The 57,671-nt window shown below is 27.7% G+C and carries 52 protein-coding genes and 1 other RNA gene (1 of these 53 cut by a window edge); 8 read left to right on the top strand and 45 right to left on the bottom strand.

Going from position 1 to position 57,671, the window contains the following annotated elements; genetic code table 11:
- From dut to dapB, 15 genes are all read right to left on the bottom strand, one after another.
- Positions 1 to 222, bottom strand: partial view of a dUTP diphosphatase gene (dut, locus tag VC03_RS04350; protein WP_046328830.1) — the 5' portion only. It extends 207 nt beyond the left edge of the window; the window shows 222 of its 429 coding nt (coding positions 1-222); its start codon is at positions 220 to 222; its stop codon lies beyond the left edge, outside the window.
- Positions 222 to 1,259: a rod shape-determining protein gene (mreB, locus tag VC03_RS04355; RefSeq protein WP_046328831.1), complete on the bottom strand. Its 1,038-nt coding sequence runs from the start codon at positions 1,257 to 1,259 to the stop codon at positions 222 to 224. The genes dut and mreB overlap by 1 nt, the downstream gene beginning before the upstream one ends.
- 10 nt (positions 1,260 to 1,269) lie before the next feature.
- Complete coding sequence (frr, locus tag VC03_RS04360) at positions 1,270 to 1,827, bottom strand: ribosome recycling factor (RefSeq protein WP_046328832.1); 558 nt, start codon at positions 1,825 to 1,827, stop codon at positions 1,270 to 1,272.
- Positions 1,828 to 1,840: 13 nt separating this feature from the next.
- Positions 1,841 to 2,545 carry a UMP kinase gene (pyrH, locus tag VC03_RS04365; RefSeq protein ID WP_046328833.1) on the bottom strand — a complete coding sequence of 235 codons (705 nt, stop codon included), beginning with the start codon at positions 2,543 to 2,545 and terminating at the stop codon, positions 1,841 to 1,843.
- Between the two features lie 57 nt (positions 2,546 to 2,602).
- Positions 2,603 to 3,514 carry a translation elongation factor Ts gene (tsf, locus tag VC03_RS04370; RefSeq protein WP_374042021.1) on the bottom strand — a complete coding sequence of 304 codons (912 nt, stop codon included), beginning with the start codon at positions 3,512 to 3,514 and terminating at the stop codon, positions 2,603 to 2,605.
- A complete protein-coding gene (rpsB, locus tag VC03_RS04375) occupies positions 3,514 to 4,290 on the bottom strand; it encodes a 30S ribosomal protein S2 (protein ID WP_046328835.1) in 777 nt (258 codons plus the stop codon). The genes tsf and rpsB overlap by 1 nt, the downstream gene beginning before the upstream one ends.
- 129 nt (positions 4,291 to 4,419) lie before the next feature.
- Positions 4,420 to 6,267 carry a hypothetical protein gene (locus VC03_RS04380; protein ID WP_046328836.1) on the bottom strand — a complete coding sequence of 616 codons (1,848 nt, stop codon included), beginning with the start codon at positions 6,265 to 6,267 and terminating at the stop codon, positions 4,420 to 4,422.
- Positions 6,268 to 6,462: 195 nt separating this feature from the next.
- Positions 6,463 to 8,967: a YadA-like family protein gene (locus VC03_RS06595; protein ID WP_052727701.1), complete on the bottom strand. Its 2,505-nt coding sequence runs from the start codon at positions 8,965 to 8,967 to the stop codon at positions 6,463 to 6,465.
- A 603-nt stretch (positions 8,968 to 9,570) separates the two neighbouring features.
- Positions 9,571 to 10,182: a DUF6088 family protein gene (locus tag VC03_RS04390; RefSeq protein WP_046328837.1), complete on the bottom strand. Its 612-nt coding sequence runs from the start codon at positions 10,180 to 10,182 to the stop codon at positions 9,571 to 9,573.
- A gap of 152 nt (positions 10,183 to 10,334) precedes the next feature.
- Positions 10,335 to 11,840 carry a YadA family autotransporter adhesin gene (locus VC03_RS04395; protein ID WP_046328838.1) on the bottom strand — a complete coding sequence of 502 codons (1,506 nt, stop codon included), beginning with the start codon at positions 11,838 to 11,840 and terminating at the stop codon, positions 10,335 to 10,337.
- Positions 11,841 to 11,986: 146 nt separating this feature from the next.
- Complete coding sequence (locus VC03_RS04400) at positions 11,987 to 13,690, bottom strand: YadA family autotransporter adhesin (RefSeq protein ID WP_046328839.1); 1,704 nt, start codon at positions 13,688 to 13,690, stop codon at positions 11,987 to 11,989.
- A 264-nt stretch (positions 13,691 to 13,954) separates the two neighbouring features.
- The gene (locus VC03_RS04405) at positions 13,955 to 15,472 is read right to left on the bottom strand and encodes a YadA-like family protein (protein WP_046328840.1); all 1,518 of its coding nucleotides are present in this window, start codon (positions 15,470 to 15,472) and stop codon (positions 13,955 to 13,957) included.
- A 202-nt stretch (positions 15,473 to 15,674) separates the two neighbouring features.
- Complete coding sequence (locus VC03_RS04410) at positions 15,675 to 17,147, bottom strand: TonB-dependent receptor (protein WP_046328841.1); 1,473 nt, start codon at positions 17,145 to 17,147, stop codon at positions 15,675 to 15,677.
- A gap of 258 nt (positions 17,148 to 17,405) precedes the next feature.
- Positions 17,406 to 18,974, bottom strand: a complete 1,569-nt coding sequence (locus tag VC03_RS04415) for a YadA-like family protein (RefSeq protein WP_046328842.1) — start codon at positions 18,972 to 18,974, stop codon at positions 17,406 to 17,408.
- A gap of 166 nt (positions 18,975 to 19,140) precedes the next feature.
- Positions 19,141 to 19,821 (bottom strand): 4-hydroxy-tetrahydrodipicolinate reductase, encoded by a 681-nt coding sequence (gene dapB / locus VC03_RS04420; protein WP_046328843.1) that lies wholly within the window; start codon positions 19,819 to 19,821, stop codon positions 19,141 to 19,143.
- Positions 19,822 to 19,906: 85 nt separating this feature from the next.
- On the opposite strand from dapB, the gene VC03_RS04425 reads away from it, so the two are divergent.
- Complete coding sequence (locus VC03_RS04425; RefSeq protein ID WP_046328844.1) at positions 19,907 to 20,167, top strand: HPr family phosphocarrier protein; 261 nt, start codon at positions 19,907 to 19,909, stop codon at positions 20,165 to 20,167.
- Between the two features lie 18 nt (positions 20,168 to 20,185).
- Here VC03_RS04425 and VC03_RS04430 read toward each other — a convergent pair whose 3' ends face one another.
- The 9 genes from VC03_RS04430 to VC03_RS04470 are packed head-to-tail and all read right to left on the bottom strand — an operon-like array spanning position 20,186 to position 27,984.
- On the bottom strand, positions 20,186 to 20,974 hold the full coding sequence (locus VC03_RS04430; protein ID WP_046328845.1) for an RluA family pseudouridine synthase: 789 nt from the start codon (positions 20,972 to 20,974) through the stop codon (positions 20,186 to 20,188).
- A gap of 1 nt (position 20,975) precedes the next feature.
- Positions 20,976 to 22,076 (bottom strand): rod shape-determining protein RodA, encoded by a 1,101-nt coding sequence (gene rodA / locus VC03_RS04435; protein ID WP_052727702.1) that lies wholly within the window; start codon positions 22,074 to 22,076, stop codon positions 20,976 to 20,978.
- Complete coding sequence (locus tag VC03_RS04440) at positions 22,066 to 22,623, bottom strand: CvpA family protein (protein WP_046328846.1); 558 nt, start codon at positions 22,621 to 22,623, stop codon at positions 22,066 to 22,068. Before VC03_RS04440 ends, rodA begins: the two co-directional genes overlap by 11 nt.
- Positions 22,624 to 22,633: 10 nt before the next feature.
- Complete coding sequence (gene alr, locus VC03_RS04445) at positions 22,634 to 23,656, bottom strand: alanine racemase (RefSeq protein WP_046328847.1); 1,023 nt, start codon at positions 23,654 to 23,656, stop codon at positions 22,634 to 22,636.
- Positions 23,646 to 24,275, bottom strand: a complete 630-nt coding sequence (gene cmk / locus VC03_RS04450) for a (d)CMP kinase (protein ID WP_046328848.1) — start codon at positions 24,273 to 24,275, stop codon at positions 23,646 to 23,648. Before cmk ends, alr begins: the two co-directional genes overlap by 11 nt.
- Positions 24,272 to 25,186 (bottom strand): 50S ribosomal protein L11 methyltransferase, encoded by a 915-nt coding sequence (gene prmA / locus VC03_RS04455; RefSeq protein ID WP_046328849.1) that lies wholly within the window; start codon positions 25,184 to 25,186, stop codon positions 24,272 to 24,274. The genes cmk and prmA overlap by 4 nt, the downstream gene beginning before the upstream one ends.
- Positions 25,183 to 25,962, bottom strand: a complete 780-nt coding sequence (locus tag VC03_RS04460) for a TIGR00282 family metallophosphoesterase (RefSeq protein WP_046328850.1) — start codon at positions 25,960 to 25,962, stop codon at positions 25,183 to 25,185. Before VC03_RS04460 ends, prmA begins: the two co-directional genes overlap by 4 nt.
- A gap of 42 nt (positions 25,963 to 26,004) precedes the next feature.
- Positions 26,005 to 27,579 (bottom strand): ribonuclease Y, encoded by a 1,575-nt coding sequence (gene rny / locus VC03_RS04465; protein ID WP_046328851.1) that lies wholly within the window; start codon positions 27,577 to 27,579, stop codon positions 26,005 to 26,007.
- A gap of 12 nt (positions 27,580 to 27,591) precedes the next feature.
- Positions 27,592 to 27,984 (bottom strand): hypothetical protein, encoded by a 393-nt coding sequence (locus VC03_RS04470; RefSeq protein WP_046328852.1) that lies wholly within the window; start codon positions 27,982 to 27,984, stop codon positions 27,592 to 27,594.
- 378 nt (positions 27,985 to 28,362) lie between these two features.
- Here VC03_RS04470 and VC03_RS04475 point away from each other — a divergent pair, with 378 nt between their 5' ends.
- On the top strand, positions 28,363 to 30,324 hold the full coding sequence (locus tag VC03_RS04475) for a hypothetical protein (RefSeq protein WP_046328853.1): 1,962 nt from the start codon (positions 28,363 to 28,365) through the stop codon (positions 30,322 to 30,324).
- Between the two features lie 43 nt (positions 30,325 to 30,367).
- On the opposite strand, the gene VC03_RS04480 is transcribed toward VC03_RS04475, so the two are convergent.
- From VC03_RS04480 to lepB, 6 genes are all read right to left on the bottom strand, one after another.
- Positions 30,368 to 31,081, bottom strand: a complete 714-nt coding sequence (locus VC03_RS04480) for a MetQ/NlpA family ABC transporter substrate-binding protein (RefSeq protein ID WP_046329303.1) — start codon at positions 31,079 to 31,081, stop codon at positions 30,368 to 30,370.
- 5 nt (positions 31,082 to 31,086) lie between these two features.
- A complete protein-coding gene (locus VC03_RS04485; protein ID WP_046328854.1) occupies positions 31,087 to 31,728 on the bottom strand; it encodes a methionine ABC transporter permease in 642 nt (213 codons plus the stop codon).
- On the bottom strand, positions 31,721 to 32,443 hold the full coding sequence (locus VC03_RS04490; RefSeq protein WP_046328855.1) for a methionine ABC transporter ATP-binding protein: 723 nt from the start codon (positions 32,441 to 32,443) through the stop codon (positions 31,721 to 31,723). The genes VC03_RS04485 and VC03_RS04490 overlap by 8 nt, the downstream gene beginning before the upstream one ends.
- A gap of 241 nt (positions 32,444 to 32,684) precedes the next feature.
- Positions 32,685 to 35,357, bottom strand: coding sequence for an autotransporter domain-containing protein (locus tag VC03_RS04495; protein ID WP_046328856.1), 2,673 nt, complete (start codon positions 35,355 to 35,357; stop codon positions 32,685 to 32,687).
- A complete protein-coding gene (locus VC03_RS04500; protein WP_046328857.1) occupies positions 35,358 to 35,714 on the bottom strand; it encodes a GNAT family N-acetyltransferase in 357 nt (118 codons plus the stop codon).
- On the bottom strand, positions 35,704 to 36,969 hold the full coding sequence (lepB, locus tag VC03_RS06600) for a signal peptidase I (RefSeq protein WP_052727703.1): 1,266 nt from the start codon (positions 36,967 to 36,969) through the stop codon (positions 35,704 to 35,706). The genes VC03_RS04500 and lepB overlap by 11 nt, the downstream gene beginning before the upstream one ends.
- 76 nt (positions 36,970 to 37,045) lie before the next feature.
- Here lepB and ffs point away from each other — a divergent pair.
- The 3 genes from ffs to VC03_RS04515 all read left to right on the top strand — a co-directional run bounded on the left by ffs (position 37,046) and on the right by VC03_RS04515 (position 40,641).
- Positions 37,046 to 37,308, top strand: an RNA gene (gene ffs / locus VC03_RS06705) — signal recognition particle sRNA large type.
- A gap of 25 nt (positions 37,309 to 37,333) precedes the next feature.
- Entirely contained in the window at positions 37,334 to 38,482 is a 1,149-nt protein-coding gene (locus VC03_RS04510; protein ID WP_046328858.1) for a cation diffusion facilitator family transporter, read from the top strand.
- An 11-nt stretch (positions 38,483 to 38,493) separates the two neighbouring features.
- Complete coding sequence (locus VC03_RS04515; protein WP_046328859.1) at positions 38,494 to 40,641, top strand: peptidase U32 family protein; 2,148 nt, start codon at positions 38,494 to 38,496, stop codon at positions 40,639 to 40,641.
- Here the strand turns inward: VC03_RS04515 and VC03_RS04520 are convergent.
- From VC03_RS04520 to VC03_RS04535, 4 genes are all read right to left on the bottom strand, one after another.
- Positions 40,614 to 41,846: a helix-turn-helix domain-containing protein gene (locus tag VC03_RS04520; RefSeq protein WP_046328860.1), complete on the bottom strand. Its 1,233-nt coding sequence runs from the start codon at positions 41,844 to 41,846 to the stop codon at positions 40,614 to 40,616. The two genes, VC03_RS04515 and VC03_RS04520, sit on opposite strands and share 28 nt — an antisense overlap.
- Positions 41,847 to 41,907: 61 nt before the next feature.
- Positions 41,908 to 43,413 (bottom strand): carbon starvation CstA family protein, encoded by a 1,506-nt coding sequence (locus VC03_RS04525; protein ID WP_046328861.1) that lies wholly within the window; start codon positions 43,411 to 43,413, stop codon positions 41,908 to 41,910.
- Between the two features lie 200 nt (positions 43,414 to 43,613).
- Complete coding sequence (locus tag VC03_RS04530; RefSeq protein ID WP_046328862.1) at positions 43,614 to 45,335, bottom strand: ABC transporter ATP-binding protein; 1,722 nt, start codon at positions 45,333 to 45,335, stop codon at positions 43,614 to 43,616.
- Positions 45,319 to 47,073, bottom strand: a complete 1,755-nt coding sequence (locus tag VC03_RS04535) for an ABC transporter ATP-binding protein (protein ID WP_046328863.1) — start codon at positions 47,071 to 47,073, stop codon at positions 45,319 to 45,321. The genes VC03_RS04530 and VC03_RS04535 overlap by 17 nt, the downstream gene beginning before the upstream one ends.
- A gap of 144 nt (positions 47,074 to 47,217) precedes the next feature.
- Here VC03_RS04535 and VC03_RS04540 point away from each other — a divergent pair, with 144 nt between their 5' ends.
- Positions 47,218 to 48,168 (top strand): helix-turn-helix transcriptional regulator, encoded by a 951-nt coding sequence (locus VC03_RS04540; RefSeq protein WP_046328864.1) that lies wholly within the window; start codon positions 47,218 to 47,220, stop codon positions 48,166 to 48,168.
- Between the two features lie 45 nt (positions 48,169 to 48,213).
- Here the strand turns inward: VC03_RS04540 and VC03_RS04545 are convergent, their stop codons facing one another.
- The 5 genes from VC03_RS04545 to VC03_RS04565 all read right to left on the bottom strand — a co-directional run bounded on the left by VC03_RS04545 (position 48,214) and on the right by VC03_RS04565 (position 50,852).
- Complete coding sequence (locus VC03_RS04545) at positions 48,214 to 48,633, bottom strand: hypothetical protein (protein ID WP_046328865.1); 420 nt, start codon at positions 48,631 to 48,633, stop codon at positions 48,214 to 48,216.
- An 87-nt stretch (positions 48,634 to 48,720) separates the two neighbouring features.
- Positions 48,721 to 49,152 carry a hypothetical protein gene (locus tag VC03_RS06605; protein WP_052727704.1) on the bottom strand — a complete coding sequence of 144 codons (432 nt, stop codon included), beginning with the start codon at positions 49,150 to 49,152 and terminating at the stop codon, positions 48,721 to 48,723.
- Positions 49,145 to 49,801, bottom strand: a complete 657-nt coding sequence (locus VC03_RS04555) for a hypothetical protein (protein ID WP_046328866.1) — start codon at positions 49,799 to 49,801, stop codon at positions 49,145 to 49,147. The genes VC03_RS06605 and VC03_RS04555 overlap by 8 nt, the downstream gene beginning before the upstream one ends.
- A gap of 399 nt (positions 49,802 to 50,200) precedes the next feature.
- Positions 50,201 to 50,650 (bottom strand): hypothetical protein, encoded by a 450-nt coding sequence (locus VC03_RS04560; protein WP_046328867.1) that lies wholly within the window; start codon positions 50,648 to 50,650, stop codon positions 50,201 to 50,203.
- A 1-nt stretch (position 50,651) separates the two neighbouring features.
- Positions 50,652 to 50,852: a helix-turn-helix transcriptional regulator gene (locus tag VC03_RS04565; protein ID WP_012994121.1), complete on the bottom strand. Its 201-nt coding sequence runs from the start codon at positions 50,850 to 50,852 to the stop codon at positions 50,652 to 50,654.
- A gap of 274 nt (positions 50,853 to 51,126) precedes the next feature.
- On the opposite strand from VC03_RS04565, the gene VC03_RS04570 reads away from it, so the two are divergent.
- Together VC03_RS04570 and VC03_RS04575 are read left to right on the top strand one after the other, a co-directional pair.
- Complete coding sequence (locus VC03_RS04570) at positions 51,127 to 51,516, top strand: helix-turn-helix domain-containing protein (protein WP_046328868.1); 390 nt, start codon at positions 51,127 to 51,129, stop codon at positions 51,514 to 51,516.
- A 122-nt stretch (positions 51,517 to 51,638) separates the two neighbouring features.
- On the top strand, positions 51,639 to 52,688 hold the full coding sequence (locus VC03_RS04575) for a virulence RhuM family protein (RefSeq protein ID WP_046328869.1): 1,050 nt from the start codon (positions 51,639 to 51,641) through the stop codon (positions 52,686 to 52,688).
- Positions 52,689 to 53,038: 350 nt separating this feature from the next.
- Here the strand turns inward: VC03_RS04575 and VC03_RS04580 are convergent, their stop codons facing one another.
- The 6 genes from VC03_RS04580 to VC03_RS04605 all read right to left on the bottom strand — a co-directional run bounded on the left by VC03_RS04580 (position 53,039) and on the right by VC03_RS04605 (position 57,509).
- Positions 53,039 to 53,782 (bottom strand): TRM11 family SAM-dependent methyltransferase, encoded by a 744-nt coding sequence (locus tag VC03_RS04580; RefSeq protein WP_046328870.1) that lies wholly within the window; start codon positions 53,780 to 53,782, stop codon positions 53,039 to 53,041.
- Between the two features lies 1 nt (position 53,783).
- Positions 53,784 to 54,641 carry a type II restriction endonuclease gene (locus tag VC03_RS04585; RefSeq protein ID WP_046328871.1) on the bottom strand — a complete coding sequence of 286 codons (858 nt, stop codon included), beginning with the start codon at positions 54,639 to 54,641 and terminating at the stop codon, positions 53,784 to 53,786.
- Positions 54,642 to 54,651: 10 nt separating this feature from the next.
- A complete protein-coding gene (locus tag VC03_RS04590) occupies positions 54,652 to 55,527 on the bottom strand; it encodes a DNA adenine methylase (protein ID WP_237223914.1) in 876 nt (291 codons plus the stop codon).
- A 144-nt stretch (positions 55,528 to 55,671) separates the two neighbouring features.
- Positions 55,672 to 56,085 (bottom strand): hypothetical protein, encoded by a 414-nt coding sequence (locus VC03_RS04595; protein WP_046328873.1) that lies wholly within the window; start codon positions 56,083 to 56,085, stop codon positions 55,672 to 55,674.
- A 41-nt stretch (positions 56,086 to 56,126) separates the two neighbouring features.
- Positions 56,127 to 56,555 (bottom strand): hypothetical protein, encoded by a 429-nt coding sequence (locus VC03_RS04600; protein WP_046328874.1) that lies wholly within the window; start codon positions 56,553 to 56,555, stop codon positions 56,127 to 56,129.
- Positions 56,556 to 56,591: 36 nt separating this feature from the next.
- Entirely contained in the window at positions 56,592 to 57,509 is a 918-nt protein-coding gene (locus tag VC03_RS04605) for a hypothetical protein (RefSeq protein ID WP_046328875.1), read from the bottom strand.
- Between the last annotated feature and the right edge of the window lie 162 nt (positions 57,510 to 57,671).

A 57,671-nucleotide genomic window follows, 5' to 3' on the forward strand; every position in this document is an offset into this window, starting at 1 on the left:
TGCAGGTGCTAGACCTTTTTTTGTTGCTAGTCCACTTCTTGCAAAAACTAAACCTACCAAACCAGTTGGTATTTCCATACATATACCTGTATGTACTAATACAGTTTCAGATGGTGCTATTACTAAATCTTCATCTAATAAAGCATATAAGTCAGCTCCAGCTGAATATTTTGTCCCATATGTAGGCAATATAGCCCTTTTATCCATTCTCTTTATATTCATTAATTTTCCCTCATAAGTAAAGTTTTTAACAACGCCTTATTATCAAAAGCAAGTCCTGCTCCTACAACTACTGATTCCAATGGTTTTTCAGCAATTTTTACAGGAACTTTTGTTTTTTCTTCTATATATTTATCAAGATGCTTAATTAAAGCTCCTCCACCTGTTAGAACTATACCATTATCTAGTATATCTGCTGCTAATTCAGGAGGGCATTTACTTAATACTTCTTTTACACTATCTACCATAGATTCTATTGTTCTTCCTATAGCTTCTTGTACTTGATTTGCACTTATTTCTAATTCCATAGGTGTATTTGTAGATAAAGATCTTCCTTTTACAGGCATTTTAATATTTTCATCTTCGCTTAATTTTACAGCTGTTGCAAGTTCTTTTTTTATCTTTTCAGCAGTTCTATCACCTATTACTAAATTTAAATTAGTTTTTACATATCTTGCAATATCTTGATCTAGTGTATTACCTGCCATCTTTATTGACTTACTTGCTACTATTTCATTAAGTGATAATATCGCTATATCTGTTGATCCTCCCCCTATATCTATTACCATGCTTCCCATAGGTAGTGATATATTTACTCCAGAACCAATAATAGCTGCCCTACCTTCTTCGATTAGATAAACTCTTTTAGCTCCTCTAACAGATTCGAATAAAGCTCTTTTGTCTACTGTATTTACTTCTATTGGTATACATATCATAATATCAGGTTTAAATGGTGATACACCATAAACTTTTTTCATAAATTCACTTAACATATCACGTGCTGAATTATCATCTGATATTACTCCATCTTTTAGTGGCTTTATTACCTCAATAGAATCTGGATTCTTACCTAACATCTCTCTTGCTTCACGACCAACAGCAATAACCTTGTTTGTCTTCTTATCTCTAACTATTACTGATGGTTCATTTAATACTATTTTTCTTTTATGTCTATCATAAATTAATACATTAGATGTACCAAGATCTATTGCCAGATTCTTATTAACTCTAAAAAAATTAATAATCTTACTTAAACTCATATTTTTTCCTCTATATACTCATTAATTCTTTTTCTTTTTTAGTCAATATTTCATCAATTCCAGAAACATATTTATCTGTTAATTTTTGAACCTTTGTTTCTCCATCTTTTAATTCATCTTCTGTTATTTCACTATCTTTTTCTAATTTCTTTAGTTGAGTATTTGCTTCTTTTCTAAGATTTCTAATTGCAATTTTACCATCTTCAGCATCTTTTTTTACTAATTTTACATATTCTTTTCTTCTGTCTTCTGTTAATTCTGGTAAAACTAATCTAATTACTCTGCCATCATTTGATGGAGTAAATCCTAAATTAGCCTTCATTATTTCCTTTTCGATAGCTGGTATTAATGATTTATCCCACGGATCAATTACTATTAATCTGCTTTCTGGTGCTGTTAATGAACCAACTTGGTTTAAAGGTGTCATTTGACCAAAATAGTCTACTTTAACTCCATCTATCATAGATACATTAGCTCTTCCAGCTCTTACGTGTGAGAATTTAACCTTAGTTGCTTCTACAGTTTTAATCATTCTTTCTTCAGTTTCTAATAAGATATCATCTAACATATATTTTCCCTTTCTATTTTACAACAGTACCTATTTTTTCACCTTGAACTAACTTTAACATATTTCCTTCTGTTAAAGCATCAAATACGATAATAGGCATAGAATTTTCCTTACATAATGACAGTGCTGTTGCATCCATTACTTTTAAATTCTTTACTATTGCTTCATCATAACTAACTTCACTATATTTTACAGCATCACTGTACTTAACAGGATCTTTATCATAAATACCATCTACTTTTGTTCCTTTAGCTAGAACATCTGCATGTATTTCTATTGCACGTATTGCTCCACCTGAATCTGTTGTAAAGTATGGCATACCTGTTCCTGCTGAAAAAATTACTACTCTTCCCTTTTCAAGGTGTCTTATGGCTCTTCTTCTGATGTATGGTTCTGCTACTTCTGGCATACTTATTGAAGTTAATACCCTTGTTGGTATTCCAAGTACTTCAATAAAGTTTTGCATTGCAAGTCCATTCATAATAGTTGCAAGCATACCCATAGTATCTCCTGTAGCTCTATCTACACCATATTGTTGTCCAGATAGACCTCTAAAGATATTTCCTCCACCTATTACTATTGCGACTTGTACTCCATTATCATGTAATTCCTTAATTTGTTTTGCAAAACTCAATAAGACATCTTCATCATATCCAAATTCTTTTTTACCTGCTAAGGCTTCACCACTAAGTTTTAGTAGTATTCTTTTATACTTCATTTTTGTACCTCATTTTTAAAAAAAGGAGTTTTTAAGAAAACTCCTTTTAATCAATTGTTATTTTCCTGCTATTTGAGCAGCTACTTCTGCTGCGAAATCTTCTTCTTTCTTTTCTATTCCATCTCCAACTTTGTATCTTACAAATGATACTAATGTGATTGGACTTAAGAATTGTTCTACAGTCTTCTTGTCATCTCTTACATATTTTTGTTGGTTTAAACAATTTTCTTCGTAATATTTTCCAAGTTTACCTGAGATAATTCTTTCAACCATTTCTGGTTTTAAAGTCTTACCTTTTGCCTTTGATTCTTCTTCGAATTGTATTCTTAATACTTCTTCTTCTCTCTTTAAATCTTCAGGGCTTACTTGTTCTTTAGATAAGAATTTAGGATCCATAGCAGCGATGTGCATTGCAACTCCTCTTACTTTTTCAATATTTTCAGCAGATGAATCACCTTTAGCTTTTACTAATACTCCTATCTTTCCACCCATATGAATGTAGTCAACAACGAAAGTATCGCAACATCCCTTAACTACTTCTAATCTTCTAATATTTAAATTTTCACCTATTTTTGCTATTAATTCTGTTAATTGTTGTTCAACAGTCTTTCCACCGAATTCTAGTTTCTTTAATTCTTCAACAGAACTTACTTCTGAATCTAAAGCTCTTTCAGCTAAGATATTACCGAAACTCTTGAAGTCTTCATTCTTAGCAACAAAGTCTGTTTCAGAGTTGAATTCTAAAACTATACCTTTTTTATGGTTTTCAGATATCTTAGCAAATACTAAACCTTCTGCAGCTATTCTTCCAGATTTTTTAGCAGCCTTTGATATACCTTTTTCTCTTAACCAATCTATTGCTTTTTCAATATTTCCTTCATTTTCTACTAGAGCTTTTTTACAGTCAAGCATTCCTGCTCCTGTTCTTTCTCTTAATTCTTTAACTAAACTTGCCTTTATTTCCATAATTATTCCTCCACAACACTTTCATCTTCAGTTGTTGCTAGTTCTTCTTCCTTTACTACTTCTTCAGTTTCAACAAGTCCTTCTTCACCTTCAACTCCACCTTGACCTTCAATTACAGCGTTAGCAATAACTGATGCAAATAATGATACAGATCTTATGGCATCATCGTTAGCAGGTATCTTGTAAGTTACTAAATCTGGATCTACGTTTGTATCGATTAATGCGATTACTGGTATACCTAATTTAGCAGCTTCTTGTAAAGCTAAAAATTCTTTCTTAATGTCAACAACAAATAAGGCAGCAGGTAATTTTGACATACCCTTTATTCCACCAACATTTTTTTGTAATTTCGCTAATTCTTTTCTTAAAAGACTAGCTTCTTTTTTAGTATAAGCAGTGTCTAATTCTCCACTTTCGTCCATTTCTTCTAATTCTTTAAGTCTTTTAACTCTTGATTTTATTGTTTGAAGATTAGTTAAAAGTCCTCCTAACCATCTTTGGTTAACATAGAATCCACCACATCTTAATGCTTCATCTTTAACAGCATCTTGTGCTTGTTTCTTAGTTCCTACGAATAAAACTTTTCCACCGTTACTTGCAATTTCTCTTACAAAATCGTAAGCCTTTTCAGTCATTGTTAAAGTTTGTTTTAAGTCTAAAATGTGTATACCATTTCTTTCTGCATAGATATATGGTTTCATTTTAGGATTCCATCTCTTAGCTTGGTGTCCAAAGTGAGCACCTGCTTCTAATAATTGTGTCATGCTTATTACAGCCATGTTATTCCTCCTATTTTGGTTTTTTTAGTATCTAGACTCAGTGCAAAACATATAGTCACCAAACACTAATCTATCTAGACACCTTTTTTCATATCATGATAGCATAAAATGAGGTGTAATGTCAACTTTTTACCATGAATATCTTAAACTAATTCCACCTTTTATGCTTGTATCGATATACTTAAATTCTTTACCTCCAAATTTAATTGGTGCTTCAATAAATCCTTTAGCCTTAATATGTTCTACTATATCACGTTCTACTGATAATTTAGGTGCTAGAACTAATTCAGGAACTAGGTTAACAAATTTAGTTGTAATATTTATTTCTGGACTTATCCCTTTATATTCATACTTTGCACATGCATGTAATTTAATATAGCTTGTTGTATATGAAGGGAATTTTTTTAATGATACAAATTCAGAATGATATGTACCACCAAATACACCATCTAATGTTATTGTAAGGTTCTTAATATCTTCATACTTAAATCCTAATTTAACACCAAAGTTAACTAAATCAGCACTAGATTTAGAAGCATTAATTAAAGCATACTCCTTCTCATCATAACTCAATGCTTTAACAGCTGAATCTAAAGCTTTTTTCTTTTTAGAATATTCATTTTTTTCAAGTTCTGTTTCCATTTGTTTTATAGTTTTACCATTATCATTTGATGTACGATTACCATTTTCATCAACTTTATATCCACCTACATGATCTCTAGGAAATTGGGTATTATCTTTTTCATATTTTTCTAATCTTTGTTTTGCATTTAAATAATCTGCTATTTTATTTGATTTTTCATAAGTTAAAGATTGCCCTAAATCATCTACTTCTTTAATTGCCTTTCTTAATTTTTCACCATTTTTATCTATTAAATCTTCAATTTCTTTTAGTCTTTTTGCCCTAATATCTTCATTAACACCTTTTTTATCTTTTAAATTTTGAAGTTCTATTTGTTTAGATTCAAGAGAATCTTTTATACCATCTAGTTTTGCTTTCCTGTTATATGCATCTTCATATTTTTTTGCATTTTCATCATTTTTTAAGCTCTCATAATCTGGTTTTAACTTATTTACTTCTTCTTTAAGATATCCCCCTAGTCCTATAATCGCTTTATCTACTGCAGCTTTGTATTTCAAATATTGTCCTTTATGATTTTCTACTGCTTTTAAAGCTGCATTAGCAGTTTCTATTGTTCTTAATTTTTCTTCTCTTTCTTCCTTAGTTTCATATACATCCATCATGTTATATGGTGTAATTTTATCAAGTGATATTTCAGTATAATGTATATGTTGTGCAAAAGCACCTATTGTGAAATATGATTTTTTAGCTTCTACTTCATATGAATGTGCATAAGAATTTTTATTTAACTCTATACTGTCATCTTCTTCAGTAAGTATATTTTTTATCTTAGATGTTCCATTAAATTGATATCTAAATTGAGCTTTTCCCATTAAGTTATCATTTTTAGCTTCTAATTTTGTTTCTACATATTTTAATGCTTCATCACCATATGAATGTTTTAGACCTAAGCTTGCATTTATTTTATCATTACCTAATGTTACAGTGCTTGTTGATAGAACATTATCTTTTGTAGTTTTAAATGGTATAACTGTATTTGTTGTAAATTTAAATATCCCTTTTTTTAATTCTCCATCTAATTCTACGTTACCATTATCTTTTTTTGGATTTACTGTAATTTTACCTGTAATATTATCATTAGTATATTTTAAATATACATTTGATGCTTCTAACCTAGGTTCTTTTTGTTTAGCTAATATATTAGCTCCTAGTGTAACTCTTTTATTAAATGATATTTCTCCACTAACACCACTATTTTCTAATTCGTGACTTAATTTACTACCTTTTTCAAATTTAATATTCCCATTAATTTTACCTTCAATATATCCATTAGTCGTTAATGCCATTGTATACACTGATGTTAAAATAGAAAATATCAAAAACTTTCTCTTCATATTTTTACTCCTTTTTACTTTTGTTACAGTCACGATTATATTACATATATTCTAAATTTGCAATATTTTTTTCTAAATTTTCTTCATACCTGTCTTAAAAAGTAAGGAGAGTGACAACTATACATATCATTATGGTTTTATGTATAAAATATAAATGGGGCTATCGCATTTGCAACGCCCCATTTAAAATATATACTATTTCATAACTCCTAATTTCTTGAACATTTCTCTAAATTCACTATTTTCTTTTTCTAATTTAGATATTTTTTCATATAGTTCTTTTACATTAATATCTTTATGTTCCATGCTTTCTTCCTTATTACCAAGCATTACTCCAGCTCCAACTCCAAAGGCAAGATTTCCTTTATTATTTACTGATCCACTTAATTTGTATACTAATCTTCTATCCTTTGTTACTCCACTAAAGCCTATTGCCAATGCATGAGAACCACCATAATATCCATACGCTGCACTTAAGTTATGTCTATAGTCTGAATATGAATTTACTTGTACTAAATTAGCTATAGCCACAGCATTAGCTACTCCACCTAAAGCAAGATCTGATTTCTTATCTACTTCTTTAACATCTTTTTGTAATTGTTGTATATTACTAGTATTCTTTTCTACATTTGTGCTAACAGTCTTTAATTGATTTACATTTACTGCATCGTTAGCTTTGACACCATCAGCTACATCAGTAATTATCTTACCATATTTTGTGCTTAAAATTACTTTTTCATCTTTTTTGTCGTATTGGTTATCTTTAAGTATACTATCTTCTGTTGAACCTTTTTTTACCCATTTATTATTCTTGTATTCATTATTTTGTATAAATTCATTAGTGTATAGCTTACCATCAGGACCTTCTTTTAATTCTGTTTCTTTACCTTTATCATCTCTATACTTATACCCAAATGTATCTGAACCTCCAACATTTCCTTTTGTTTCAAATGTCGCAGTGTGTTCTGGTGCTTTAGTTTCTGTTGGTGCAGCAGGTGCAGGTGTAACAGGTGTAGGTTGTGCTGGTTCTGGTGCTTTAACTGTAACATCTACTGTTGTTCCTTTTAATGTTAATGTATCTCCTAATTTAACTTGTGTTGAATGTCCATTTTCATCTTTTACAGTTATATATTGCTTAGCAACATAGTTAAATAGTTGTGAACCATTAATTGCATCTGTTGATGTAGCTGATATTAATCCTGGTGCTACATTTTGTATAACACGTGTTAATGTATCATTACCTACTGTAACTATTCCACCAATATGATCAAAGCCTGCATATTCTTTATACTTTTCTTTATATTCATCTTTATCTTTATTATTCCACAATGTTGTATTTTCTGCTTTTGCTTCAGTACTATTTGTCCCTAAATATACTGAGTTATCTGTGTTAATTTTAATATCATTACCAAGGGCTACAACGTTATTATTAGTCACTTCCCTTCTTTCGTTATTAGTAGGATTATTGAATCCCTGAAGAACATTTCCTTCACCTTTAACATGAAAGTTTTTACCTGCAACAATATTTCTTGAATTTTCAACTAAGTTGTTATCTCCACTAACTGAAACTAATTCTGTTTTTTTATCTTTAGTCCCTTTAATTTCATTTTTAGTTCCAATTATTGAAACTTGTTTTGTATAGTCTGCCTTATTACCACCACCTATAGCAAGTGTTGCTCCACCACTTTTATTTTTAATTACTCCCTTTCTTAATTCTTCTGATAATTCATTAGGAGATTCAAACAGAGAACCAAAAAGTCCAGACTTTTTCATTGGAAACTTGATTTCTTCAACAGAATTTGTTATTTCATTACCTGCCCCAAATATTAATGAACCATTAGAATTATTTGTTCTATTAGCTACTCCTACAACCGAATTAGCTATACCTGAATATTTACTATCAGATGCAAAGGATTCTATGCTATTTAAAGGTCCATTTATTAATGCTCCAAAATTTTGTGTAGCATAAGAATTATTCCCATCATATTTACTTGTTATTATTGAATAAGCTCCTAATGTAGTCGCAAAAGCACCATTTGTAAAGCTATTTGTTCCTAATGTAGTAGATAAAACTCCTAGTCCTAATTTAGCTTTTTCGTCTCTTGTATCTGTTGATATATTATCTATATCCCCCATCTTACCTCTAAAATTGTGAGGTCCTATCATTATACCACCAGATCTTGCATATGTATTATTACCAATAACTAAAGTGCTTATTAATTTATCAAAATCATTTTGTGGGATAGACCCGTATCCAAATTTATTATATCCAATATTTTTATTAAAAGTAAAATACTTTTCTTGTTGACCAATCATAGATTCAGCATATGCATTTTGTCCTATTGCTATACCTCCATATTGGTCAGCATAGTTATGAACAGTTGCGTTTTCACCTATAGCAATACCACCTTTAGTTTTATTATCAAGTCCTCCTGCATTATTTATATATGCACCTTTTCCTACAAGTACATATTCACTACTAAATCTATTTTCAATTTCTTTATTCTTTTCTTCTATTTGTCTATTTTTTTCTTGTATTTGTTGTTGTAGATCTATTATTTGTCGTTGTAATTCTTCTACTGTTGGTTCAGCATACCCTATAACACCTGTCATTAAAAAGCCTAACATTAGTGTTAATGTTATTTTCTTTCTTCTCTTTATGCTTGTTTTTAATTTTTTTAAGTTTGCTTCTATATTCATTTTACCCTCTCCTTTATCTACTTAAATATACACCCCCCCCCATAAATTTTTGAAGGCTTTTTTCTATGCTTTCATTTACGTTTATTAACTAAAAAAAATGAAGCCTCTTTTCTTGATTGTAGCTTCATTTTCTAGCCCCTATAGTTTATTAACCATTTTTATAGTGAAATTATAAACAAACATTTTATTTATCTATTTTTTTGATTTTTATAAATTCAATATTAATCTTTTTAATTGTATTAATAATAAATTTTTGCTTATTCATGGTTTTTTAATAACTTTTCTAAGTAGTGCTTTTATCTCCATATTTTCTTTTCTTAATTCTTTAACTTCCTCCTATACCAAAGGCTAGATTACATATATATACTTAAAACAATTTTATAAATTGTAAAGTGATAAAGTTAGAAGTCGGCTACATCCCTTTCTTAACCCTTGATATTACAAAACCTATCTGTTCTAAAGAAATTGTATTAATCCTAGAAAAATATTTTTTTAAATTCCCCATATCCATAGAATAGACTGTATTAAAACTATTAGCTATCGCATAAGATATTGAGTCTCTCATAAACTTTTCAAAACTAAGTCTATCGCTAAGTTAATGTATTATTCATCTTTAGCCTCACAAATTTCCCTTATTACTTCATATATCCATGCTGGTACTGATTTTGATTCATTCATTAAGTCTGTCCTTTCTTTTTCAGTCAGGTTTTCTCTAATTTTTTCTATAACTTTATCACTTATATTTTCTTTGCCCAAAGTCTTGATTGCCTGTATAACTGTTGCAGTCTTTATGGACATATTGGCAATTTCTCCTGGATTTACTTTTTTAAATTCTAAAATGGTATCTTCAATTTTATATTCCTTGTATCTTCCACTAGATATATATTTATAGTGAGTTGGTACTTGTGTTGAAAGTCCTAATAAGTTTAAGGCTGTGCTATTATATGGTGCAATATTCCAATTGTATTTTCTTGCTATAGCAAGTGCTAACTCGTGAATTGATACTGCTTCGTACTCTCCAATTAATACACTATATCTTGGATTGTAATAAAAGCCATCAATGACACGCTTAATTTTTCTTTCATTAACCATTCTATTCAATGTCTTTCTAGCAGTTTCATACGAAGTAATATCTAAAAAGTCATTAGCAAAAAATACTTTATGTGAGTTAAAATCATTTATTCTATCTGATATTTTTTCTGTATACGAACTCATTACAATCCTCCTTTGTCCCAAATATCATATCATATCTGGGACAAAAGTTCAATTGTATTTAAATTTAATATTCTTATAATAGTTCATTAGATTCATCTTCTGCTATTTTATTAAAAAGAAGACCCCATAATACATATGAGATCTCCTTATTATTACTTACGAATTAATTTATTAACTATTTCTTTTAATTCTTTAACTTCATTAGTTAATTCTTCTATTCTCTTATCCTTATCATTTACACTACCAAGCATTACACCTGCTCCTATACCAAGTGCTAGATTACCCTTACTATTAACTGCTCCACTTAATTTGTATGTGAAGTTTTGCTTGTCATTTGTTCCACTAAATCCAACAGCTACTGCATGAGATCCTCCATAGTATCCATATGATGCAACTAAATTAAACTTTCTATCTCCACTTACTTGTGGTAAGTTTGCCATTGCTACTGCATTTGCTACTCCACCTAATGTGAAGTCTATTTTTTTATCTACTTCTGTTTTATTATAGTAATTATCTTTTATATATTTTTCATTTGCACCTTGATTTTGTATACTCTTTTGGACTTTCTTTAATTGTGCAACTGTTACTGCTTCATCATCTTCTGCACCATCTGCTAGACCTTGAATTCTTCTTTTTGCTTTATATACTGTTTCATTTCCTTTATCATCTTTATATACATATTCACCACCAACAGCTAATGCATAAACATCTTTTGTATCTTGATTTGTTAAATATCCTTTATTTTTAATTTCTTTAGTAGTACTAAATGCTCCTAATGCTAATGAATTATTCATATTTACACTACTAAAATATCCTCCTATAATTGAACTATTTGCTGCATTTTTAATATTTGATGCATAACCTTGAATATATGAATTTTCACTGTTTCCTATTTCATTTGATTTTCCTTGTATATGTGAATTTTCAGAATTTAATATTTTATTATAATCTCCAAAAATATAGTTTGAATCTTTTGTAGTTGAATTTTTTGTGGTATCAATAGTATTATCATCATTATTTATTTCACTTCCATATCCTTCAATATGTGAATAAGCACTATTCTTTAAATTATTATGATCACCATGAATAAATGCATTTTGTCCCTTTACAACCTTATTTCTAAATCCAAAAACTTGTGAATGAAAACTTAATCCTTCAACTTTATTTTCGCTTCCATTAACGCTTGAAAATGCACTATAGTTTAATTCATTATCATGTCCTAAAACATTTGAATATTCACTAAATGCTGCCTTATTATCAGAACCAATAATACTTGAAGCATAATTACGATCTAGGTTATTTCTATTACCTTGAATAAAAGCAAATTGGCTATCAGTAACTTTATTATTATCACCTATAAGCATTATGCCATCATTATTATTATATTTTCCTTTATTTAAGATGTTATTCTCATTCCCTAACATCAAAGAGTTTTTACCAATTTCAAAATTATTATTATACCCTATTAAAAAATTATGAAATCCTGTCTTTACCTTATGTCCAAAACCAAATAAAAAATTTCCACTAGAATTTTCAGTTAAATTTTTAAAATCTTTTTCTCCATTAATTATTATATTACCATTATTGTCTACTGCATAAGGTTCTATAGCTAAGCTTAAAACACTTAGAAAACAACTAAATAAAATAATCTTCTTCATTTAAACCACTTCCCTCTCTAATATTACCCCCCCCCATTTATTTTTCAAGACTTTTTTCATACTTTATTTAACCTTTTTTAACATTAAAAAAATGAAGCCCACAACACCTTGTAGTACTTCATCTTCCGTATATCATTATTTATTAACTATTTATTCATTAATTTTTTAATAACTTCTTTTAACTCTTTATTTTCTTTTTCTAATTTATTTAATCTTTCTTCAAAATTAGTACCTTTATTAACACTACCCATCATAACTCCAGCTCCTATACCAAAGGCAAGATTTCCTTTACTATTAACTGCTCCACTTAGTTTATATGTAAAGTTTTGCTTATCATTTGTTCCACTAAGTCCTACTACTACTGAATGAGATCCTCCATAGTATCCATATGATGCAGCTAAATTAAACTTTCTATCTCCACTTACTTGTGGTAAGTTTGCCATTGCTACAGCACTTGATACTCCACTTAAGGCTAAATCTGTTTTTTCATTAAGTTTAGCAACTTTTTCATCTACATATGCCTTATCAGCCTTATTTTCCTTAATAGTTTTTAAGTCCTTAATTACAACAACACTATCTCCATTTTCACTAGTTGCTGATGCTGGTGTTGTACCTGTACTTGTTGTATTACCGTCACCTAATGAACTTGCAATATTAGAAAGTTTGTGTGGTTCTTTGGCTTGTATGATAACTTCATCAACTTTACCTTTGTATTCCTTATTAGTTTCTTTATAATAGTATTTATCACCATACTTATATAGACTCTTATTATCTTTAGTAGCATATTCAAATGGTGTAGAATTATCTACATAAGTCTTTAATTCTTTTAATTGAGCAACATTGACAGCATCTGTATCATTGTAACCTGCAGCAACGTTCACTATTTGTCTTGTATGTAATTTATTAACTAATTTTTCAAAACCACCAACAGATACTACTCCATAATCAGCTATCCATTCACTTTTATTTTTATATTCTTCTTCATTTAAATTATATGGTCTATACCCAACTTCTTTGCTAGCATCTCCTGCTATAGACCGTATCCCTAATGCAATACTATTCATTCCATACGCATAAGACTGGCTACCTATAGCTGTAGAATACTTACCTAAACTTTTTGCATTTTCTCCTAATGACACAGCACCTTTATTTAAAGCTTTAGCTTCTGATCCAATAGATATTGTTGCATCTCCTGTAGCTAACGCGACTTTTCCTATAGCAATATTCCCCTGAGTTCCAGAATTTTCAGCCTTAGCTGACAATCCTATAACAACACTATTAGATGAATTATACACTTTGCTAAAAGGTCCCAATACCGTATTATAGTCTAAATAATTTGATTGTGTTTTGACAATCTGTTTTATAACTCCATCTTCCTTATCTTTATTTTCAATTACTTTTTGTATTTTATTTTTATTATACCAATCATATGGATCAAATGCTGAATACAATAGTTTATTATCATCTTGAGCACCTTTTTTTACTTCATCAATAAGTGTATCAATAAATTTAAAATCATATCCATCAATATTAGATAATTTATCTTTTATTATATTTATTATTTCACCTTTAGATTTCTTTTCATTTTCTTTTATAGTAGATAAAATACCAGTTTCTTTATATTTATTACTAAGTTCTTTAGAAATTTCATCTTTAATTTCTTCTACTTTTTTATTCTTATTTTTTACAACTATATCTAAAATAGGATCATCAATTATGTTATTTATACCTCCAATAACATTATTTCTACTCACTAATTTTTCATAATTTTTTTCGTGACTTTTTTCAAATATAATGTTGTTGTTAATCACAAAATCTTTAGTATCTGCATACCCAACACTTGTTATCATCGTTAATGCAGCACAAATTAAAATAAGTACTTTTCTATTTTTCTATTTCTCCTTTTATTATTGTTTGGTTTACTACGTATATTTTATTCTAAAAAAAAAAAAAAAAAGCAGTTTTTTTAATTAACTTGCTTATTTTTTAACCCGCATATTCTTTATGCACTGCATTTATCTAAATTTATATCTTTTAATTTCATAAACTTTTTTAACTAAATATATATATTTTTAAAAAAAAGACCCCATAATGCATATGAGATCTCATTATTATTACTTACGAATTAATTTATTAACTATTTCTTTTAATTCTTTAATTTCTTGTCCTTGTTTATCTATTTTTTCATCACGTTTTCTATTTTCTTCTTTTAATTGTTCTATAACCTTATCCTTATCATTTACACTACCAAGCATTACTCCAGCTCCTATACCAAAGGCAAGATTTCCTTTACTATTAACTGCTCCACTTAGTTTGTATGTAAAGTTTTGCTTGTCATTTGTTCCACTAAAGCCTACTGCTACTGCATGAGATCCTCCATAGTATCCATATGATGCTGCTAAATTAAACTTTCTATCTCCACTTACTTGTGGTAAGTTTGCCATTGCTACAACATTTGTTACTCCGCCTAATACGAAGTCTATTTTTTTATCTACTTCTGGTTTATTATAGTAGTTTTCAGCTGAAAAAGAATTAGCTTTAACATATTCTTTTAATTGTGATACATTAACTGCATCTGTATCATCTGTACCAGCTTTAACATATTTAATTTGTCTAGTTGTTGTATCATTACCAATTGATACTGCATTTTCTATTGCTTTAGAGCCATTACCTATTACTATTGCGTTATTTACATCAGTATTTGTTATATTAGATCCTAATATTATATTATTATTCACACTACTTTTATTTTTCTCTCCTAGATGTACATTAGTACCAAATACTGCATTACCTTGACCTATAACTAAATTATCATTACCTTTTATGATATTTCCAATAAAATCAGGTTTAAACTTATTTTCAGTTATATTTACATTAGGGGTATCATTTTGTTTTGGTTCTTCTTCTGTAAATCTTTTTAATATCTCTTCACATTCATTTATTGAACTTTGCATAGCAGATTCACTTTTACCATGATTATTACTAGCTCTTTTTACAACTTCTTCTACATTTTCTAATATTTTTTCTTTTTCTTCATCACTTGATTTTAAAAATTTCTTACTTTCTTTAACTATGTCTCTTGTAAAATCAATTAATAGACTTAATTTTGAATGTAGCTCTTCTTGTTTTGTTTCAGTTTTATCGTTTTCAATAAATCTACCAAAAATTATTGTATTATTTTTAATTGTTTTTTCTATATCATTATTCCACCATACCAATTTCGCACCATCAACACTTCCATTGAATTTAACTTTTTCACCTTCTCTTATACTACGAACTCCTCTAACATTTTGCCCACTTGGTAATTCGACTGCCCAAAATACTTTATACTCTCTAGTTGCCTTATTAACAGGATCAGGATAGATTTCATTATTATTCCCAAACACCAAATTTTTATCTATTCTAGAATTTTCTCCCCCAACCTTATTTTTATCACCATGAACTTGGTTATTATTTCCATAAATATAGTTATCATTACCTATTGAATATGCATTATTCCCATCAACCCAAGTATTTTCACCAAAATAGTAGCTATTTTCTCCATTATATGCTTCCTTCCATTTTCCTTCTTCATCAGCAAAAGAAAAAATACCTAAAATTAAAAGTATACTTAGTACTATCTTATTCTTCATTTTTATACACCCTTTCTAGTATTACATATATAGTACCCCCCCCCGTACTTTTTTGTCAAGTATTTGTTACTGAATTTAAATATATACTGTATTTTTTTGTTCATATAAAAATTTTATATATATTTTTTTAATATGCAAAAACCCCTCGGGTGACTAATCCCAAGGGGTAGAAAAAACAATTATATATCAAACGTGTTGATAACTATTTCCATTCATATTTTAAGTTTAAGCTTGTCTTAACTTGAGTATCTGTATACTTAAATTCTTTTCCAACTACCTTAAATTTAACTGGAGTTTCTACACTTCCTTTTAATGTTAATGTGTCAGTTGGTTTGTATTCAGCTGATACTTTTGGTGTTAATGTTAATGAAGGTACAGTAACTAATTTATCTGCTGGTTTAGATACATTTAATTCTAAGTTAGCATTAGCTTCAGGACTTACTGTGAATTTGTCTGTTACGCTATAGTCATATTTAGCATTTGCATCAAATACAAATACACCTGTATTCTTTTTTGTTCCATCAAACATTCTATCATGTAAACCTGCAAGTAATGATTTACCTGTTAATGTTAATTTGTCATTTAACATCTTGTATTCTGCATTAAGTTCTACACCATATGCAACATGGTCATTTCTCTTTACTTTGTTATCTGATGTAACTTCTTTAGCAATATTTACATGAGCAACAAAAGGTTTTGCAGATAATGTTAAGTGTTTAACACCTTTGTATGTTCCTTTTAATTCATATGAGTGTATGTATCTAGCTTCTTTTTCTTCAAATAATTTAGTTTCTAAGACTTTATAATCTCCAATCTTTTCAGTAGATTTAAAGTTTTTCTTAAATGCAACTTTACCTTCAAGTTCAAGATCTTTTACAGCATCATATTTTGCTGATACTTCACCTGAAACATAGTCTACAGCTTCAGAAGCTTTTTGATTTTTTTCTATCTTTCTGTAATCATGTTTTACTTCAACGTTTGCTTTTACGTCTTTTAATCCTTTAACGAATACATCTTTACCTTCTTCGCTTTCAACGAATAGTTTGTGAGTTGATTTAACTGTTGCACCATAATCTTTAACAGATGCCTTATTAGTTTTTGTTCCATCATATGTATATTCTTCATTACTTAATGGGAAGTTAGTCTTTGAATTTAGACCAAATGTAAATTCATTATATTTGTAACTTACTTGTCCTTCTAATTCTGCACTTCCTTTATCTGCAACTTTACCATTAGTTATTTTCTTTAATACTTCTTTTTTAAAATTGTATTCACCAATTGTTACTGCAGGTCTTTTAGCTATTTTATTTGCTAATGTTACTTCTTCTTTTAAAGTGTTAACAAATTTAGGACTTACAGTTGCTTTAACATATGATTTAACTCCCTTTATTTCAGGTAATTCATATTTAGCCCATACACTTGAATGATTTAAGTAGTTAGCTTTTGTAACTTTACCTAATTCTAAATCTTCAGCTTTAAATTCTCCACCAAAGCTAAATCCAGTTCCTTCTACTTTAACTTCTGTTTTAACTCCTGTTTTCTTTGCTACGAAAGTTGGTTTTGCACCTTTTACAAATGTAGCTTCATTTTCGTTATATGCTTCAACTGATCCAGTTGTTCCAGCCATTGCAACTATTGATGCAACTAAGCTAGTTAGCAATAATGTCTTTTTCATAATTTTTCTCCTTTTTAAAAAAATATTTTAATATTTCTATAGTAGTCAAGTATATTTTAGCCAAAAAAAAAAAAAAAAAAGGACATTTTTATTAAATGTATGTTTATTTTTTAACCACATAAAGATACGTTAAATAAAATGTAGATTTTATCTATATATCTCGCACATTGTGTTTTTTAACTTTATTAAAAGAAATTTAATTAATAAAAAATGTACTGAATCATTTTAATCCAGTACAGTTTATTATTTTTAATATATTTATTTATTCATTAATTTATTTATAATCTCTTCTAATTTTTGTATTTTCATATTTTGCTTTTTAACGTTTTCTTTAGTATCCATATTTTCTTTTCTTAATTCTTTAACTTCATCAGTCAATTCTTCTATTCTCTTATCCTTATTATCAACACTACCCATCATAACTCCAGCTCCTATACCAAAGGCAAGATTACCCTTACTATTAACTGCTCCACTTAATTTGTATGTAAAGTTTTTCTTGTCATTTGTTCCACTAAAGCCTACTGCTACTGCATGAGATCCTCCATAGTATCCATATGATGCTGCTAAATTAAACTTTCTATCACCACCTACTTGTGGTAAGTTTGCCATTGCTACTGCATTCGATACTCCACCTAAAGCTATATCACTTTTTAAACTCACTGCCTTTAATTGTCTAATATTAACAGCATCAAAATCATTTATACCTTCAGAAAGATTTGTAATTCTTCGTTTTATTCTATCGTTACCTAAAGATACTGTATTTCTCTCGTTTGCTTCAGAAAAATTACCTAATGCAACAGAATTTTCACCTGTAGCAACAGATGCAAGTCCTATACTAACTGAATTATTATATGCTTCTGAAAATGCACCTAATGAAGTCGAATATTTCCCTAAAGTTTTAGAATTAAACCCTATTGTTGTATTAAACCCATCAGCTTTTTGATCTCTTTTTATCCATCTTTCTCCTTCTTCATTTATTTTATATCCTGAATATTCTTTATATAACTTAAATGAGGCCATTTTTCTAACTTCTTCTATTAAAGATTGGTTAACATCTTTTTCAGTAAAAGCTTTATTTGTTTTTTTATATTCTTCTCTAATTTTAGATTTTAAAACTATTTCATTTTCTTTTTTTATTTCATCAAAATATTTTTTATATAGTTCTTCTTTTTTTGTACTGTCTATAATATTATTACCATCAATTTCTAAACTTTTTTTAGAATATGAGATAGCTCCAGGTCCTATAACAACTGATCCTTTTGTAGTATTAATACTTTCACTACCTAATGCTATAGAATACATTCCACTATTAAAAGTATTATTTCCTATACCAATACTATCGTTTTCAGTTACTTTTGCTCCGCCAATTGAAACTGCATTATTTCCTGCATAATTATCATACCCGATGGAAACTCCATATTGATTTGTATATACCTCAGTACCTATTGCAACATTTTGACCATTCTCTACTAAAACACTAGCACCTATACCAATAGAATAACTTGAATTATCTCTAACTTTAACTTTGTTTCCTATAGCAACACTAGTTTTACTTTGATTAACTGTTCCTTCTCCATATGTTATTCCAGAACCTACTCCTTCAAGATTCTTTTCTGTATTTAAATAATTTATATTTATATTTTTTTTATATCTATATTCAGAACCCACTTTTTCGTATAATTTTTTTGAATTTTCATTTAATTTATTATACTCTGTTTCTGTAATATATATATATCCATTTTCTATCCTAGGTATATTTTGTTGACTTTCGCTTGCATATGAAATTATTGTAGAAATTAAAGAAATAATCAGTATTTTTTTATTCATTCTATCCTCCTTGTATATAGTACTGATTATAGCACCCCCCCCCCATTTATTTTCAATACTTTTTTTTACTTTATTTAACCTTTTTTTAACATAAAAAAAATGAAGCCCACAACACCTTGTAGTACTTCATCTTCTGTATATCGTTATTTATTAACTATTCTTCCATTTAATCAACATCAAAATACAATCCATTTCCTAAACCTAATAGCTTTCTTGCAAACTTAATTGCACCAACAGCAAATATCTTTCTTGAAAGGGCTGTATGTTTAATTTCTACTATTTCATCTTCACCTGCAAATATGGCTATATGTTCTCCTACTATACTTCCACCTCTTACACTATGTATTCCAAGTTCATCTTTTTCTCTTTTTCCTACTCTATTAGTTTGTATCTTTAAATTTCTTACCTCTTGTATGTTTTTTGCAAGTGTAAGTGCTGTTCCACTAGGTGAATCAACTTTTCTATTGTGATGTGCTTCAACAATTTCTATATCAAAATCTTCTAATAGTTGTGTTGCTAATTTGGAAAGCTTATTCAAGACTTTTACTCCAAGTGAAGTATTTGTCATCTTAAGTATAGGTATATATTTTGAAGCATTTTCTATAGCTTTCATTTCATCTTCTGTCTGTCCTGTTGTTGCAATTAGCAGTGGTTTTGAATACTCTTTCGCTAAATTTAACACAGTATTTGTTGCTAAATGGTGAGAAAAATCTATAATAACATCAAAATCTTTTTCTATTTTTTTTACATCAAATGGGTCTATCATATCAACAAAAATATCTTCATTTTGTATACTATCTTTGACTATATTAGCCATAACTCCATTTCCAAACACTAAAATCTTCATTTTTTATACTCCTTTTCGTCATATTGACTTTTTTTGCAATCTGTTATATTATTTTATTATCAAAGCATTATATTAGGAGGACACAATGGTTAGTAAATCATTAACTTTCAATGGACCACAAGGTATGCATGCAAGACCTGCAGGTGCATTAGTTAAAAAAGCAAAAGAATTTGAAAGTAAAATTGAATTAGTTTACAATGGTAACTCATTTAACGCAAAAGCAATAACAAAGCTTCTTTCAGCAGGGATTAAGAGTGGTGCAGAAATTACTGTAACTGCTGATGGTCCAGATGAAGAAAAAGCACTAGAAAGTGTTTCTGAATTTATATCAAATATTGTTGATTAATTTTTTAAAAAGCCTTTTTTAAGGCTTTTTTATTTTAAATAAATAGTCATCAAAGGCTATAGAATTACAAACTAATTCTAATTCATCACTCTTTTTGTAATTACCATACTTATCATCACCGATAATAGGGATGCCTAGATGGGCTAGTTGTACCCTTATTTGATGTTTTCTTCCTGTTAATATATTAACACTAAATGTTATATTCTCCTTTTTAACATCAATAACTTCAAATTCACTAATAGATAAAAGTCCATTTTCATCTACTCTAACTTTATCCTCAAATGTTTTTAATTTTAACTCTACTCTAAATTTATCTCCCAACACATATTTACCATTGTTTTTAGTCTTGGCAATATATGTCTTTTTTACTTCTCTTTTTCTAATTAATTCTGTTATGTGTCTTAGACTAACCTTATTCTTACAACCAATAACTAGGCCCTTAGTTTTTTTATCTATCCTATTTGCAAAGGAAATATTATACATCTCTGCTAAGCCCCGTTCGTTACCAGTACCTTTATGCATTGCAACATCTTTTGGTTTATTTATTATCAAATAGTTTTCGTCCTCGTAAACTACCCACTTCATATTTTTCGTATTAGCTCTTTTTTCTTCTTGTTTAAAGTCTAGATTAGATATACATACATCATCACCTATTTGTAGTCTATAGTCTTGCTTTTTCTTCTTGTTATTTACCTTTACATCGCCTTTTCGTATAGCCTTAAATATATCACCTAAACTATTATTCTTACAAGTATTCTTTAGAAATCTATCTAATCTTACATTCTCATTTTCTTTATCTATTACCATACTAATCTGAATTCATTTTAACGCTTTCAACTAATGCGATTAGCATAAAAGCTGTTAAATATGAGCTACCTCCATAACTTAAAAATAGTAAAGTTTTACCAGTAACAGGAACTAAACCTAGTGTCATCCCTATATTTATCAATGTATGTCCTAAAAATATTCCAACAACTCCATATATTATTACCCTTCCATAGTCATCATCTATTAATCTACTAATCTTTAGCATATTAAAGATCAATAGAAAGTAAAGGAATATTACAAAACATGACCCTGCAAACCCAGTTTCTTCAGAAATTACTGAGAATATGAAGTCAGTTTGTGGTTCTGGTAAAAATTTAAGTCTACTTTGACTTCCATGAAATATTCCAGTTCCAAATACCTCTCCTGAACCTATTGATATTTTAGACTGTGTTACGTGCCAACCCTTATTCTTAATATCTTTTTCAGGGTTCAAAAATACCTCTATTCTTGTTTTTTGATAGTCATCCAATGCAAAATGATATACTGGATAAGCAGACAAGATGACAATAACCCCTATTACAAGCAATGGTTTAATATTTGCATCATTTAAAAAGAGGATACATAAGTACGAAAAGGTAATGATAAGTGTATTACCTAAATCGGGTTGTAGTAAAACTAGTGCTACTATAGGGAGTATTGATAGATATACTTTTATAATATCAAATAAGTTGTTTATACCTTTTCTAAACTTTGAGATTATTACATACGACAAAACCATTATTGTTATTATCTTAACAAATTCAGACGGTTGTATCTGTACACCTGCTATAGATATCCATCTTTGTGCACCAAGAGTTTTTTTACCAACTAATCTTACCGCAATCAATACTACTATGGCTAGAGTATAGAGATAAAATATATATTTTTTTGTTGCCCTGTAATCAATAAACACAGATAGAAGTAGTATAATAGTACCACAAAATATCCATAATAGATTTTGCTTAACATAATGTGCTGATCTTGTTGCACTATATATAAATATGGTGCTGATGGTAACTAATATATATACTATTACTATAAGGGACTTATCTAATTTTAAAAGTCTATTCTTGTACTCACCAATATTAAAATTAATCTTCATTTGTTTTTACACCCTTTTTTAACTCTTCATATACTTCGCCTTTTAATTTTAAATTTTGATTTTTAAAATTAAACTCATCTAACCTATTTTCTATTGTTTTTGGAAAATACTTATTTAATTTTTTAGTGTTAATAGAAACATAGTAAATTACACGACTTGTATCCAATGTCTTTTCAACACTTTTTATACTTCTCATAAATAGCATAACTGTCATTAGAAAAAAAGTTATTCCAAACGAAAGTACAAGTCCTAGTAATGCCCCTACCAGCTTATTTATTCCACCCAAGTGTGCAGTTTCTAAAAATTTGTGTATAATACGAACTATGATATGTAGGACGATAAAGATAAATACAAACGAAACAATATATGTAAATACCTTACCATATTTATTACCCAATAAGTTTTCTACTATTCCTTGTATATATGGCACTAAAAATATTGATAGTAGGAAGTGACATACATCAAATATCATAAATATGGCACCTTTTTGCAGTCCATATATTACCATTCCTACTGTTAATAGTATTATTACTATATCAAAAACCATATACCCCTCCTTAATATATATATTCTTTTTCTAATCTATCGGTGTTTCTACACATTATTTCATAGCTAATGGTATCGCAGTCATCAGCGACCTTTGTTATACATATGTTATCACCATATATTTCTACGAAATCTCCCACCTTTATACTTCTATCTGCCTTTATCATCATTTGATCCATGCAGATATTTCCAATTATATCATAATACTTCCCATTAAAAAATACTTGACCGTTATTAGATATTCTCCTAGTTAAACCGTCAGCATAGCCTATAGATACTGTTGCAATAATATCTCCTTTTTTAGCTAAATATGTGTTCCCATAGCCAATATAGCTATCATACTTCAATTCCTTTATATAGCTAACCCTTGCATAAAGACTCATTGCTTGTTCAAACTCTCTTGTCTTGTCTCCACCATAAATGATAATACCTATTCTACATAAATCATACATATCATTTGGTATGTTTAAACTTCCATAGCTATTTAATGCGTGCTTGTATGGTATATCATATTTTCCTGAAATTTCATTGAATAAATCTATTTGCTTTTTAGTATATTCCTTATCATTTTCAGCAACAGATAAATGTGTAAAAATACCTGTAGGTTTGTAATTTTCTAAGACCTTCTCTATATCAACCTTATCAAAGCCTATTCTTCCCATACCAGTATCAAAGGCTATGTGGTATAGACAAGACTTACAATTTTTTTCTATATATTCTAATTCTGAAAAATTAGTTACAGTAAAATGTATTTTTCTTTTTTCTAGCTCCTTATACTCTTCTTTTTCTGTTGGACCTAGTATTAATATATTAATATCTAATCCCATATCAGATAACTTTATTGCCTCTGTATATGTTGCAACTGCATACCATTTGATTCCCATGTCAAATAGCATACTAACAACTTTCTCATATCCATGTCCATAGGCATTTGCTTTAACAACTGCCATAAATTTTTCTTTTGGTACAACCTTTAAAATCTTTTCTACATTTTTTCTGATTTTTCTCATATCTACAACTAACTTACAACGCATTTTGACCACCTTTTACTAAAGATATTATCTTTTGTATTACTTGTTCTTTAGTCATTTGACTTGTATCTATCACTGTTGCACCTTTAGCAATTCTTAAAGGAGAATTTTTTCTATTCATATCTTGATAATCTCTTTTTTGTATATCTTCTAGTATCTTATCATAACTTAGAGTTTTATCCTGTAAAAATCTTCTTTTTGCTCTAACTTCTACACTAGCTGTTAAGAATATCTTAAAATCTGCATTAGGAAACACAACTGTAGATATATCTCTACCATCTAATATTACAGAATGTGACTTAGAGATCTTTCTTTGTAAATCTACCATATATTCTCTAACTTCCTTAATTTTAGAAATATCTGATGCTTTTTTTGATATATCATTTGTTCTTATCTTCTTGCTTACATCTACCCCGTTTAAGTAGAAAGTTTCACCTGATTGTTTAATGTTAAAATCTTTTAAGACTTCCTTACTAAACTCTAAACTATTTTCTTCTAAATACAAGGCAAGTAATCTGTACATAGCTCCTGTATCTAAGTATTGTATATTTAATTTCTTAGCTATTTCCTTTGAAATACTACTTTTTCCACTACCTGATGGTCCATCAACTGCTATTATCATCTCTTATCCTTTAACTTAAATACTAATCCTATCCATTTATTTTTTATCTTCTCATCTACTAGTTCTAATCCATATTCATTTGCATAAGATATGAATGAGTCCCTCTTTTCTTGTAATATACCTGAGAATATGACATAGGTACTATCTGTCATACTTTGTATAATATTAGGTAATATCTTTTCTAATACATCTACTAATATATTAGATACAATTACTGAAAACTTTTCAAAACTGTACTTTTTAATATCCCCTATATACACCTCATAACCACTTGATATATCATTTTTCAAAAAATTATCCTTAACTACTTCTAGACAATTTTCGTCTATATCTATACCTACAACCTTTTTGTATCCTAGTTTTTTAGCTATTAACATAAGTATACCTGAACCACAACCTAAGTCAAGTAAACTATCTCCCCTAGCATATTTTTCAAGTAATTCTATGCAAAGAGCAGTTGTTTCATGTGTACCTGTACCAAATGCCATAGCTGGATCTATATGTATGACAATTTCATTGTCTTTTTGTTCATACTCTTCCCAGCTAGGATTAACAACAATATTTTCAGTTATTTTAGTTGTATGGAAACTCTTCTTCCACTCGTCCTTATAGCTATCAGTATTTAACTCACTTGTGTATACCTCATAAATGATATCTTCTATTACTTTTATCTCATCTTCTATCATTTTTAATTTTTTTGTAAAAAACCTATTATTCGGTAAATAGAAGATAATTGCCCATACTTGATTTACTAATTGTATATTTTCAGTATAGTCTAGTACATCATCACTAAAATTTTCTATTAATTCTACTTCAAATATACCGAATTTTTTTAAAATTTCAAGTATATCATTTTTTGTTTTCAACATATTATTTGAGTAATATCTAATTAAAACTTTTTTTAATATCATACTTCATCGTACCCTAAATCTAATCTTTCTATACTTACACATTTAAATGTCTTATCATCTACAACTACTTCTATACCATTAATACGTAGTCCTTCTTCACAAGGTACATATCTTTCAGAAAAACCTGTTTTTAGTCTTTTTAAACTTTCTCTCTTATTCATTCCTAACACTCCATCATGACCACCTGTCATTCCTATGTCAGTTATGAATCCAGTCTTACCTACAAGTATCTTGTTATCAGATGTTTGTGTATGTGTATGTGTTCCATATATTGCTGTTGCAATACCTGCTAAATTCCAACCCATAGCTTGTTTTTCTGAAGTTGCTTCAGCATGAAAGTCTACTATTAAAACATCACATTCTTTTTTTAATTTAGGTGCTAGCTCATCTATACTTGCAAAAGGACAAGGAATAGGTTGCATAAATACCTTACCTTGTAAATTAACTACTCCAACTCTAACACCCTTCTTATTAACCACAACATAACCATGTCCTGCATTTTGTGGATGATAGTTATATGGACGTATTATTCTTGGTTCTTCATTTAGGTATGAATAAATTTCTTTTCTATCATATGTATGATTACCAAGTGTTATTACATCAACACCCTTATCAAAAAATTGTATAGCAATCTTAGGTGTTATACCAAATCCTGCTGCTGCGTTTTCTCCATTTACAATAATGAAATCATAATTCTTTTTACGTTTTTCTAAAAATTTGTATAGTACTTCTCTACCAGGTTGACCTACTACATCGCCTACCATTAAAAATTTCATATATACCTCCAAAAAAATATAGCAGTCATACGACTGCCTTTATTATTTTGCATATTCTATAGCTCTAGTTTCCCTTACAACTGTTACTTTTATCTGACCAGGATATTGCATCTTTTCTTCTATTTCTTTAGCTATATCTCTTGATAGTATAACAGCTTGATCGTCGTTTATCTTTTCTGGACTGACTATAAGTCTTAATTCTCTTCCTGCTTGTATTGCATATGAATTTTCAATACCTTCATGAGAATTTGCAATTTCTTCTAATTGTTCTAATCTCTTTAAATAGTTAGTTAGAGTTTCACGTCTTGCACCTGGTCTAGAAGCTGATATGGCATCTGCTGCTTGAACTATTACTGCTTCTATGCTCTTTTGTTCCACTTCATCATGGTGTGATTCAACTGCGTTTATTACAACTTCACTTTCTTTAGAGAACTTTCTTAAAAATTCTGCACCATTTATTGCGTGTGAACCTTCTTGTTCATGTGAGAAAGCCTTCCCTATATCATGGAACAATCCTCCTCTTTTTGCATAGTTAACATTAGCCCCTATTTCTGCTGCTATTGCTCCTGCTAAATGTGCTACTTCTATACAGTGTTGTAGTACATTTTGACCAAATGATGTTCTGTATTTTAATCTTCCTAATGCTTTTAATACTTCTTTTGGTAATGTTGGAATACCTACTTCTAGTATTGCTTGTTCTGCTGCATCAAACATTGCTTGTTCTACTTCACTTGCAGCCTTATCAACCAATTCTTCTATCTTTGTAGGATGTATTCTTCCATCTTGTATTAATTTTTCTAATGCTATTTTCGCTACTTCACGTCTTACACCATCAAATGAAGATAAAACAACAGCTTCAGGTGTATCATCTATTATTAAGTCTACTCCTGTTGCAGCTTCTATGGCTCTAATATTTCTACCTTCCTTACCTATTATTCTACCCTTCATTTCTTCACTAGGTAACTCAACTACGGTAATTGTTGCATCTACTACATAGTCTGAAGCTGACTTATTTATTGCTGTTGATAAAATTCTTTTTGCTAATTTATCTTTTTCTCTATCAAGAGTATATTCAAATTCTTTTATCCTAACAGCCTTATCGTGTTCTAACTCATCGTCCATTTTTGCAAGTATAATATCTTTTGCTTCTTCTCTTGTTAATTCAGCAATTTTTTCTAATTCACTAGATTGCTTATTTATCAATTCATCTAATTCACTTTGCTTCGTAACTAAAACTTCTTTTTGCTTTTCAAGTTTTACTTCTTTTTCTTCTATCTTTTGATTCTTATACTCTAAATTCTCTTCTTTTTTTGCAATCCTTGCTTCTTTTTGGCTGATTTCATGCTTCATTTGCTTTATTTCTTCATCAGCTTCTCTTTTAGTATTTAAAAGTTGTTCTTTAACTTTAATTACTTCTTCTTTTTTAAACGCTTCAATATCTCTTTCAACTTCTTTTTTAGTTGTTTCAAACTTCCTCTTGGCATCAATTATTTTTAGCTCTAATTCACTTAGTTCACCATATTTTTGAACAAATGTTTTCTTTATTGATTTTAATGAAACAAAAAAAGTAACAAGAAATATGACAGCGAATATTGCTATTACAATATAGCTTAACATATTTTCTCCTTTCTAATTTTGTTTTTCATAAATGTCTAAAATCTTCCATGTATTATTTATTCTCGTCCAAACGGCAACAAAATACGCACTATCCATCCCTTTTGTAAGGACAAGTAGTGTGTTTATTCTATCATTTGATACAACTTCTATTTTGTTATCTGGAACAAATACAAGTATATCAGATAAATCAGTTTTATCAATATTATTAAGTATTATCTCATTTTTTAAACTATTTACGAAAAACTTATGTATATCTTTTTTACGATTTTCTTTTACAGTTAGCATAAATTCATTTTTGGTCAAAAGAAAAGATTGACTAATTTTTTCTTTTTCAATGGGGTTTAAACTAACTGTTGTACAACCGCATAACATTATTAAAATTGTTGATATTATTATTCTTTTCACAATACCTCCACTTTCAATAGATTTTAACATATATAGCCTTTTTTTTCAATAAAAAAATTTGAGGCTAAATCTTGAAAATATTAGAAAATATGAAGTTTATTAAGCAAAAAAAAGACTATATATTATACAGTCTTTTTTTGAATATTATATTTCTAATGCACTTTTAAGATCTTCCACAATCTTTTCTCCTTACTTAATTGCCTCTATTGTACTTTCATTTGGTATATTTTTTTAATAACTGATATATATCTGAATTCTTTTTAACCTATATAGCTTAACATTCACCTACTTTCCTTTATACATTACCTTTTTTATCCTAAAAATATTTGATTTTTGTCTTTAAGTACTGATAAACTCTTGTATATTAAGGAGATGAAAATGACAAAAAAAATATTATTAGCTTTATTAATTATTCATGTCTCATATGCAAACAATACACACATTAAATTAAAAACATCATTTGAGACTAATTCAACAAAGGCACTTGGTAAAGATATTACAAGTATAAAGTACATACCAATAGAAGGTAAAATATATCATAAGACAAACCATGGTATGTTTAACGTTTTTTTTAAGTTGCGTGGAGAAAGAAAAAATATACATGTTCCAGATACAAACTTTGTATTTACAGACTCAAAAATGTATGCAGGAGCTCCAGAAGGACATATAGATGCTCCAGTTAATGAAAATAACTTAATTGATACTCTTCTAGAGGAACAAACTAAACTACAAAACCTTTACTCAGGTGTACACTTACACTATCATGGACCACACGAACATGATGAAATAGGACTTGACGAAGATCATTCAGATGAAGAAGAACATGAACATAATCATGATACTTTTTCTCCAATAACTAAAAAATGGGTAAAACCTGTATTTTTAAATAATGACTTTCAGGCAAAAATTGGTGTAGAATATTTACCTAATTCATTGAATAAATTTGCATTAACATATATTCCAACCATATACAATGGTGATGATATTATGTACTACAAATCTTTCATATTTGATATTAAAAATACTAATTTAATAAAAGATAAATTTGCTATTACATTTAACCCTAGATTAACTACAATTAATCACTTTACACCATATATTTTAAATACAGGTGTACATTTACGTTATGCTATAGACAAAGACACTACAATAGGGTTAAGTGGAGTTAATAAATTCCAACTTGATAATTTGAAAGATTATCGTAATTTAAAAAATAGCATAACTCTTTTTTATGACTACAATAAGGAAAAATTCAGAGCTCATAAATTCTATGAGGTACTAGACCATGAACATGAAAAACTAGAGCAATATAAGTTGGAGTTTAAATTTGACCATACAGGTACATATACACTACCTGATAGTAAAAAAGAAAAATTAAAATATGCAAGTAAAGTAAATCAATACGAATTTAAGTTAAAACAAAAAATCAAAAAGCCTGACTTTCTAATTAAAGGTCTTACATTTGAAAATGTTACTGACTTAAATTACACTCTAGGATATATTGAAAATGCTCATAAATACTTAGGAACTTACAAGTTATACTCAATGCATAAACCTACACAAGCAGATAAAAACTTAAAGGTTGATGAAATATACAATAAAGAAAACCATTTACCAGAATTTTCACATACTTGGAGCAATGAAGATTTAAGTTTAATTGAAGGGCAAGTTGGTGTATTAAAAGGTGCAAAAATGTATTTTATAAAAAAAAGAAAAGAAGCAATATACTTTGATCAATACTCAAAAGAAAAAAGAATTAACCTATTTGAATTAAAAAATGTAACTAAGATAGATTACAATAACTTCAAACTTAAAAACTCTTTATACCTTTCAAAAGATAATTTCTTTAAAACTTTTGCACTAGATAATGAATTAACTTTAAGCTACCTATACAAAAATGGAATATTTGAAGCTAAACCATATATTACCCACAACTATGATGTATTTTACAAAAAAGATTTAAAACTCTACGACTACAATGTATTAACACCTGGTATAGATATTGGTATAAATTACAAAAAGGATAATTTTTCTCTAAAACTTGGTACTGATATTAAAAATGATTTTCAATTTAGAAGAGCAACTAAACTTGGTATAAATGATACATTAGGTAACCAAAATGAAATAGATAAATTAGTTAAGGGTTCTATCATATATGTTAAGCCATATTTAAAGGTAGAAAATAAATTTGGTGATCACTTAACAGTTAAAGGTGATTTTAGCTATGAATATATGAAGTCATTTGACGTTACAAGAGGTAGTACATATACGATGTATAAGCCAATAGAATTCAAACAACACAACATTAAAACTAAAATTAGTTTGCAATATGATTTATAGAAAATAAAGTGTGTAAGCCTCAAAACTTACACACTTTGCTTCATTAAAATGCAGGTATTATTAAACCATTATATTTTTCTTCTATGAACTTTTTAACTTTTTCTGAACGTAATGCTTTCATTAATTTCTTTATCTTTTCGTCATTTTCTCTACCCTTTAATACTGTTACTATATTAGCATATGGTGAATCTTTGCTTTCAACTAATATTGCTTTATCTTGAGGTATTTTGCTTGAAATAGCAAAGTTAGTATTAATAACTGCACCATCAACTTCTTTTAATCTTGGACCTATTTGTTCAGCATTTAATGGTGTAATATCTAAGTCCTTTAAATCTTTTAATAATGTTAAAGCTCTTGCCTTATTTGTTGGATCATTAGGTATTAATATCTTAGCGTGTTTTGGTAATTGTTTAACATCTGTATATTTATCTGAATAAAGTTTTAATGGTTCTAAGTGTACTGCTCCAACACTTACTAAATCAATATTATTTTTCTTTCCAAATTCAATCATGTATGGTATATGTTGGAAGAAGTTAGCATCTAAGCTCTTATCTTTTAAACCTAAATTAGGTTGAACATAATCATTAAATACAACTATTTTTAAGTCTATTCCTTCCTTTTTCAAATCATCTTTTACTGCTTCAACTATCTCTTTATGTGGAACTGGTGAAACCCCTATTACTAATGTATTGTTTTTCTTCCCTGAACATGACACTAATGTTAGTGTTAATAAAATAAATAATAAAATCTTTTTAATCATAATTATCTCCCTCTTCTTTCTTCTACTGTTTTTGCAATTTTTGTCCCTAAATATTGTATTATTTGTACCAGTAATATGATTATCACTGTTGATAGATACATTGTTTTTTGATCTGCTCTTTGATATCCTTCTATGACTGCCATATTACCTAATCCTCCACCACCAATTACACCAGCAATTGCTGTGTATGATACAAGTGAAATTAATGTTAGTGTTAGACCGTTAATAATAGCTGGCAATGCTTCAGGTATTAATATTTTAAATATTATTTGACAAGGTGTTGCACCTATTGAAAGTCCCATTTCAATTAGCCCCTTATCTACATCATTTATTGCATTTTCTATTATTCTTGCAACAAATGGTACACTAGCTATAGAAAGTGGTATTAAAAATGCTGTAGTTCCATATGATCTTCCTACTAATAGTCTTGATAATGGTATTAATAGGACTATTAGTATTACAAATGGTATTGATCTTGTAATATTAACTAATAGTACATCTAGTATTCTATGATATATTCTATTTTCGCATAAACCACCTTTTCTTGTAGTTATTAATGATATTCCTAATGGTATACCTAGTAAACAAGATATTACCATTGAGACTAATAACATGTATATTGTTTCTAAAGTTGCATCAATCATTTTTTATACCTCCTATCAACTTCTTTGTGAATTCATTTTCTGGATTAGTAAATATTACATCCGTTTGTCCTTTTTCAATTATGTGCCCCTCCTTTATAACAGCTATTTTATTGCATATTTTTTTAATAACTTCCATTTGGTGTGTAATTACAACTATTGTAATTCCGAATTTTTTATTTATTCTTTGTAATAATTCTAATATATTATTTGCTGTTAAGGGGTCTAGTGCTGATGTTGCTTCATCTGATAAAATTATCTTGGGATTAGTAATTAATGCCCTTGCAATAGCTACTCTTTGTTTTTGACCTCCAGACAACTTCTTTATATACTCATCTTTTTTATCATACAATTCAACTAATTCTAGAACTCTTTCTATTTTTTGCTTATCGACATTACCAACTAATTCTAGAGGTAACTTGACATTTTCATAAACAGTTCTTGATTCTAATAAATTAAAGTTTTGAAAAACCATAGATATTTCTTTTCTAAATTTTCTTAAATCTTTAACACTTAAATCTTTAACAACCTTACCATCTACCGTTAATTCCCCACTATCTATATCTTCTAATCGATTTATAGTTCTAATTAATGTGGATTTACCTGCTCCCGATAAGCCGACTATTCCAAATATGTCACCTTTCTCTATTTTTAGCGATATATCTTTTAAAACCTCAACATCTCCATATTTTTTACTTACATTTTTAAACTCTATCATGGTTACCTCCTAAAAAAAAATCAGACACAATTGTGTGCCTGATTCATCAATCAATAATCATACCTCTTTAATGATTGGCACACGCAAACTAGCTTGTACCAAATCAAATTTAGTTACAAGCTACCTACACATGTACATCATCATTAAAGTTAAAGCATAATTATTCATATATATTTTCCTCCGTTTTTTTCATTTATGTTGTCATTATACAACAATAAAAAAAATATTGCAAGTACTTTTTTTAAAAAATATATGATAAAGTTATAGAAGTCCCTATTTTACTTGCACTATTGATACTCAAACTAGAAGCTAAAGTAAAATTATTATTCATCATATATCTAATCATACCTTTATATTCAAAGATATTTTTATTTGGATTTTTACCCACTAATTTAAAGTCTGTATTAGCCATTCTTGCGTTTAGTTGTATATCTTCGCTTAAATTTCTTGTATACCCTATACGATTTATGAATGTAAGCTTATTATTCTTATACACAAGATTTAAACTAGGACTTAAATACCAACTATTTATCGTATTATTCCTTAATTCTAGTAATATCCCTTGCATTAGTGTATCTGTTGCACTTTCTTTTACATGTCCTATGCTTGTATTCATATACCTAAGTGCTAATGAGGGGATAATAGACAAGTTTTCTGTTAACCCTAACACATATCCTGCTTTTAAGTCTAAGTTAAAAGTATTAGTATTAAACTTTGAATTTATTTCAACACTTCCATCATTAATATATCTTGTAGCCTTATTTTTACTCTTACTATACCCTAAATTAGATAATAGATATATATTTTTGTATGTATAATCTCCTGTTAAATTTACACTAATTGCATCATTTTGTATATTATTCTTATTCTTCTCAAAAAAATTGTAATTCGAGTTATGCATACCAAGTGAAAGTCCCATATTAAAATCTTTAAACACTTTCTTTTTAATACCTATTGTGGCACCACTTACTCTTCTATTAAACAAGGTATACTTCTTACCATCATTTAAATTAAATGAATTATATGTATTAAAAAATACACTATTAGGCATTACATTCTCATATTCACTAATATTATTATTAATTATTTCATTTTGTATATCAATATTTTCGCTAATAAAGCTTGAGTAATTGTCTGTAAATATTCTCTCCAGTGCATAAGCTTCTGTGTCATTTCTTACATTTCTAAGTACTTCTGTATCCTTATACTCATCAAAAAACTTCTTTGTATTCATGTTATATGATGGTATATCTTTTAATTCTCCATCACTTAGATCTTTTAATTTCACTTTTTTATCTTTAATTTGATATACAGTATCACTGACTTTTTCTACTCTTAAGAAAGTATTTTTAAGGCTATTTTCATCCATTTCTAATTTTTTGTTACCCGTTATCTTAGGTAAGTCTTGTTTCCCATCGTTTTGTACTACTAATTCTCCTTTTTGTACATAACTATTTGTTTGTATATCATCACTAATTATTGTCTTAGAATTAGCACTTGCATAGTAATTATTTACCTTTAGTTTCTTTCGTACCTCTAATACAGATTTATCATTTAAGACATCATTAGAAATATTTACATCTTTTTTATCTATTAGTAACTTTGATCCATTTAATATCTCATATTTAGACTTACTATCATTTTGTAAATTAAGTACTCCATCTAAAATTTGTGTTTTTGAAGTGTAGTTCTGTTTACCAGTTAATATTAGAGTTCCTTTACCATCTTTTCTAAAATTAGCTGGGTTATAGTAATTGTGTTCTGAATTAAGTATGCCTGGTATTCTATAGTTATATTTTCCTACCTTTACATATTCATCCGCCTTATTTTTTTCTTTTAACCCACCTTCTATATCATTAGACCATGTATATGTTCCACTTGGTATATTAACGTACATATAGTAATTACCATACTCATCTTTTATCTTGTCTTTAGTGGAGTTATAGTATTTTTCTTCTTCAACTAAACCTAGATTAAATGCTCCAGGACCTTTTAATGCTTTTTCAAAATCAACATCGCCCCACCCATATTTATTATCTAGACTACCATTATTTTTTGCTGTAGTTAATATTACTTGCTTAATTTGATTATACCTTAAAAAAGGATAACGTTTCTTTATTTCATAAGCTAGTCTTGTAACTCTAGGTGCTGAAAAACTAGAACCTGTCTTGCCAGATATATTACCATCTTCAAACACAACAAAAGACCTTAAAAGCATGGCTTTATAGTTAGTATTAATATCTTTTCTACTCTTATTACCCACATAAATTATGTTGTTTCTAACTTCTTTTTGTGTTTCGCTATCTAATACTTGGTATATTGCTTGTAAATATGCACTAGTCCACTGATTTTCACCGCTATTACCTAGTGATTTTATACGTAACTGATTATTCTCACTACTCTTAACAGATATATATGGTTTATTCTTACTAAGTAAGCTTTTAGGATTGTGCTCTGATTCAGGATTTAAATAATCACCTAAATATAGATTACTTCCTCTTCTTATACCATGTGATATATTAATTATCCCATTATACTCACCTTCACTATGGTGAAATTGTATATCATCGTTATTTATTCCATTTTTACCATTACTCAAAAATGAATCTAGCACTAATTTAGCATGAGTTTCATTTAAACTATCATACTTCCAAAAATCTCTTCTTAGCTTATCATTTAGCTGAGATACTATTAACCTTATATTCTTATTATCTTTACCTTCTATCTCAAAAAAATGAACTTCATTTTTTTCTTTCTTTTCTTTTCTTTCTTCTATTTTTCTTTCTTCTATTACTCGTTCTACTCTTTTAGGGGCATAACTAATATCTAAACTGCTAGTCCTCGCTACACCACCACCTGCACCAGAACATGATAATATATTTATTGCTAATATTAAATAACCTATTTTCTTCATCTATCTCCTCATTATTATTGCATCATCTGTATTATAGTAATTTTTTCTTAAAGATATTTGTTTAAATCCCATTTTTTTGTATAAACTTATCGCAGGTAGATTTTTAATATTGACTTCTAGCATAATAGGTTTAGTATCAGGTAGCATATTTAATAGCTTTTTAGCTAGTCCCTTGCCTCTATACTTTTTTTCTACTGCTATTTCAAATATTTCGTATACATCTATACTATCTATTAGTATCAAGTATGCTCTATTGTCTAATAAGTATGTTATATATCCTAACGATTCAAAGAATTTTTCATCATATTTTTTTGAAAAACTCTCATTATGTATTTTAGCTATACTTTTAAAATTCATCTCGTATAAATCCTATTCTATTTAATGGCATCCATCTTAAGAATAATCTTCCTTTTATTCTACTCTTCTTTACATATCCAAAGTATCTTGAATCTTCACTATTATCTGTATTATCACCCATAGCCATGTAGTAGTCATCCTTTAAAATTACACTATTACCTTCTAATAAGCTTTCAAATACTTTCTTATTGTATTTAAAGTCTAGTATAGGTAGCATTATTTGTTCGTGTCCTTTAGCTTGCATTACAAATGTATATCTTCTTTGTAAGCTTGTATCTTCTAAATGATTATATAGCCCTACTAATTTTCTGTAATCTTGACCCTTACATTTTTCTAAAAATTCTTGAGGTGTTAATACATTTATACTCATTGTACTTCTATCAAATTCTAATACCTTTATAATTACTACTTCATCACCTTTTTTAGGTATGTATATTTCTTTTAAACCTAACATTTGATAAAGTGAGTCTCTACCTGTATTATACTTTCTATCACTAATTGGAGTACCATTACTATATATCTTATCATTTTCTATTTTAAATACTGTACCTTCTACACCAGTTATTCTCTTAGTATACATAACTTGATTATTCAATGGTTCTTCAAAAGAGATAATATCATTTAACTTAGGCTTTGTGAATTTGTAGATTATATTATTTGAAAATATTCTATCCTTAGCTAAAATTGTAGGTTCCATTGATTGTGTTGGAATTACATAGTTTCCTAAATAGTGTAATTGTAGTACTGCTATTATGAATATTAAGAATATTCCATTAACTAAAACTCTAAAACTTTCTTTTAACTTTTCTTTTTCAAGTATTATAGACACTAGTATTAATGGTAGTGACACAGCCATACTAAGTTTAAACATATTATCATATATTCCAAATATATTTGTACCTGCTAATAGCATTATTAGGTTCAATATTACCAAATATTCTTTTTTTCTATTAGCTATTAGTAGTATAGCGTTTGCTACTACTGTTACATAAATACCTATTTGTCTTAAAGGTAAAATATCACTTTTTGTCTTATCAACAAAAAATACAAATATACCTATAACGACAAAACAAGTTAAAATATTAATACCTAACACTATATTTTTATTTATCACTTTTTTTATTTCTATCTTACTCGATATCTTATCTGATATATCCTTTAAAATTGTATTTAATTTCTTTTCATTTAGCAGGAATAACAAAAGTATTAAACCTGTTATAACATAGAATAAAACCCATAAAATCTTATCTAACATCTCTTCTCCTTTCATTTCTACTTATTATATCATATCTTGTTGATTTTTTCGATAAATAATGTTATTATTTATCTAGTCATACAAACTGGGGAGCTAGCGGTGCCCTGAATCCACAATCCGCTTTAGTGGAAGTCATATTAAATTTGAGGGAGACTTAGGTATTACGCCATATATTAAGGTGTTGAGAGTGTAGTCTTATTTGGTAGAAATTAGGCGAATTATGTCAGGTTGGGAACGAAGCAGCATTAAGTCTAGATTTCTAGGTTTATAAGGTAGCTATTACTTGAGCTAAGATATGTGAAACGGGTGTTTGGGTTGTTTCGATTATTTAATGTATGACCTTTTTTGTTTAAATGGAGGATTTATGAATTTTTTTAATGAAAATGATACCATATACCTTTTAGAGAATAATGAGAAAATTTGTTATGCTAAATTAGATAAGAATAATATAGCTTCTTTTTATGTTAAACCTAATATGAGATATATTAGCTATGGGAAGTCTTTACTTTTACACTGTGTAGAGGTCGTAAAGCTAAGAGGATATAGCGAACTATATGTAGATACTAATGATATAGGTTTTTCAAATCTTTTAGAAAAAGAAGGCTTTATACTTGAAAATGGTAGGTATGTTTACAAGGACTTAGATAAAACATTAAACAAACAAAAAAGTGTATTTAATGTTAGTCTATTTTCTTTTCTACTAAACCTATTTTTATCTATAGCAAAACTATTTGTCGGTATTACATTTAATATCTCATGTATTATAGCTGACGGTATTAACTCTAGTTCTGACTGTATTACAAATTTTCTAGTTGTAGTTGGTAGCAAAATTTCAAATTCTGAAGAAAACGAAAAATATCCATTCGGGTATGGTAAGATTGAATCTATCTTCAGCTTATTAATCGGATTTATCATGGTAGTATCTTCGGTTGTAGCGATAATAGACTCAATTGATAATATTAATAAGAAAATATATTATGATAATAGATATATAGTTTACTTTTTTACTGTGTTATTCATATTCTTAAAGGTTATACAATACCTTTATGTTAGATATACGGCTATAAAATACGATAACCTCTTACTTAAAACTCTAATTAAGGACTATTTGTCTGATATACTCTTATCAACTTTTGTCCTAATTGGTACAATTTTAAGTATAAGCATATCAAAAAATATAGATATCGTCTTATCTACTCTAATTAATCTATACATAGTCTATCAAGGAGCAGTTATTGTAGTACAAAATACAAAATCTCTTTTAGATGCACAGAATAGAGGCTTACTAGATAAAGTAAAATCTATCCTATACCAAGACTCTAATATACATTACATTCATGATATATATATGCTAAGTTCAAATCATAATATATATATTTATGCTGATGTTAGAGTAGATGGAAACTTAACAGTTACTGTATCACATGAATTAGTAGAAAAAATTAGTCTTAAAGTTAGAAAAGAAATACCTAAGATTAAAAGAGTTACTTTACATGTAGAACCAATATATTAAAGAAGGTGAAAATGAATATAATAGGACCTGCTGGAAATTATGAAAAATTAGAAGCAGCAATCAAAGCTGGTGCAGATGAAGTTTACTTTGGGCTTAAAGGTTTTGGAGCTAGAAGAAATAATGATAATCTTGGCTTTCAAGAACTATTAGATGCTATAGACTACGCACATCTTCATGGTGTTAAATGTCTTTTAACATTAAATACTGTAATGAAAGACATTGAATTAAAAAGTGTCATAAAAAACTTTATGCCCATATATGAACATGGTATAGATGCCGTTATAGTCCAAGACTTAGGACTAATATCTATACTTCGTGAAAATTTTAAAGACCTTACAATACATGGTAGTACACAAATGACTGTATCAAATCATGTAGAAGCAAATTTTCTAAAGTCTATAGGTCTATCACGTGTTGTTTTAGCAAGAGAGTTGTCTTTTGAAGAAATTAAACAAATCAGAGAAAATACAGATATAGAGCTTGAAGTATTTGTTTCAGGTGCAATGTGCATATCTTATTCTGGTAATTGCTATGTAAGTAGCTTTATAGGTGGAAGAAGTGGAAATCGTGGTATGTGTGCATATACTTGCCGTAAAGCTTTTAAACAAGATGATGGAAAATTATGCTACACACTATCTCCAAATGATCAACTACTAGAATATGAGGAAATAAAGAAATTAGAAAGTATAGGTATAAATGCTATTAAGGTTGAAGGACGTAAGAAAAATGAAAATTACGTTTATGAAACTGTTAGCTACTACCGTGATGTATTAAATGGTATTAATAGAAAGTCTGAAAGTTACAAGCTATTTAATAGAGGTTATTCAAAAGGATACTTTTATCTAGATAACAAATTAATGAATACAAAGTATTCATCAAATTTTGGATACTTAATTGGGGTTAATAAGAATAATAATATACATCTTTATGATGAACTTGAAAATGGTGATGGAATACAATTTGTAAATTCACACTTTAAAACTCTTGATGGAGTATTTGTTAATAAGATTCTATGTAAGGGTAAAAAGGTCAAAAAAGCCTTTTCTGGTGATGTTATTACCCTTGATATGCCTAAAGATACTGCCTTTATTTACAAAAACTATAGTAAAGCTTTAAATGATGAAATAAAGAATAGAATAACAACTAAAAAGAGATATATAGGTATTGATATTAGTCTATATGCAAAAAAAGATGATAATATACGTTTAGTGTTTAAGTATAAGTCATTTAGCATAGAAGTTTTAGGCCCTGTAATATCAGAACTTAGTAAAAACAAAATCACAAATGAGGTTATAGAAAGTAAGGTATCTGAATTAGGTGACACACCTTTTATTGCTAAAAGCATTAACGTTATTTATGATGGCACTTCCTTTATACCTTTTAGTGAATTAAAGAAGCTTAAAAGAACTGCTACTGACTTACTTAAAGAAAAAATACTTGATTCATATAGAAAAGAGCCTGTAGTTGTTAATTTCAAAACTTATCCTAAAGAAAATGCTAAAAAGAAATATATTCTTTCTGCACTAGTTTCAACAAAAGAACAAGAAAAAGCTTGCATTGATTTTGGGATAACTAAAATTTATCATTCTGGTTTTGATATATCAAAAGAAATGAATCTTAACAAAAAAGAAATTAAAAATGTAGGTAATCTTGCATATAACTTTCAACAAATACAATTAGGTGAAAAAGAAAATATATTACAGTCTACAAACTGGAACTTAAATATTTTTAATAATTACAGCTTAGACTTTATGAAAAGATTTAAGAATATAGACACCGTATTCTTATCACCTGAATTAAGCTACAAGCAACTAAGACACCTTACATCAACTAGCCTAAAAAAAGGACTTGTTATATACGGACATCTAAAAAGTATGTATATAGAGCATGACTTAATGAATAAAAACTATATGCAAATACAGGGTGAATTCTTTGATAGATATATTTTAAAACGTAATAGTTTAAATAATGTAGAGTTATACTTATATAAGCCTATGAATCTTATACCTAAATTAGATTTAATAGAAGAACTAGGACTAGATGAGTTAAGACTTGACTTTACTTTTGAAACTTATGATGAAGTAATTAAAATATTAAAAAGTATAAAAAAAAGGGAAGGAAAATACAATCCTTACGCCTTCAATATGGGAGTTTCATGATTTTTGACTCCCATTTTTTTAAATTCTGTTGGTGTTATTTGCTTATACTTAATAAAGTTATTATTAAATGTCTTGACGTTATTATATCCTACCTTAAAGCAAATATCTATTATACTATCATCAGTTGTTTTTAATAGCTCACAAGACTTATTAATCCTTGTATAGTTTAAAAATGAACTGAAGTTTCTATCTACATAGAGTAATAATAACTTATTAATCTTAACTTCATTAATACCAAACTTTTTAGCTGCCATATATATGTCAATTTGATCTTTATAGTTTTTCTTTACGAAGTTTATAATCTCAAAGGCAAGATGTTTATCCTCTTCAGATGAGGTTATAAATGACGCTCTATATAGCTGTCTATATACTGCTGGTGTCATATTTTTTTTCATATTCCAAACTTTTGTAATATGTGAACCATCTACAAATCCTGCAATCTGTGCAATTTCATCTAAGTTTAAATTAGTATAAAGTAAAAGCTCCTCTGTCTTTTGTAATCTTATCTTATACAACAACTCATTGAAAGTTAAACTTGAAAATGCTTCTATATATTTTCTAACTGTTGATTCACTCATGAAAAAGATTGTTGCTAATTTCATTATTGTCAACTTTTCAGATGAATGTGCATAAATGTATTTTATTATTGTTTGTCCCATAGAAAACTCTGATTTTTGTTCTGCATCTGCTACATTTCTTGAAATTTCTATTAACAATTCTATTATTTTTAATAGAACAGATAATTTAGTGAACTTATCCTCATTATACTCTGATAACTCAAGTATATTCTCATCACCCATTTCATTACGTATATCTAGCATTAATTTTACTATGCCCTTGGCTGATTTAGAATCAAAACTAATTTTTTCATTTTTATCTATAGCCTCAAATAGACTAGTATTTGCGTTAATAAGACTATTTAATATACTTGTTAAATGTAGTCTACTATATGAAAGTATGATATAGTTTATGGGCTTTTTTATTTCATATATTTCTAGCACCGTCCAAGGTGTTACATTTATCAATGTATCTTTTTTTACTTTATACTCATTTTTATTTATCTTAACTTTTGCATCTCCACTAAGTATAAGTATCATTTTATCTGTTGTATACAAAAAACCTTTTGCTTCCTCTAATACTTTAATTTGTATACTAACACTTTTTTTCATATCATACTTTGATGTAGTATCTATTTCATTTAACATTAACCACTCCTTTATAAGAAAACAATTAGGACAAGCCGTTTATAACTTGCCCTAAATATTATTAATCTTCTATATATGAATTTTCTCTTTCACATCTTGCTTTTGATTTGAAGAATACAACTATAGCTATTATTGCAACTATTGCTGCTATTATAAAGCTTATTAATGAACCTTGTGCTGTTATATTCTTATTTGCGTCTACAAAGAATCTACCAAATCCTTCTGGAGCTATTATTATATATGATATACATACTAATGTCATAAATATAGCTGGTATAAGTGTGATTAAGTAATTCTTCTTACGTTTCATCAACCATGTAGATGCTGACCATAATCCTATCATAGCTAATGTTTGGTTAGACCATGCGAAATATCTCCATATTATATTAAAGTCTACTTGAGATAATATTCCACCAACTATGAATAATGGTATAGCTATCATATATCTGTGTTTTATTGATTTTTGATCTAGATGTAACATATCAGCGATTGATAATCTTGCACCTCTAAATGCTGTATCCCCTGAAGTTATAGGAGCTGCTACAACACCTAAAACTGCTAGAACTGAACCAACACTACCTAAAGTTATCTTTGCAACCTTATTAACTACTACTGGTGCTTTACCTGCTGCTGCAAGTCCTGTTAAGTGTGCAGCGATTGTGTGATCAGTACCACCAAATAATGTAATAGCTGCTGCTGCCCAAATTACTGCTACAATTCCTTCACCTATCATTGCTGCATAGAAGACTTTACGTCCATCTGCTTCTGTTTTTATACATCTTGCAATTATTGGTGATTGTGTTGCGTGGAATCCACTTATTGCCCCACAAGCTATTGAAATAAATAGGAATGGGAATAATGTAAATTTAGAATTATAATTTATTTTATTTGCCAATTCTGTAATTTCTGGTGTGTAGTATTTTCCAGTAACATTCATATATATTAATGAAATTGAAATACCAACTGCCATAAAGAATAATGCTAAACCAAATAATGGATATAGTCTTCCTATTAATTTATCAACTGGTAAAATTGTTGCAAGTATATAATATACAAATATTACTACTATAAATATGTTATATACATTAGCGTTCATCTTACCACAAACTAATGTTGTTAAAATTTGTGCTGGTGAAGTTAAAAATACGACACCTACTAATACTAGTAATATTATTGAGAATATTCTCATAACTTGTCTTGCAAATTCTCCCAAATTATTACCAACTATTTCCCCAACTGTAGCACCTTTCATTCTTACTGATAACATACCACTAAAGAAATCGTGTACTGCTCCAGCGAATATACATCCTAATACTATCCATACAAATGCCATAGGACCAAACATAACCCCTGCTATTGCACCGAATATTGGTCCTGTACCAACTACGTTTAAAAATTGAATAAATAATGATTTAAATGTTGATAATGGAACGTAGTCAACACCATCTGGTTGAGCTATTGCTGGTGTTGGTCTACTATTATCTGAACCAAATACTTTGTCTACATATTTTCCATAGAAGACATAACCTAGTATAAGGATTACTAATGATAAAATAAATGTATACATAACTCCTCCTAAGTTTATATAATATTTACATTCTAATTATATTATGATTTTTCTATTATGCAAATAAACTTAATTACAAATTTAACTTACGATTTTTCTATCATTTCTTTTTTATTCCCTAAAATTTTTTTATCGCTTAAGACTATTATTACAATATTTTTGCTTATTTTATACATTTTTAATATATGTTAAAAATCATCTTAATACAAAAAATCTTCTGTCATTTTTGTTTTATCTATCAATTTTTTATAAACCTTGGATTTTTCTAAAAGTTCTTTATGAGTTCCAACACTTTCTACCTTACCCTTATCAATAACTACAATATTATCTACATTTTCTATAGATTTCATTCTATGTGAAATGATAATAACTGTCTTATTCTTTATTAACTTATTAAGACTTTCTTGAATCTTATTCTCATTATCCACATCAAGATTTGCAGCAATTTCATCTAGAATAAGTATGGGTGCATCTTTTAAAAATGCTCTTGCAATAGATAATCTTTGTCTTTGACCACCTGATAATTCTAATCCATTTTCACCTATTATAGTTTCATAACCATTAGGAAGTTTTTCTATAAATTCACTACAATTAGCTAGTTTTGCTGCTAATTTTACCTCATCTTCTGTTGCATTTTGTCTTCCTATACGTATATTTTCCATAATACTTGAGTTAAATAGGGTGACATCTTGAAAGACTACAGAAATTTTTTCAAATAATGACTTTGTTGATATATTCTGTATATCTTTACCATCTATTAAAATTTTTCCACTATTATAATCATAAAGTCTTGATATTAGTCTTAAAATACTAGTTTTACCACTACCAGATTCTCCTACAATAGCTGTTACTTCTCCTTGATTAGCTCTAAAACTTACACCTTTTAATACTTCGGTATCTTTATCATATGAAAAATGTACATCCTTTAATTCTATATCATATTTTCTAAGTTCTGTATCAACACCTTTTTGTAGCTTTTGTGTCATTATTTCCTTTATTCTATTAACCGCTGGTGTGATATAATAAACTTCCATAAGGCCTTCTTTTGAAGAATCTAATACATCTTTAATTTTTATTGCACATAATAGATAAGAAACAAGGTAAACAACATTAATTTCTCCTTTAATAATTAAGCTTATACCCACAAGTATGACAATAGCTATACCTACAAAACTAAATATTTGTGAGATTGCAATTATTAACATCATATTGAATTCAGATTTTGTTTTTACTTTTTCTCCTTCTTCCATATTACTATAAAGTATATTTTTCATCTTTTCTACAATATTAAAGCTCTTTATTTCCAATTGCATTTCAATATTTTCTTGAAAGCTTTCTGAATTTCTTCTCAAAGCATCAAAGTTTTTTTGGTCTAATAAAATTTGATACTTTTTTAATAATGGCATGAAGATACAGCTAAATATTGTTGGAATTATTACAGCTAAACCCATCTTCGCATTACCAATCAAAAGTAAAATTGAAATTATTGGGAAAAACATTAACATAGCATATAGCTTTGGTATTGAGTGACTTATAGCGTGTTCTATAGTACTAATATCTGACATTATAGTCTGTGATATATCAGATAGATTATTTCTAGAAAAATATGATAGTGGCAATTCTGATAATTGCTCTGCTATTCCTATTCTTAAATTTGCACATTCACTATAAGTTGTGTTATATAATTTTTCATACTCAAGATTAAGAAAAATACCTAATAGAACAAGTGATACTATGGCAAATATTACATAAAAACTCTTTGTTTCAACTACACCTTCTAGTATTTCTCTTGCAAAAATCATAAGTACTATTGCAGGCAACATATTAATTAGATATATAATAAATGAGAGTATAGTAGCTTTTACTAAATTATTAGCTCCATCTTCTGTAAGAGCAAATTTTTCCCTATAATACTTCTTCATGTTCTACCCTCCATTCATTTGCACTATTAAACTTTTCTTGTAACTTCTTGTATTTTGTATCCTTTGACATTAAATCTTTGTCACTACCTCTTTCAATAATTTGCCCATTTTCAACTACTAATATTTCATCTACATTTCTAATACTTGTTAATCTATGAGCTATCATTATGACAGTCTTACCTTTTATTAGATTCTTTAAGGCTCTTTGTAGTTCATATTCATTTTCTGGATCTATTGAAGCTGATGCTTCGTCTAGGATAATAATATTTGAATTTTTTAAAATTGCACGTGCTATAGCTATTCTTTGTTTTTCACCACCAGAAAGATAAACTCCCTTTGAACCTATTATTGTATTTTCTCTATCTTTAAATTTTTCTAGTATAGAATCACAACCAGCTAAATGTAGAGCATTCATAGCTTCTTCTCTACTAGCACCATTTTTTGCAAGTAAAACATTTTCTATTATACTGATTTTAAACAATTTTGCATCTTGGAATACAAAAGATATTGCATCTATAATGCTTTTTTTAGTGTATTGTTCTATAGATTTTCCACCTATCTTTATACTTCCATTATCTACTCTGTAAAAGCCTGAAATAAGTTTGGCTATCGTTGTTTTACCTGAACCTGAACTTCCAACTAGGGCGTAATATTTACCACTTTCTAGCTTAAATGATAAGTCTTTTAATACCATCTTTTTATCATATGAGAAAGTTACATCGCTAAACTCTATATCATAATTTTCAAATTTTTCTAGACTGCCATGTTCCATTTGATCTTTTTGCATACTTTCATACAATTTTTCTAAACTATCAACTGCATAATTAGCTTGAAAAATATACATTGAAAACCACATTATTCTCATAAACGATACAAAGATAACACCACTTAAAAATGTAATCATTATTAAATCTACTAAAAGTACTTTTAAATTACCAAGAATTGGTAACATTAAGACTATAGGTATAATTAAAATTGATACAAAACCAAAAAATATCCATTGATACAAAACATATGCTTTTTTGCAAGAATTTGAATATTCATAAGCATATTTAGAGTAGTCTTTAATAGACTTATACAAGTTTTTAAATGACTTAACTTTCATACCAAATATCTTAATGACTTGCATACCTCTAACATATTCTACACATTCAGCACTTAATTTTTCTAATGATTTTTGATATATTTCAATAAACTTTGATTCGCCCATCATAGATGCTAGTATTCCACCACAAATTACTATTAATAGGACTAAAATGATACCTACTCTAATACCTACTACAAAACTTAAAACTATAGTTAATATTGGGATAATAAATGCTTGTGAACTATCTGGTATCATATGAGCTACAGCTTGATGCGTTTGTGACGCATTATCATCTAATATCTTTCTAACCTTTCCAGAAGGATTTAAATCAAAAAATCTAAAACTAGACTTACTAAGACCTTCTATACCTTTTTTTCTCAAATTAGTTTCTAACCTAAAACCTACTAAATGAGAAAAAGCTCCCGATACAATATACGATAATGCCCCAAGTACCAAAAAGATAACTGTCCTTATAGCTAAATATTCTGAATTTTCTAACTTGTTTTGTATTATTAGTTCATATAGAAATCTATAAATGTAGTAATATGCAAGAACTGTTAGAAAAGCAGACACTACAGAAAAAAATATTGCAAGAAGTATAAAATACTTTTTTTCTTTGATATATGAAAAAAGCTTTCTATAAACAAACATACGCTCCTCCTTTATGATATAAATAGACTGAAATTTACTTTCTTGTGCTTTTATTATATATCTTGTATAATAATAAATGCAATAATTATCGTTAGATATGTCTAAAAGGATTAATGTCTAATCAGGATATTTTGGAGGTTACATATGAATTACTATGATTTTGTAAAAAAATATATGGGTACTGATGAAAATTTAGATAATACAAAATATTCAAGAGTTGGTCACTCTTTTAATTTGGACACACAAGAAATCAAAGGGGTTTATTGGTTTTATCAAACCGATGAATTCATTATCGATATACATGACTTTTTTATAAAAAAACAAATAATCTCAAATAAAATATATAATATTTCTAACTACATTTCTATATACACTTGCTATTTAATTAGTGCAAAAGGTGAGAAATTTAGCCCTTACCAAACTCTAAGTTCTAATTCTTTATACTCTCTTGATTTTGATAATATGGCTAAAGATTTTTGCTTTATACTACATGAAAATTCATACTATTTATCTGTTTCTATTGGTTTTAAAAGAGAAATATTAGAAAGAAAACTTAAAGCCTTAAATATTGATTCAAAGGCTTTTTATTCAGAAATATTTTTATCTAATCAAACTATACTAACAAAAGTATTAGAACCTATTGCTTTTGATATTTTAAATTGTAAAAAGGAATCTCTTGCTGCTAAATTTTTCTTCAATGCAAAAGTTAATGAATGGTTAAGCGTTATTATTGACACATATCTAAATAAAAAAAATTTTAATTTTTTTCCTGATGATGAAGAAAGCCTTGAAAATGTATCAAAATATTTAGATGATAATTTTTCAAAAGATATTTCTCAAAATATCTTAGAAAAAATTTCAATGATGAGTGGAACTAAGCTAAAAAAACTTTTTAAAGAAAAATATGGTCAAACAATAACAGAATACACACAAAGAAAGAGAATGAAGATGGCAGAAATGCTACTAATTAACACAGACATAAAAATACGAGAAATAGCAAAATCTGTAGGTTATCTTTCACCTAGCAAATTCAGCACTTACTATAAAAGATATATGGGCATCTTCCCTAGCGAAGTAAGAAAGATGAAGAAGTGAAATTATATAGACTTTTAAGGTTGTTGAATTGTAAAAAACAACAACTCATACATCTCCTCGTATTAATAATACCCAATTTTTAATAAATATTATACCTGCTATTAGAAGAGCACATCCTAAGCCTGAATAAAAGAATGCAATAAAATATTCTGGCAAAATTTTTAATGCTCTTAAACCTATTCCTCCACCCATCATAATTATCATTATAATATATGACTTCACATCAAAAAAATTCCAGAATGCTACATAGTCATCATAGCTTAATATTCTTTCAGTGTGTTTTTGACTCATCTTAAAAAACATTGAACCAAATATTAGGAATATAAGGAAAGATAAAAGATAAAGATACCACTTACCCTCAATACCCATATATGAAATTATACCTAATCTTGCAACATTAAAACCAGCCACACACCAAATAAGTCCAGCTATTATTAAAAGATTTATTTTCTTAACTTTAAACATACATACCTCCTAAACCAACTGCTTCTAACATTAAATTATAAGATTTTGATATTACTTTAAAATAAAGTGTATAAATTATTTTTTTATTTATACACCATCAATAAATCTAATGAATTTATTTAACATTATTAAATCTTTTTCAATAACTTTAACGATTGAAATATCTATATTTTTTATTTTAAATTCTAATTCATCATATAACTCCTTACATATATCTCTTCTTATACTAGTTAATAATTTATCACTATACCATACACCACTTGTATTAAATAATTTATCACAATCAATTCGTGTATGTTTAGTAAATGAATTTCTATTTTCATTAGGAAATTCATCTATAAAATTATTAACTGGATTATTCTCACCTATCATATATGGCTTTAAGGTTTGACATTTTATAAATTTATAATCATTGAATTCTTTTTTATAACATATATACATATGTGCTTGATATGCTAATTTTGAATCTATTTTTGGATAAGGAATTTTCATTCTTAAAACATCACTATTTTTAATCAATTGCTAATGCTCCTTCCTCATCAATTTCTATATAAACAGGATTATGTAATTCTTCATTTTTTACGATTTTCAGTAATGTATCTAAATGCGTTTCTGTTAACATTGGATATTGTTCTTTAGATATAACAAAATTAATGTCATTTATAGGAACAATTATAGAATTTTCAATTTCTTCTATAGAATACATTTTTTCTAATGTTTCAATCATTTTTTTATCTCTATCATCGAAATCCGATTCACTTAATTCAACTTGTTTATAACCAGAATTAATTAAGTTTTCTTTATTACTCCATAAATTAAGTTTATGTGTTAATTCAGATAATTCAATTTCATTAAGAATTGAAACTAAATAATTACATATAATAGCTATTCTTTCATTTATATTTTTTTTATTTTTCATATATGTAGATCTTGCTAATGAATTGAATTGATTTCTATCTTTAGTATAATCTCCCCAAACCACACTAAATACTGGTCCTTTTTGATATCCTTTTAAATAAGTAAAATCTGTTTTTTCTCCATTAACCTTACTCATTAATTCATAAAATAATAAAAATTTTTGTAATTTTAGTGGAGAATTATATGCAACAATATTTTTTTCCAATAACCAACCACTTAAATTTAGTTTTCTTTCATTTGAATTTACCATTATAACCCCTCCACCAATTTATATACAAATTATATCATTTTTTTATTTTAAAATATAGTTTTTTTACATAAATGTAGTTTCCAATCTGAAAGCAGACCCACCCTTATTGCTTTTTTATTATTTTTTTAGATTATAATCTCTTTAGAAGATGGTATATGGTAATAGAACCATTTCACTGGATGTACAAACCCTTTAATGATAGCTTTTTTAATTGTGTTAGGGAGTGTATAACACCCTCATCAAAAATAAGCTTGCAAAACATAACTGAAACAATCTTCAATTCTAGATAAACTATGATATTTTTTATGCTTTTTCGTCATTTAATTATACAGTTTTTTAACTAAAACTTGTATTTCAAAAAGACGATAGAGTTTTTAATTTCTATCGTCTAATACCTTTTTAAATCTTTTTTGACCAATATATTTTTAATAATTTAGAAAATATTATTTGTACAATTGCGACTATCATTAATGCTAAAAAGGCTTCATAACTTACATACGCTACAATTAAAGAAACAATTACAATAATCATTGAAAATATAGGTATTATATTTTCTCCTGACTTCATCTTTATTAATATCACTCTTTCATCTGTTTCTTTAATATACATCTTTTCCAATATATCTCTATTCCTATATGCTTTAATAAACATTGACATATAGAATACACATGCTAATTCAATTCCAATAAAAAATCCTACTACATAATCTGTCATATCTTCTTTTAATGGAAATTTATATTTTAAATAAAAATTGCCAATAACAACTGCAAGTAAGGCTAGTATACATAATAATAGTAAAATATTAATTCTAAATCCTATTTCTTTTTTATATTTTTCTAATTTGTTCATATTAATCATCCTCCTCTATACTAAATATTTCTTCAATACTCATATCAAAAAACTTAGCAATTTTAAAAGCCAACGGCAGTGACGCTATATATTTTCCAGTTTCAATGGAAGTTATGGTCTGTCTTGTTACTCCAACTTCATTTGCCAATTCTTCTTGAGTTATTTTATGTTGTTTTCTTAATTGAGAAATTGTATTTTTCATTTTTTCCTCCAATAGCAAGCTCGCTTTACATATTTAGTATAGCTCACTTTACTTTTTTTGTCAAGCGTGCTTTGCTTTTTTTTACTTTTATACTCGAAAATAATTATGAATAAAGAAATGAATAAAAATAAAGAGCAACTATTAGGAATTTCTTAATAGTTCACTAGATCGATATTCCGTCTAATCACACAAATACAACGCATTTACAAATTTGAATGTTTGTGCTATAATATGAATATAAGTTCAGTTTGTATTGTATCAGGAGGTTAAAGTTATGGCTTTTGCGGATAGATTAAAGAATTTTCGTGAAAAAGAACATTTAAGTCAAACAGATTTTGCAAAAATGATAGGAATAAGTACAAGAACTCTTATACATTATGAAGACGGAGAAAGATACCCAAGAGATATCGAGGTTTACAAAAAAATAGCTGAAGTTATGGATTGTGATTACAATTATCTCCTAGAAGAAAGTGACGAGTTTTTAAATCGAGTTTATAACATGGGTGGCAAAAAAGAATTGGAAAAAGCTAGAGCATTAACAGAAGGTATAAGTTCTTTATTCGCAGGTGAAGAAATTTCTGACGAAGATAAAGATGCTGCTTTTGAAGCTATTACCCGTGCTTATTGGGAGGCTAAAAGAGAAAACAAGAAATACAAAGATTAGGTAATTTTATGATCATGAATCGCTATATATAAAAATCTCAACATTTTTATTTGATTTTAATGTATTCTTGATTAGCATTCCAGTGTTTAAAGATAGAATGAAATTTATACTTGGAGGAAATTATGAGTAAAGAAATGGATAAAAAAGAAATTCAAATTACATCATCTGCTGCTGAATACTTGACTTTTATTGCAGCTAACGGTGATGACCAGAAAGCCATTGAAATTAGATATGAAGATGAAAATATTTGGTTAACTCAAAAGATGATGGCAGCTCTTTATGATGTAAGTGTATCGGCAATAAATCAGCATCTAAAAAAAATATTTGACGATAATGAACTAGGTGAAAATTCAGTTATTAAGAAATACTTAATAACTGCAAATGACGGAAAATCATATAACACAAAACACTACAACCTACAAGCAATTATTGCAGTAGGGTTTAAAGTAAATAATGAACGTGCCGTCCAATTTAGAAAGTGGGCAAACCAAATTGTAAAAGATTTTACAATTAAAGGGTGGGCAATGGATGATGAAAGACTAAAAAATTCTGGCACAAAACTTACCAAGGATTATTTCGAAAAATTACTTGTAAAAATTCGTGAAATTAGATTATCTGAAAGAAGATTCTATCAAAAAATCACAGATATTTATGCCACATCTTTAGACTATGACCCATCTGCAAAAGCAACAAAAAGATTTTTTTCAGCTATTCAAAATAAATTGCACTACGCAATTCACGGAAAAACTGCAGCTGAATTAATTGTAGATAGAGCCAATCACAAAACTAAAAATATGGGACTTACAACTTGGGAAGGAGCACCAGATTCAAAAATTCATAAATATGATGTAGTAGTTGCAAAAAATTATCTAAACGAAAAAGAATTAAATCAAATGCAAAGAATAGTGTCTGCTTACTTAGACATGGCAGAAATGCAAGCAGAAAGACATATCCCGATGACAATGGAAGATTGGGAAAAAAGATTAAATGGATTTTTACAATTATGGGATAAAGAAATTTTAAATGATGCTGGAAAAGTATCTGCAGCTCTTGCTAAAAAACACGCAGAGAGTGAGTTTGAAAAATATAGAATTATACAAGATAGACTCTACAAAAGTGATTTTGATAAGTTCCTAGAACTAGAGGATAATACTAAAGATTTAGAAAAATAAATTGATGGGGCAGACCTTAACGGAATGCCCCATTTTAGGAATATACACATATTATAACTAAGCTAAATGAGAGTGTCTTTCTATCCTCTTATATATAACTTGTCAATCTCTTTGCAACAAAAACTTTTATTTTTTATCCCTCAGTGCTTCCTCTTTTAAATAAACAATATGTGTGACAATAATACCCTTTATTTTTCCATGCCAATATAAAATTCTAACACATTATATGATATTATTTTCTTTATCAGATTACAGTTATCTATCCATTATTTAAATATATAGTTTTTAATTTTTATAATTTACGCACTTTATTATACACTCCTGCTTTATACGAGAATTAATCCTTAGTTCTATTTTTTAAACACAAACAAGTATTCATGTGCTATTAATAGAAAATTATATTTTATGCTATTTGTTTTCCAAAATCCTGTTGCACTGCAATTATGCTGTTCTTTTATTATAATTTCTTTCAATTTAAATCCATTTTCTAAAAAAACATTCATAGTTTTAAATGCTAAAGGCACCATATTGCCTTTTATTCTTGTATCTCCCATTAATATTGCACAAAATTTATCTTTTTTTAAAACTCTATAACTTTCTTTTGCAACTTTATCCATTTCTAATAAGAATTCATCTATTTTTAATAATGATAAATCTCCTTTTATACCATCACTATATTTAATAATATTAGCATACGGTGGATGAGTACATATAAAATCTATTGAATCATTAAAAATAAAATTTAAATCCCTTGCATCTGCTTTTTTTAAATAAATCTTGCTATCTGACTCTTTAAATTCAAAATTTATTTTTTCTCTACATATATTCAATGAATTTTCATTAATATCTACACCTATGATATTACGGTTTAATAATTTTGCTTCTACTAATGTAGTTCCACCACCAATAAACTGATCCAAAATTAAGTCTTGTTCTTTTGTATATCTTAAAATTAGATTTCTTGGAATATATGGTGACCAATTTCCTCTATATTTTGCATCATGAGTTGCCCATTTACCTCTATTAGGAAATGACCAATGTGTATTTAGCTCCATTTCAAAATTTTCAGGTTGAATTTTTCTTACTTTAGGCATTTTATTTCAACCTTTCAATAATTCCATTTTTTAAATCATTAATATTATATAAATGTTCCATAATTTCATAAGTTTCTATCAAATTATTTTTTGCACCTTTCCAACCATAACCATCAGTTATCCAAACAAATTCAAATTTTTCTATTTCATTTGACTCTAATGCAATAGTTTTATAGCTACGAGCTGTTTCATTTAACTTACTACCATTATTAAAGTAAAAATTTGTTTCTATTCCATAAACTTTATTTTCACCTTTAATTACAAAATCAAATCTTTTTTCTGTTTTACCTTTATTAGAAATTGCTGATAAATCTAAACCCCATTTCCCCTCTATTTTAGAAATCTTCATTTCTTTAAAATATGTTACATCTTTTTTTAGTCCACTTTTTATTAAATATCCTTCTACTAAATCTTCCATTAAATGCCCACCACGATTTTTTCTTCCATTAGAATCTAGCCCAACTTCAACACCTAAAACGTAGTCAACTAAATTATTTATACAATGTTTTGAAATTAAATTAAATAAACCTGACCTCTTCATAAAATATTTAAATTTTTCAATATTTTCATCTTTTCTATCGAAATTATACTCTATCACTTCTTCATTTTCAAAAATTTTAATTTCTTTATTTCTTACTGCCAATAAAATTGGGATACATTCTAAACATTCTGGATATTTTTTTATTATTTCAACAAAGACTTCTTCTATATTTGGCTTTCCTACCATATAATTTAATAAATTTAATTTTATTTCAATGTCAGAAACATTTTCATACACTTTTTTAAAATTAATGTAATAATCATAACTTGATATACTTTCTATAAAAGTTTCAAACCATTTATCAAAATCTCTCTCCATTTTTCTCCTTTTAATAATTTATTATTACAAGTTCATCAATTTCTCCTCTTGAACTTGCGTTACTATTTATAGTTCTTTTAGCTTTTACTCTAAATATATTATACTTATTATAGAGTTCATCAAAAAAAGCATCATTTTTGTTAACATTTTTAGGATCTGAATTGCTAAGCATAATCTTCGCTCCTTTTTCTGTTAACTTATCTATATATTTTGCTAATTCTATTTGCTCATTATCTGTAAAACTATCTTTTGTATAAGCTGTAAAACTAGAAGTTATATTGATTGGTCTATACGGGGGATCAAAATAAACAAAAGTATCTGAATCAATAAATTTAATACTCTTTTTATAATCACCACAAATTATTTTTACATTTTTAAGTTTATTTGAAACTTGCTTTAAATTTTCTCTATCACAAATTAATGGTTTTTTATATTTACCCATTGGAACATTGAATTCTCCTTTTTTATTAACACGATATAATCCATTAAAGCACGTTTTATTCAAAAAAATAAAAAGTGTTGCTATATCAATATCATTTAAATTAGATAAATTGAATTCTTTTCTTTTTTCTAAATAATATATTTTTCTTGAATTTTCATCTAATCTTAGATACTCTTCTTGTATTTTTTCTAATTTAATAATTAATTCATCAACATTTTTTTTTATCATTTTGTAAGTTACAATCAATTTTGAATTTATATCACTAATATATACTTCTTTTATATTATAATTATTAAGTATATAAAATAAAACAGCTCCTCCTCCTACAAAAGGTTCTGCATATTTTGTAATATTATTATAATTTTCAAAAGGTAGCTTTTTTACCAACTCATTTAACAGTTGGTTTTTGCCACCTGCCCACTTAATAAAAGGTTTAACTATCACATTCTTCTCCATTTCTTCTTTGAAAGAATTATAACATATATTTTACTTATTTTACAATTATGTTTATTATGTAATGTCAACATAATAATGTACAAAAAAACACCCTACATGAGTTAAAAAAACTCACGTAAGATGTATTACCCATTACTTTCTTAAGATGTATTTTATATTTTGAAAATCTGAATCACTAAAATGATATTTAATATCTTTTTCTCTTGCACGTATATATATATGTCTAATTCCAGGTGCTGTTTCTATTATTTTACCATTTTTTTCAGTTAAAACTAAATACCCTATTAATGAACCATTATGTTTTTTTAATGTATTACAATAAATTTTTTTATTATAACCGCTTCCTATTCTAAAATCAACAAAAATGTATTTGTTACCTCTTTTTTTAATTTGGAAAGCAAGATAATTATCATCATCATTTGAATAGTTATCTTCTAGTATATACGATCCTACATACTTATCATAATCAAAATTATCCTTTGGTTTATTTAATGCAAATCCTACAAATGTTATCATCATCATTAATATCATTATTAGCTTTTTCATAAGTTACTATCCTTTCATATTTTTGGCACTTTTTAATAATATCAATATTGTATGCTATCACCATCATAAAATTTTGCTATTTTATAATCTTCACCAGAAGTAAATTCCTCTATTTCTTGTTTAGAATCTTTTTTATACGCATATTTTTCATTACCATAATCCATAATTAATTTATCACCTTTTAAAATATATTGTATTTTATCTTTATCATAAAATTTTCCATTTTTAGAAATTAATTTAAAATACGGTAATTTTCCATTATATCCTGAACCATACATATATGTATAATCTATCAATATATATTTTCCATTTTTTAATTTTCTTATTTCTATTTTTTTAGATGTTGATTCTTCACCTTCATATGTATAGTATCCAACATACTTATCATAATCAAAATTATCCTTAGGTTTATTTGTTGCCATCCCTACAAATGTTATCATCATCATTAATATCATTATTAGCTTTTTCATAGGTTATTTATCCTTTCATATTGATATCTTTTTATATTAATCTACATAATCCATTACTATTCTAGTCTTTGTTGCACCATCATAGTAATATGGATCCCATTCACCAGTATCTTTTTTAAAAACTTCGTGTTTAATTTTTTTCTTTTTAAATGCTTCTATTTCTTCGTTTGTCATTTTTCTTAAAGGATTAGCTATAAATTCATAGTCAATATATCCTTTAATTTTTCTATCTGTTGGGTAATCATCATATTGATAATCTTTAAATTCACCAAATTTGAATACAAAATCTCCATATGATATTGGTTCTTTATCTAAAGGTTTTAAAAAAAGTTTTCCATCTTTAGTTAATGTAAATGGACTAATGTATAATAATATTCCATTATTTTTAAGATTTTTAGGTGTTTTTTCACCAGTAAACACATAATTATCCCATAAATCGCCTTCTTCATCAGAAAGTAACGCAGCTGGTTCATCATATGTATAAATAGTTTCATTTGATGTTAAAATATTATATTTTTTCTTGACATCTTCTCCTTTTTTTTCTAAATCTTTTATAAATTCTTCTAGTGTTTTATTTTTTTTCTTTAATTCATCTCTATATATTTTAAAATCTTTTTCTCTTTTATTTAAGATTATTTTACCACCATTCATTTCTGCATAATATTTATTTTTATATAACATATAGCTATATACATTATTTTCTCTCTTTTTAATATTAACTACAACACTTGAACCATCAGTCCACCAACCACACATTTTTTCCCATTTATCTTTCCATTTTTTATGGTATTCATAATTTTTTAAATTTATTATATCTCCACCATATTTTTTATATTCTTCATATGTTACACTATCAATCATTTTTTGTTGATCACCAAAATCAAAATCTAATGCACTTTTTGAATAAGCTGTTAAACTAGATAATAATACAAGACTAATTAAAAACTTTTTCATACTAATATACCTCTTCTATTTCAAATGTACTTGTAATTGATAAAACAATTATACCATTTAAGTCATCATTTTAACAGGGTTTTATTATATATAATCTAAAAAAATACATTAAATGATATTAGTTATAAACGTATATTAAAATATATATTGACTCTCAGTAAA

Origin of the sequence: Sneathia vaginalis (assembly GCF_000973085.1) — a bacterium.
Taxonomy (GTDB): Bacteria; Fusobacteriota; Fusobacteriia; order Fusobacteriales; family Leptotrichiaceae; genus Sneathia; species Sneathia vaginalis.

Excerpts from the sequence above, each read along its gene's own strand:
- VC03_RS06595 (WP_052727701.1), bottom strand. The coding sequence starts at position 8,967 with ATGAATATAGAAGCAAACTTAAAAAAATTAAAAACAAGCATAAAGAGA.
- VC03_RS04400 (WP_046328839.1), bottom strand. The coding sequence starts at position 13,690 with ATGATAACAAGTGTTGGGTATGCAGATACTAAAGATTTTGTGATTAAC.
- VC03_RS04520 (WP_046328860.1), bottom strand. The coding sequence starts at position 41,846 with ATGTTAAATGAAATAGATACTACATCAAAGTATGATATGAAAAAAAGT.
- VC03_RS04440 (WP_046328846.1), bottom strand. The coding sequence starts at position 22,623 with ATGGTTTTTGATATAGTAATAATACTATTAACAGTAGGAATGGTAATA.
- VC03_RS04585 (WP_046328871.1), bottom strand. The coding sequence starts at position 54,641 with ATGGAGAGAGATTTTGATAAATGGTTTGAAACTTTTATAGAAAGTATA.
- frr (WP_046328832.1), bottom strand. The coding sequence starts at position 1,827 with ATGTTAGATGATATCTTATTAGAAACTGAAGAAAGAATGATTAAAACT.
- rny (WP_046328851.1), bottom strand. The coding sequence starts at position 27,579 with ATGTTAAGCTATATTGTAATAGCAATATTCGCTGTCATATTTCTTGTT.
- VC03_RS04460 (WP_046328850.1), bottom strand. The coding sequence starts at position 25,962 with ATGAAATTTTTAATGGTAGGCGATGTAGTAGGTCAACCTGGTAGAGAA.
- VC03_RS04380 (WP_046328836.1), bottom strand. The coding sequence starts at position 6,267 with ATGAAGAGAAAGTTTTTGATATTTTCTATTTTAACATCAGTGTATACA.
- alr (WP_046328847.1), bottom strand. The coding sequence starts at position 23,656 with ATGCGTTGTAAGTTAGTTGTAGATATGAGAAAAATCAGAAAAAATGTA.
- mreB (WP_046328831.1), bottom strand. The coding sequence starts at position 1,259 with ATGAGTTTAAGTAAGATTATTAATTTTTTTAGAGTTAATAAGAATCTG.
- rodA (WP_052727702.1), bottom strand. The coding sequence starts at position 22,076 with ATGAAGATTAATTTTAATATTGGTGAGTACAAGAATAGACTTTTAAAA.
- VC03_RS04495 (WP_046328856.1), bottom strand. The coding sequence starts at position 35,357 with ATGAAGAAAATAGGTTATTTAATATTAGCAATAAATATATTATCATGT.
- VC03_RS04575 (WP_046328869.1), top strand. The coding sequence starts at position 51,639 with ATGAGTAAAGAAATGGATAAAAAAGAAATTCAAATTACATCATCTGCT.
- dapB (WP_046328843.1), bottom strand. The coding sequence starts at position 19,821 with ATGAAGATTTTAGTGTTTGGAAATGGAGTTATGGCTAATATAGTCAAA.
- VC03_RS04485 (WP_046328854.1), bottom strand. The coding sequence starts at position 31,728 with ATGATTGATGCAACTTTAGAAACAATATACATGTTATTAGTCTCAATG.
- lepB (WP_052727703.1), bottom strand. The coding sequence starts at position 36,969 with ATGTTAGATAAGATTTTATGGGTTTTATTCTATGTTATAACAGGTTTA.
- VC03_RS04595 (WP_046328873.1), bottom strand. The coding sequence starts at position 56,085 with ATGAAAAAGCTAATAATGATATTAATGATGATGATAACATTTGTAGGA.
- VC03_RS04560 (WP_046328867.1), bottom strand. The coding sequence starts at position 50,650 with ATGAACAAATTAGAAAAATATAAAAAAGAAATAGGATTTAGAATTAAT.
- VC03_RS04395 (WP_046328838.1), bottom strand. The coding sequence starts at position 11,840 with ATGAAGAAGATTATTTTATTTAGTTGTTTTCTAAGTGTTTTAAGCTTA.
- VC03_RS04425 (WP_046328844.1), top strand. The coding sequence starts at position 19,907 with ATGGTTAGTAAATCATTAACTTTCAATGGACCACAAGGTATGCATGCA.
- VC03_RS04530 (WP_046328862.1), bottom strand. The coding sequence starts at position 45,335 with ATGAAGAAGTATTATAGGGAAAAATTTGCTCTTACAGAAGATGGAGCT.
- VC03_RS04525 (WP_046328861.1), bottom strand. The coding sequence starts at position 43,413 with ATGTATACATTTATTTTATCATTAGTAATCCTTATACTAGGTTATGTC.
- VC03_RS04540 (WP_046328864.1), top strand. The coding sequence starts at position 47,218 with ATGAATTACTATGATTTTGTAAAAAAATATATGGGTACTGATGAAAAT.
- VC03_RS04555 (WP_046328866.1), bottom strand. The coding sequence starts at position 49,801 with ATGGTAAATTCAAATGAAAGAAAACTAAATTTAAGTGGTTGGTTATTG.
- VC03_RS04580 (WP_046328870.1), bottom strand. The coding sequence starts at position 53,782 with ATGCCTAAAGTAAGAAAAATTCAACCTGAAAATTTTGAAATGGAGCTA.
- VC03_RS04605 (WP_046328875.1), bottom strand. The coding sequence starts at position 57,509 with ATGAAAAAGTTTTTAATTAGTCTTGTATTATTATCTAGTTTAACAGCT.
- VC03_RS04490 (WP_046328855.1), bottom strand. The coding sequence starts at position 32,443 with ATGATAGAGTTTAAAAATGTAAGTAAAAAATATGGAGATGTTGAGGTT.
- cmk (WP_046328848.1), bottom strand. The coding sequence starts at position 24,275 with ATGATAATAGCAGTTGATGGACCATCAGGTAGTGGAAAAAGTAGTATT.
- VC03_RS04565 (WP_012994121.1), bottom strand. The coding sequence starts at position 50,852 with ATGAAAAATACAATTTCTCAATTAAGAAAACAACATAAAATAACTCAA.
- VC03_RS04600 (WP_046328874.1), bottom strand. The coding sequence starts at position 56,555 with ATGAAAAAGCTAATAATGATATTAATGATGATGATAACATTTGTAGGG.
- VC03_RS04410 (WP_046328841.1), bottom strand. The coding sequence starts at position 17,147 with ATGAAAAAGACATTATTGCTAACTAGCTTAGTTGCATCAATAGTTGCA.
- VC03_RS04390 (WP_046328837.1), bottom strand. The coding sequence starts at position 10,182 with ATGAGTTCGTATACAGAAAAAATATCAGATAGAATAAATGATTTTAAC.
- rpsB (WP_046328835.1), bottom strand. The coding sequence starts at position 4,290 with ATGGCTGTAATAAGCATGACACAATTATTAGAAGCAGGTGCTCACTTT.
- pyrH (WP_046328833.1), bottom strand. The coding sequence starts at position 2,545 with ATGAAGTATAAAAGAATACTACTAAAACTTAGTGGTGAAGCCTTAGCA.
- prmA (WP_046328849.1), bottom strand. The coding sequence starts at position 25,186 with ATGATATTAAAAAAAGTTTTAATTAGATATTACTCAAATAATATGTTG.
- VC03_RS04535 (WP_046328863.1), bottom strand. The coding sequence starts at position 47,073 with ATGTTTGTTTATAGAAAGCTTTTTTCATATATCAAAGAAAAAAAGTAT.
- VC03_RS04415 (WP_046328842.1), bottom strand. The coding sequence starts at position 18,974 with ATGAATAAAAAAATACTGATTATTTCTTTAATTTCTACAATAATTTCA.
- VC03_RS04405 (WP_046328840.1), bottom strand. The coding sequence starts at position 15,472 with ATGAAGAATAAGATAGTACTAAGTATACTTTTAATTTTAGGTATTTTT.
- VC03_RS04430 (WP_046328845.1), bottom strand. The coding sequence starts at position 20,974 with ATGGTAATAGATAAAGAAAATGAGAATGTAAGATTAGATAGATTTCTA.
- VC03_RS04510 (WP_046328858.1), top strand. The coding sequence starts at position 37,334 with ATGAATTTTTTTAATGAAAATGATACCATATACCTTTTAGAGAATAAT.
- VC03_RS04475 (WP_046328853.1), top strand. The coding sequence starts at position 28,363 with ATGACAAAAAAAATATTATTAGCTTTATTAATTATTCATGTCTCATAT.
- VC03_RS04570 (WP_046328868.1), top strand. The coding sequence starts at position 51,127 with ATGGCTTTTGCGGATAGATTAAAGAATTTTCGTGAAAAAGAACATTTA.
- VC03_RS04545 (WP_046328865.1), bottom strand. The coding sequence starts at position 48,633 with ATGTTTAAAGTTAAGAAAATAAATCTTTTAATAATAGCTGGACTTATT.
- VC03_RS04500 (WP_046328857.1), bottom strand. The coding sequence starts at position 35,714 with ATGAATTTTAAAAGTATAGCTAAAATACATAATGAGAGTTTTTCAAAA.
- VC03_RS04515 (WP_046328859.1), top strand. The coding sequence starts at position 38,494 with ATGAATATAATAGGACCTGCTGGAAATTATGAAAAATTAGAAGCAGCA.